General features: G+C 38.6%; 58 protein-coding genes, 1 pseudogene and 1 riboswitch (1 of these 60 only partly in view). Of the genes and pseudogenes, 31 read left to right on the top strand and 28 right to left on the bottom strand.

Features of this window, described 5'->3' with window-relative positions; genetic code table 11:
* Nucleotides 1-820, top strand: the 3' portion of a protein-coding gene (gene chrA, locus CYJ36_RS12770) for a chromate efflux transporter (protein WP_101567661.1). The gene continues 353 nt to the left of window position 1, outside the view; only the last 820 of its 1173 coding nucleotides appear in the window; its start codon lies off the left edge, out of view; its stop codon occupies nt 818-820.
* A gap of 30 nt (nt 821-850) precedes the next feature.
* The gene (locus CYJ36_RS12765; RefSeq protein ID WP_101567660.1) at nt 851-1378 is read left to right on the top strand and encodes a YfiT family bacillithiol transferase; all 528 of its coding nucleotides are present in this window, start codon (nt 851-853) and stop codon (nt 1376-1378) included.
* A gap of 42 nt (nt 1379-1420) precedes the next feature.
* Here CYJ36_RS12765 and CYJ36_RS12760 read toward each other — a convergent pair whose 3' ends face one another.
* From CYJ36_RS12760 to CYJ36_RS12740, 5 genes are all read right to left on the bottom strand, one after another.
* Entirely contained in the window at nt 1421-2284 is an 864-nt protein-coding gene (locus CYJ36_RS12760) for a DUF6612 family protein (protein ID WP_101567659.1), read from the bottom strand.
* A gap of 194 nt (nt 2285-2478) precedes the next feature.
* Nucleotides 2479-3444, bottom strand: coding sequence for a cation diffusion facilitator family transporter (locus CYJ36_RS12755; RefSeq protein WP_101567658.1), 966 nt, complete (start codon nt 3442-3444; stop codon nt 2479-2481).
* 61 nt (nt 3445-3505) lie between these two features.
* Nucleotides 3506-4705, bottom strand: coding sequence for an AI-2E family transporter (locus CYJ36_RS12750; protein ID WP_308315298.1), 1200 nt, complete (start codon nt 4703-4705; stop codon nt 3506-3508).
* Nucleotides 4706-4727: 22 nt separating this feature from the next.
* A complete protein-coding gene (locus CYJ36_RS12745; RefSeq protein WP_101567656.1) occupies nt 4728-5939 on the bottom strand; it encodes a TolB family protein in 1212 nt (403 codons plus the stop codon).
* Nucleotides 5940-6003: 64 nt separating this feature from the next.
* A complete protein-coding gene (locus CYJ36_RS12740) occupies nt 6004-6375 on the bottom strand; it encodes a DnaJ family domain-containing protein (RefSeq protein ID WP_101567655.1) in 372 nt (123 codons plus the stop codon).
* 245 nt (nt 6376-6620) lie between these two features.
* On the opposite strand from CYJ36_RS12740, the gene CYJ36_RS12735 reads away from it, so the two are divergent.
* The 9 genes from CYJ36_RS12735 (at nt 6621) to CYJ36_RS12695 (ending at nt 14482) form a co-directional block, all read left to right on the top strand.
* Nucleotides 6621-8099, top strand: coding sequence for a potassium/proton antiporter (locus CYJ36_RS12735; RefSeq protein WP_101567654.1), 1479 nt, complete (start codon nt 6621-6623; stop codon nt 8097-8099).
* A 192-nt stretch (nt 8100-8291) separates the two neighbouring features.
* A complete protein-coding gene (locus tag CYJ36_RS12730) occupies nt 8292-8843 on the top strand; it encodes a hypothetical protein (RefSeq protein ID WP_101567653.1) in 552 nt (183 codons plus the stop codon).
* A gap of 58 nt (nt 8844-8901) precedes the next feature.
* A complete protein-coding gene (locus CYJ36_RS12725) occupies nt 8902-9804 on the top strand; it encodes an HD-GYP domain-containing protein (protein ID WP_101567652.1) in 903 nt (300 codons plus the stop codon).
* 71 nt (nt 9805-9875) lie between these two features.
* Nucleotides 9876-10484 carry a DedA family protein gene (locus CYJ36_RS12720; RefSeq protein WP_101567651.1) on the top strand — a complete coding sequence of 203 codons (609 nt, stop codon included), beginning with the start codon at nt 9876-9878 and terminating at the stop codon, nt 10482-10484.
* 349 nt (nt 10485-10833) lie between these two features.
* A complete protein-coding gene (locus CYJ36_RS12715; RefSeq protein WP_101567650.1) occupies nt 10834-11448 on the top strand; it encodes a copper resistance CopC family protein in 615 nt (204 codons plus the stop codon).
* A 5-nt stretch (nt 11449-11453) separates the two neighbouring features.
* Nucleotides 11454-12524: a copper resistance D family protein gene (locus tag CYJ36_RS12710; RefSeq protein ID WP_101567649.1), complete on the top strand. Its 1071-nt coding sequence runs from the start codon at nt 11454-11456 to the stop codon at nt 12522-12524.
* A 263-nt stretch (nt 12525-12787) separates the two neighbouring features.
* Nucleotides 12788-13246 carry an OsmC family protein gene (locus tag CYJ36_RS12705; protein ID WP_101567648.1) on the top strand — a complete coding sequence of 153 codons (459 nt, stop codon included), beginning with the start codon at nt 12788-12790 and terminating at the stop codon, nt 13244-13246.
* Between the two features lie 372 nt (nt 13247-13618).
* Entirely contained in the window at nt 13619-14122 is a 504-nt protein-coding gene (locus CYJ36_RS12700) for a VOC family protein (RefSeq protein ID WP_101567647.1), read from the top strand.
* Nucleotides 14123-14254: 132 nt separating this feature from the next.
* Nucleotides 14255-14482 carry a hypothetical protein gene (locus CYJ36_RS12695; RefSeq protein WP_101567646.1) on the top strand — a complete coding sequence of 76 codons (228 nt, stop codon included), beginning with the start codon at nt 14255-14257 and terminating at the stop codon, nt 14480-14482.
* A gap of 184 nt (nt 14483-14666) precedes the next feature.
* On the opposite strand, the gene CYJ36_RS12690 is transcribed toward CYJ36_RS12695, so the two are convergent.
* On the bottom strand, nt 14667-15236 hold the full coding sequence (locus tag CYJ36_RS12690; RefSeq protein WP_101567645.1) for a thioredoxin family protein: 570 nt from the start codon (nt 15234-15236) through the stop codon (nt 14667-14669).
* An 81-nt stretch (nt 15237-15317) separates the two neighbouring features.
* Nucleotides 15318-15470, bottom strand: coding sequence for a hypothetical protein (locus CYJ36_RS23650; RefSeq protein ID WP_180850286.1), 153 nt, complete (start codon nt 15468-15470; stop codon nt 15318-15320).
* 171 nt (nt 15471-15641) lie between these two features.
* Between CYJ36_RS23650 and CYJ36_RS12680 the strand changes: the two genes are divergently transcribed.
* The 5 genes from CYJ36_RS12680 to CYJ36_RS12665 all read left to right on the top strand — a co-directional run bounded on the left by CYJ36_RS12680 (nt 15642) and on the right by CYJ36_RS12665 (nt 19588).
* A complete protein-coding gene (locus CYJ36_RS12680) occupies nt 15642-16730 on the top strand; it encodes a mechanosensitive ion channel family protein (RefSeq protein ID WP_101567643.1) in 1089 nt (362 codons plus the stop codon).
* A 62-nt stretch (nt 16731-16792) separates the two neighbouring features.
* A complete protein-coding gene (proC, locus tag CYJ36_RS12675; RefSeq protein ID WP_374702801.1) occupies nt 16793-17617 on the top strand; it encodes a pyrroline-5-carboxylate reductase in 825 nt (274 codons plus the stop codon).
* Between the two features lie 406 nt (nt 17618-18023).
* On the top strand, nt 18024-18911 hold the full coding sequence (locus tag CYJ36_RS12670) for a YitT family protein (RefSeq protein WP_101567642.1): 888 nt from the start codon (nt 18024-18026) through the stop codon (nt 18909-18911).
* A 262-nt stretch (nt 18912-19173) separates the two neighbouring features.
* Nucleotides 19174-19284: a YhdX family protein gene (locus CYJ36_RS23645; RefSeq protein WP_180850284.1), complete on the top strand. Its 111-nt coding sequence runs from the start codon at nt 19174-19176 to the stop codon at nt 19282-19284.
* Between the two features lie 115 nt (nt 19285-19399).
* A complete protein-coding gene (locus tag CYJ36_RS12665) occupies nt 19400-19588 on the top strand; it encodes a hypothetical protein (RefSeq protein ID WP_101567641.1) in 189 nt (62 codons plus the stop codon).
* 226 nt (nt 19589-19814) lie between these two features.
* Here CYJ36_RS12665 and CYJ36_RS24405 read toward each other — a convergent pair whose 3' ends face one another.
* The 5 genes from CYJ36_RS24405 to CYJ36_RS12645 all read right to left on the bottom strand — a co-directional run bounded on the left by CYJ36_RS24405 (nt 19815) and on the right by CYJ36_RS12645 (nt 24406).
* Nucleotides 19815-19940 carry a hypothetical protein gene (locus CYJ36_RS24405; protein WP_257962468.1) on the bottom strand — a complete coding sequence of 42 codons (126 nt, stop codon included), beginning with the start codon at nt 19938-19940 and terminating at the stop codon, nt 19815-19817.
* A gap of 337 nt (nt 19941-20277) precedes the next feature.
* Nucleotides 20278-20376: a YjcZ family sporulation protein gene (locus CYJ36_RS12660; RefSeq protein WP_101567640.1), complete on the bottom strand. Its 99-nt coding sequence runs from the start codon at nt 20374-20376 to the stop codon at nt 20278-20280.
* Nucleotides 20377-20439: 63 nt separating this feature from the next.
* Complete coding sequence (locus CYJ36_RS12655) at nt 20440-20559, bottom strand: YjcZ family sporulation protein (protein ID WP_101567639.1); 120 nt, start codon at nt 20557-20559, stop codon at nt 20440-20442.
* A gap of 510 nt (nt 20560-21069) precedes the next feature.
* Nucleotides 21070-22113, bottom strand: coding sequence for a ribonucleotide-diphosphate reductase subunit beta (locus CYJ36_RS12650; RefSeq protein ID WP_101567638.1), 1044 nt, complete (start codon nt 22111-22113; stop codon nt 21070-21072).
* Between the two features lie 16 nt (nt 22114-22129).
* Nucleotides 22130-24406, bottom strand: a complete 2277-nt coding sequence (locus CYJ36_RS12645; protein WP_101567637.1) for a ribonucleoside-diphosphate reductase subunit alpha — start codon at nt 24404-24406, stop codon at nt 22130-22132.
* A gap of 156 nt (nt 24407-24562) precedes the next feature.
* A riboswitch (cobalamin riboswitch) is annotated at nt 24563-24747 on the bottom strand.
* A gap of 202 nt (nt 24748-24949) precedes the next feature.
* On the opposite strand from CYJ36_RS12645, the gene dat reads away from it, so the two are divergent.
* The gene (dat, locus tag CYJ36_RS12640) at nt 24950-25813 is read left to right on the top strand and encodes a D-amino-acid transaminase (protein WP_101567636.1); all 864 of its coding nucleotides are present in this window, start codon (nt 24950-24952) and stop codon (nt 25811-25813) included.
* Nucleotides 25814-26040: 227 nt separating this feature from the next.
* Here dat and nhaC read toward each other — a convergent pair whose 3' ends face one another.
* The 4 genes and pseudogenes from nhaC to CYJ36_RS12625 form a co-directional block, all read right to left on the bottom strand.
* Complete coding sequence (gene nhaC / locus CYJ36_RS12635) at nt 26041-27432, bottom strand: Na+/H+ antiporter NhaC (RefSeq protein WP_101567635.1); 1392 nt, start codon at nt 27430-27432, stop codon at nt 26041-26043.
* 238 nt (nt 27433-27670) lie between these two features.
* On the bottom strand, nt 27671-28351 hold the full coding sequence (locus CYJ36_RS24825) for a methyl-accepting chemotaxis protein (RefSeq protein ID WP_374702808.1): 681 nt from the start codon (nt 28349-28351) through the stop codon (nt 27671-27673).
* Between the two features lie 78 nt (nt 28352-28429).
* Nucleotides 28430-28975, bottom strand: a pseudogene (locus CYJ36_RS24820) (protoglobin domain-containing protein); the annotation flags it as partial.
* A gap of 115 nt (nt 28976-29090) precedes the next feature.
* Nucleotides 29091-29609, bottom strand: a complete 519-nt coding sequence (locus tag CYJ36_RS12625; RefSeq protein WP_101567633.1) for a universal stress protein — start codon at nt 29607-29609, stop codon at nt 29091-29093.
* A 192-nt stretch (nt 29610-29801) separates the two neighbouring features.
* Between CYJ36_RS12625 and CYJ36_RS12620 the strand changes: the two genes are divergently transcribed.
* A complete protein-coding gene (locus CYJ36_RS12620) occupies nt 29802-32102 on the top strand; it encodes a transglycosylase domain-containing protein (protein ID WP_101567632.1) in 2301 nt (766 codons plus the stop codon).
* 655 nt (nt 32103-32757) lie between these two features.
* Here the strand turns inward: CYJ36_RS12620 and CYJ36_RS23640 are convergent.
* Both CYJ36_RS23640 and CYJ36_RS12615 read right to left on the bottom strand, forming a co-directional pair.
* Nucleotides 32758-32913 (bottom strand): hypothetical protein, encoded by a 156-nt coding sequence (locus tag CYJ36_RS23640; RefSeq protein WP_180850280.1) that lies wholly within the window; start codon nt 32911-32913, stop codon nt 32758-32760.
* Between the two features lie 170 nt (nt 32914-33083).
* Nucleotides 33084-33398: a hypothetical protein gene (locus CYJ36_RS12615; RefSeq protein ID WP_101567631.1), complete on the bottom strand. Its 315-nt coding sequence runs from the start codon at nt 33396-33398 to the stop codon at nt 33084-33086.
* 679 nt (nt 33399-34077) lie between these two features.
* Between CYJ36_RS12615 and CYJ36_RS12610 the strand changes: the two genes are divergently transcribed.
* Nucleotides 34078-35835: an ABC transporter ATP-binding protein gene (locus CYJ36_RS12610; RefSeq protein ID WP_101567630.1), complete on the top strand. Its 1758-nt coding sequence runs from the start codon at nt 34078-34080 to the stop codon at nt 35833-35835.
* Nucleotides 35832-37850 (top strand): ABC transporter ATP-binding protein, encoded by a 2019-nt coding sequence (locus tag CYJ36_RS12605; protein WP_101567629.1) that lies wholly within the window; start codon nt 35832-35834, stop codon nt 37848-37850. The genes CYJ36_RS12610 and CYJ36_RS12605 overlap by 4 nt, the downstream gene beginning before the upstream one ends.
* A 69-nt stretch (nt 37851-37919) precedes the next feature.
* Here the strand turns inward: CYJ36_RS12605 and CYJ36_RS12600 are convergent, their stop codons facing one another.
* Entirely contained in the window at nt 37920-38540 is a 621-nt protein-coding gene (locus tag CYJ36_RS12600) for an NAD(P)-dependent oxidoreductase (protein WP_101567628.1), read from the bottom strand.
* A 184-nt stretch (nt 38541-38724) separates the two neighbouring features.
* On the opposite strand from CYJ36_RS12600, the gene CYJ36_RS12595 reads away from it, so the two are divergent.
* Genes CYJ36_RS12595 through CYJ36_RS12585 form a run of 3 tightly spaced genes read left to right on the top strand, consistent with a single transcriptional unit; the run spans nt 38725 to nt 40987 of the window.
* Nucleotides 38725-39546 (top strand): amino acid ABC transporter substrate-binding protein, encoded by an 822-nt coding sequence (locus tag CYJ36_RS12595; protein ID WP_101567627.1) that lies wholly within the window; start codon nt 38725-38727, stop codon nt 39544-39546.
* Complete coding sequence (locus CYJ36_RS12590; RefSeq protein ID WP_101567626.1) at nt 39533-40234, top strand: amino acid ABC transporter permease; 702 nt, start codon at nt 39533-39535, stop codon at nt 40232-40234. The genes CYJ36_RS12595 and CYJ36_RS12590 overlap by 14 nt, the downstream gene beginning before the upstream one ends.
* Nucleotides 40235-40249: 15 nt before the next feature.
* The gene (locus tag CYJ36_RS12585) at nt 40250-40987 is read left to right on the top strand and encodes an amino acid ABC transporter ATP-binding protein (RefSeq protein WP_101567625.1); all 738 of its coding nucleotides are present in this window, start codon (nt 40250-40252) and stop codon (nt 40985-40987) included.
* 374 nt (nt 40988-41361) lie between these two features.
* Here the strand turns inward: CYJ36_RS12585 and CYJ36_RS23635 are convergent, their stop codons facing one another.
* Both CYJ36_RS23635 and CYJ36_RS12580 read right to left on the bottom strand, forming a co-directional pair.
* The gene (locus CYJ36_RS23635; protein WP_180850278.1) at nt 41362-41499 is read right to left on the bottom strand and encodes a hypothetical protein; all 138 of its coding nucleotides are present in this window, start codon (nt 41497-41499) and stop codon (nt 41362-41364) included.
* Nucleotides 41500-41832: 333 nt separating this feature from the next.
* The gene (locus tag CYJ36_RS12580; protein WP_101567624.1) at nt 41833-42042 is read right to left on the bottom strand and encodes an alpha/beta-type small acid-soluble spore protein; all 210 of its coding nucleotides are present in this window, start codon (nt 42040-42042) and stop codon (nt 41833-41835) included.
* Nucleotides 42043-42385: 343 nt separating this feature from the next.
* Here CYJ36_RS12580 and CYJ36_RS12575 point away from each other — a divergent pair, with 343 nt between their 5' ends.
* A complete protein-coding gene (locus CYJ36_RS12575) occupies nt 42386-42559 on the top strand; it encodes a hypothetical protein (RefSeq protein WP_257962467.1) in 174 nt (57 codons plus the stop codon).
* A 45-nt stretch (nt 42560-42604) separates the two neighbouring features.
* Here CYJ36_RS12575 and CYJ36_RS12570 read toward each other — a convergent pair whose 3' ends face one another.
* The 7 genes from CYJ36_RS12570 to CYJ36_RS12540 all read right to left on the bottom strand — a co-directional run bounded on the left by CYJ36_RS12570 (nt 42605) and on the right by CYJ36_RS12540 (nt 49125).
* Nucleotides 42605-43717, bottom strand: coding sequence for an ABC transporter ATP-binding protein (locus CYJ36_RS12570; protein ID WP_101567623.1), 1113 nt, complete (start codon nt 43715-43717; stop codon nt 42605-42607).
* 132 nt (nt 43718-43849) lie between these two features.
* Complete coding sequence (locus CYJ36_RS12565) at nt 43850-44740, bottom strand: PucR family transcriptional regulator (RefSeq protein ID WP_101567622.1); 891 nt, start codon at nt 44738-44740, stop codon at nt 43850-43852.
* 61 nt (nt 44741-44801) lie between these two features.
* The gene (locus CYJ36_RS12560) at nt 44802-44996 is read right to left on the bottom strand and encodes a hypothetical protein (protein WP_101567621.1); all 195 of its coding nucleotides are present in this window, start codon (nt 44994-44996) and stop codon (nt 44802-44804) included.
* A gap of 48 nt (nt 44997-45044) precedes the next feature.
* Nucleotides 45045-45257 (bottom strand): YheE family protein, encoded by a 213-nt coding sequence (locus tag CYJ36_RS12555; protein WP_101567620.1) that lies wholly within the window; start codon nt 45255-45257, stop codon nt 45045-45047.
* Nucleotides 45258-45281: 24 nt separating this feature from the next.
* Nucleotides 45282-46343, bottom strand: a complete 1062-nt coding sequence (locus CYJ36_RS12550) for a YheC/YheD family protein (RefSeq protein WP_101567619.1) — start codon at nt 46341-46343, stop codon at nt 45282-45284.
* The gene (locus tag CYJ36_RS12545) at nt 46340-47704 is read right to left on the bottom strand and encodes a YheC/YheD family endospore coat-associated protein (protein WP_101567618.1); all 1365 of its coding nucleotides are present in this window, start codon (nt 47702-47704) and stop codon (nt 46340-46342) included. The genes CYJ36_RS12550 and CYJ36_RS12545 overlap by 4 nt, the downstream gene beginning before the upstream one ends.
* Nucleotides 47705-47733: 29 nt before the next feature.
* Nucleotides 47734-49125: a YheC/YheD family endospore coat-associated protein gene (locus CYJ36_RS12540; protein WP_101567617.1), complete on the bottom strand. Its 1392-nt coding sequence runs from the start codon at nt 49123-49125 to the stop codon at nt 47734-47736.
* 371 nt (nt 49126-49496) lie between these two features.
* Between CYJ36_RS12540 and CYJ36_RS12535 the strand changes: the two genes are divergently transcribed.
* The 7 genes from CYJ36_RS12535 (at nt 49497) to CYJ36_RS12505 (ending at nt 57489) form a co-directional block, all read left to right on the top strand.
* Entirely contained in the window at nt 49497-49850 is a 354-nt protein-coding gene (locus CYJ36_RS12535) for a YlbF family regulator (protein ID WP_101567616.1), read from the top strand.
* A gap of 408 nt (nt 49851-50258) precedes the next feature.
* Nucleotides 50259-51125 (top strand): Cof-type HAD-IIB family hydrolase, encoded by an 867-nt coding sequence (locus CYJ36_RS12530; RefSeq protein WP_101567615.1) that lies wholly within the window; start codon nt 50259-50261, stop codon nt 51123-51125.
* A gap of 415 nt (nt 51126-51540) precedes the next feature.
* Nucleotides 51541-52470: an FkbM family methyltransferase gene (locus tag CYJ36_RS12525; protein ID WP_101567614.1), complete on the top strand. Its 930-nt coding sequence runs from the start codon at nt 51541-51543 to the stop codon at nt 52468-52470.
* A gap of 155 nt (nt 52471-52625) precedes the next feature.
* Nucleotides 52626-53108 carry a hypothetical protein gene (locus tag CYJ36_RS12520; protein ID WP_101567613.1) on the top strand — a complete coding sequence of 161 codons (483 nt, stop codon included), beginning with the start codon at nt 52626-52628 and terminating at the stop codon, nt 53106-53108.
* Between the two features lie 111 nt (nt 53109-53219).
* Nucleotides 53220-53948 carry a Cof-type HAD-IIB family hydrolase gene (locus CYJ36_RS12515; RefSeq protein WP_101567612.1) on the top strand — a complete coding sequence of 243 codons (729 nt, stop codon included), beginning with the start codon at nt 53220-53222 and terminating at the stop codon, nt 53946-53948.
* Nucleotides 53949-54232: 284 nt separating this feature from the next.
* Nucleotides 54233-55726, top strand: a complete 1494-nt coding sequence (locus CYJ36_RS12510) for a coproporphyrinogen III oxidase (protein WP_101567611.1) — start codon at nt 54233-54235, stop codon at nt 55724-55726.
* Nucleotides 55727-56097: 371 nt separating this feature from the next.
* Nucleotides 56098-57489, top strand: a complete 1392-nt coding sequence (locus CYJ36_RS12505) for an amino acid permease (RefSeq protein ID WP_180850276.1) — start codon at nt 56098-56100, stop codon at nt 57487-57489.
* Nucleotides 57490-57671 lie beyond the last annotated feature (182 nt).

The following is a 57671-nucleotide window of genomic DNA, read 5'->3' as shown; positions in this document are numbered from 1 at the left end:
CGTGGCTGTTGTTGCACAAGCAATCCTTGGAATGGGAAAAAATTTGACTCCGGATCGGCCGCGGATTTCAATTGCGGTGATCGCTGCCATTTGGGCCCTTTTTATACCAAGTGCGCTCGGACAAATCGCAATTATAGTAATAGCAGGAGCTGCAGGATACATATTGTACAAAGAACGAGAGGTTCCAAAGGCTGAAAAGCTAAATCTTTCGGTTAGCCTCAGAACAGGGATCATTGCCTGGATTCTCTTTTTTGGACTGCTGATTGTTCTTCCTTTGATCAGACAAGTGTTTCCAAATATGTGGACAGCGATGTTTGATACGTTTTACCGTGTCGGTTCGATTGTATTTGGCGGTGGGCATGTGGTTCTGCCAATGATGGAACGGGAAGTTGTTCCGTCAGGATGGATCAGCGAAGAAGTTTTCCTTGCCGGATATGGAGCCGTGCAGGCAGTACCAGGACCGCTGTTCACATTTGCAAGCTATCTTGGCGCTTCAATAAATGGTGTGCAAGGCGCCATTCTTGCTACAGCTGCGATGTTTTTGCCGTCATTTCTGCTTGTGTTAGCGATGCTGCCATTTTGGAATACACTTCGAGAAAAAAGAAGCGTACAAGCCTCATTAATGGGTGTAAATGCTGCAGTAGTCGGAATTTTGCTTGCGGCCTTTTATAATCCTGTTTGGACGAGTGCAATTAAAACGACGGGAGATTTTGCGCTCGCTCTGACGGCATTTGCTATGCTCGTTTACTGGAAACTGCCTCCGTGGATTGTTGTGCTGGGAACCGCAGTTGGAGGAATCCTCATTCAGTATGTGGAATAATGAATAGATTATAAAGGGAGGTAATTTTTAATGGATGATTTGCGCTATCCAATCGGTTTGTTTCAAGCTCCGGAGAAAATTGAAAGGCATCATCTTGAGGTATGGCTTGAGGAATTATCTGCAGCCCCAGTAAGGTTAAGGGATGCAATATCGGGTTTAACCGGTTCACAATTAGATACACCATATCGTCCGGATGGATGGACAGTTCGACAAGTCGTGCACCATATACCGGATAGCCATATGAATGCTTACATCAGATTTAAACTTGCTTTGACGGAAGAGAACCCTGTCATTCGGCCGTATGATGAAAAGGGATGGGCTGAATTGCATGATTCAAAGGATGGTAATGTTGAAGTGTCCATGAAGCTATTAGTATCTCTTCATCAGCGTTTTGTTAACCTTGCTGCATCTCTTTCTGAATCTGACCTAAATAGAACGTTTTATCATCCTGCGAATCAGACATCGCAGACTCTTAAAGAAACAATAGGGATGTATGCCTGGCATGGAAATCATCATATCGCCCATATAGCAGGCCTTAGAAAAAGAAATGGATGGTAGGAAAAAACAGGAGATCTTCATAGGAAGGCCTCCTGGTTTAAATTACGCTCCAGGGTCCATTTCAACTGCTTCATTTACCACTTCTTCAGGGATTGAAACTCCCTCAAGTTCATTCATTTGAGAGAAAGCAGAAGAGATGCTTTGCTGCATTTCGACCTTTTCTTCGTTTTCCGTGATGAACATTTTAATGTCCATTTTCAGTGCTTTAGGGAAGTGTGTTTCTTTGTCCAAAGTGTAAGTGTAATCAATTTGCTCAATTTCCATTTGCTTCATTGCAGCCTGCATATTAGGATCAGATCCCATCAAATCTCCAGTAAGCCCCATTAATTTTTCGCCATTGCCTTTTACATTTAAAATGTATTCTGTATCGGTTTCTTCCAGTTCAATATCATCAGCAATTTGTTCCAATTGCTTAATCTGTTCAGCAGGAGTCATGGTTTTCTGCTGATTCATCATTTCGCCCATACCAGCGCCTGCCTGTGACATTTTTATCCAGCCGCCAGACTGAATATCTTTCATGTAAATGTATGCCTCGTCCATATACATTTCAACCGCAGTCGTTTGCCCTTCAGCTTTCATTTCCATTGTTTGCTGCATAACAAGCGGCTCTACATTGGTTTTCGTCTGCATATCAGCGTTTGTCTCAATGGTTTCTTCTCCAACTTTCATGACCATGTTCATTGTGCCATCCATAGCGAAATTTTTAAGTTCAGCTGATTTTTCGGAAGCGGCTCCTAAAACTTCCTTCGCTGTTGCTTCTTTGTCAGCTTCACTTGTTTCTTTGGTTTCAGCTTCCTGAGTAGTTGAGTCTTTTTCTTCATTTTTCTCTGTAGTAGCAGCACTTTGACCGCATCCAGCTAGAAGCAATACAAACAATAAGCTGATTATCACTCCTAATTTTTTCAAAATAAACGAGCTCCTCTCAAATTTAGTCGAACTAGATGTACACTTTCATTAACGATTGAAACGTAATAAAGTTTCACTTTTTTCTTTAACCCTCTGCTTTTTTGGAAAATTTTTGAACTTTTCCCTATCGCACCCATTTCAAAACACAGTTTATTAAAAATATAAAAAGACCATTCGAAAATGGTCTTTCATGTCTATTCTCCGTTATTTTTTTTCCACGTTTCAATCCCATCAGATTCGAAAATTCCGAGGGTAACGTCAGCGATATCCGGATCGGAATACAAGTGATCTTTAACCCGCATTTTAATATCATCCGCTACTGCAAGCGTCAATCCCGGTTTAAGTTCCAGATAGCTTTCCACATGGTATTTACGTCCTTCCTGAAGAATACGTAAATTTTTAATATCTTCTACATCAGGATCTGAGAGAATCATATCGGCAATCCGGTTTTCAACATCTTTAGGTGCCGCAACACCGATAAGTCCAATTGTATTCTCATATCCGATTTTGATGGCAATGCCGATAAGAAGCAATCCAATTAACAGTGTTCCTACACCATCTAAAAAGTACAAGCCTGTGTAATAAGAGACAACAATGGATACAAGTGCCAATAAAGCTCCAAATGTCGCAATGATATCTTCGTAAAATACAAGTCTAGTTGGAGGGGAAGCTAGACTTACATTCTTAAAAGCATTGGAGGCAATCGCAAATCCCTTTGCTTCCGTTCTTGTCTCATGAGCAATTTCTTTCATTGCCTTAATTAATATGAGACCATCAATAATAACGGCTATAACAAGAATTCCTGCATTTAATAATAAATTTGTACTCGCTTTTGGATGCTGAATTAACTCCCACCCTTTATGGAGGGTTTCATAAGCCATAATGGAAATCACAATAACGGCAACGAGTACAAATAAATTCACCACCCGGCCAAATCCAGTCGGGAATCGTTTTGTCGGCTCTTTTTCAGCAAGTGCACTTCCGATAAAAACAAAGCCTTGATTAATAGCGTCTGCTGCTGAATGCAGAGTGGTCGCAAACATGGTTCCATTTCCGCTGATAAAAGCAGCAATTCCTTTGATAATGGTTAAGGCCGTATTACCAAGAGCAGCAATCCCGGATGATTTATTCCCCTTTTTTAATAGCTGAAAAAATGTCATAAGTTCACCTGCCAACTGTTTAATGGTTATCTTCTTTTACTATCCTTCAAATAGGCAAAAATTAATCAATATCTATCTCGATATCCGTATTGCGTATAGGATCTTTTCTTTCTTTCCGGAGAAGGTAAAGGCGATACGTATGGCTGCAAATAACCCGCAAAATGGCGTAGGTTGGAACGGCAAGAAGCATTCCAAGCAAGCCTCCCATGCTTCCGGCAACAATCAGAAGGAGTATGATTGTTAATGGGTGAATATCAAGTCTTTTGCCCATGATCAGCGGGGAAGAGACGTTGCCATCAATCTGCTGAACGATGATGACAACAATGAGAACTTGGATGACCATGAATGGAGAATCCAAAAAGCCTACAATGACAGCTGGAATGACGGCAATAAAAGGTCCAAGAAAAGGAATGACGTTTGTAAGCATTGCAAACATCGCAAGCAGAATCGAATAATCAAGACCAATAATTAAATACCCGATGTACATCATCACACCTACAACAAGACTGACAAGAGCCTGTCCTTGAATATAAGAACTAAGAGCATTGTCCATATCTTTCAAGATCAGTCTTGCTTCATTTGCTTTCGTGTAAGGCAGAAAGCGCAAAACCTGATTTGGTGCATAATCTCCATCTTTCAGCAAATAAAAAACAATGAATGGCACAGTCACAAAGATTGTAGCAATACTTGTAATAATTCCAATCAGGTTAGAAATTCTGCTCCCGATATTGCTTATATTTGATTGGAAATAATCCGTAATTGAAGCAGTCGCTTTTTCTAATGTTAAAAATTGATTTTCTTCAAAACGGGCAAACCATTTATTTTCCCTTAGAGCTAAAATATTATCTTGCAGGGATTGAACAATCTGAGGGAAATTATTAACCAGCTCTTGAAACTGCTTTTGAATGACTGGACCGAGGAAAAAGACAACTAATGTTCCGAGTCCAATGACAAGCAAATAAATAATGATGATTGATAACAAGTTTGGTACACCTTTTCTATTAGAAAAGCGTACGATTGGACGCAATAAATAGTAGATAATCCCTGAGACTAAAAATGGAAAAAATAAGGTTGTGAAAATAACTTCAAGCGGTCTGAAAATGAAATCTACTTTTGTTGAGAGCAGAATAATCGTTAAAAAAATAATAATTCCATATCCAATTTTAAAAATGCGGTCTTTCGGCAAATAGATGCACCACCTTTTGCTGTTTTTCTCATAGTCATGAGTTTGCGGAGATTTGCCATATGTAGCTTTTCCCATAAGAGGAAAAGGTGAAACAAAATTATTTAGGAAACACGGTTAATGAATCAGCATTTTTCACCCACAAGTGAGCTTCAGATCCGTCTGGATTAGAAATCCATACATCTCTATGGCCGGTAAGGCTTATCGATTTATACCAGGCGAGTTTAGCAGCTGAACGGATGTAAAACGGATCGTAATTTCCGCCAGAAGCTGTCAGCCTTTTCTGAACAGTATTGGCTGTGGAAACAAGATAAAGCTGTGGAAGCGGCTGTTTCATTATATCATTTGACCACTCGGTTTCGCGCACTCTGGATACGGCAAGTTTATCGTCGCTTATCCATGTGAAAGCAAGCTCTGCGTAATTCTTAGGTGTCAATGTTTGGGAGACCGGTATTTCTTTTATCTTTAAATGTTTATTTTTAAAACCAAACACAATTCTCCCGCCTCCCTCAATATAAGCAAGAGAATTGATCCCTGGTGCCCATCCCGGGGATGTCAGATGCGAAATAACTTCGTCCAATACTTCAAACTGTGCACCATCAATTGAAATGACACAAACAAAGTTGCTGTCCATTGACCAGGAGGCAGTAGGGGAGACAATAAACGAGATCCATTTTCCATCAGGTGAAAAGGAAAAATTTGAGGCTCCTATTGCCATAATGGAAGTTTGGTTTTTTGAAAGGGTCTTTGGTATCCTGAAGAATTCATCTGCGTTCTCAACTGACTGTTGGGAAGATAAGCTGCTGTTCAGTTTAATTTTATACAGCACAGGATTTGTCCATCCGGATGGAAGCAGATTTGCTGAAGAGGATAGAATAAAACCAGTGCCATCTGGAAGCCATGCATAATCGTCAACCCCGAATGTTACATTATAAAAGTCCTTTAAATCTGAAACATTTAATGAGCCTTGATCGACATAGGCAATCAAATGAGAAGAAGGAGACCATTTTGGGTTCTCTCCGTTTTCTGCTATTTTCTTATGCGAGTGCGTTTTAAGGTCATATACCCAGACTTCGTGTTTTGTCTCATAAGAAGATCCTTTTTGGTACAGGAGCCTCCTGCCGTCAAAAGACCATTGGGGAGAAGATATATTACCGATGTTTGTGAGCCTCTCCTCTGATTGATTTGCCTTTATCCACAAATTATCATCCCTAATAAAAGCAGTATTTAATGGCTTAAGGGTTTGTTGTGCATGAAAAAGCTGAGGGGCAGAAAAGAAGCATGCCAGAATCATTATGAGTTTAATTTTCATCTAGATCACCGCCTTATCTTATATGAAAGACGGTTCTATCTTTTCCTGCACGCTGATTATTATGCTATTCCCACAATTTGTAGTGCTTTTCAATTTCGTCTAGTGAAAGTAAGTTTTTTTGCAAGGGTGCAGGACATGCCCGGTTGTACTTCAGAATTTCTTGATTAATTCGTTCAGCTTCTTCTATACGTTGTTCAACATTATTAAGTTTCATTAACTTTTCGATACAAAGCTTAATGTCCTTCTGCATTTTAATCCATGCAGGGACGTAGCCGGCATTTTTCACGATTTTTGTGAAAATATCACCTTGGAGCGCACTTTTGGGGAGCGGCTTTCCCATCCCAGGCAGCTTTTCATATCCCCCGTTTTTTTCGTAATCCTTGTAAATCGAACCCATTAAATCCCTGGCATCTGAATCATCTTTATTATCCTTCATGAATATCCCTCCCAAAGTTTCGGATAAGGGTAATTTCTCTTTTTGGATGGAAATTCCTATAAGGAAATCTATCTATTTTGTGAAATTTAAAAACCTATCATGTAATACAGACAGAGCTGCAGTGTTCTCAGGATAAGCCAAATTCTAGACGATATACAGAATGTTAAGATAAAATAGACTTATTACTCTCTAAAAAATTTCTGAAATATTTTTTCAAATATAATGAACTGCGAGGTGATGCACCATTGGCGTTTTCCGTTGATTCAATCATATTAATTTTAGCTGTTCTTCTTACAATTGGTGTCCTGACCGCAAAGTTTTCTTCGAGGCTTGGTCTGCCTTCCCTCGTATTTTTTATCGCAGTTGGTATGGTTCTTAGCCATTATATCTATTTTGATAATGCAAAACTTGCACAGCTTTTTGGTATTCTTGCCTTGATTATTATCATCTTCGATGGGGGCCTTCAGACAAAATGGGCGGATGTCAAAAAAATTCTCGTGCCATCTTCCACACTTGCAACAGCGGGGGTTTTTATCACCACGCTCATCATCGGTGTTTTCGCAAAATTCATTCTCGATTTAACATGGCTTGAAGGATTGCTGTTTGGAGCAATCGTAGGATCTACTGATGCAGCTGCTGTATTTGCTGTACTAGGCAATAAAAACATCAGAAAGAAGCTGACCTCAACTCTGGAAGCTGAATCTGGTTCGAATGATCCAATGGCTTTATTTTTGACTGTTTCGATCATTCACCTGATTGGGGAGCCAGATACAAGTTTTATTGAACTTATCTTAAAATTCTTTTGGGAGATGGGCTTTGGCGTGGTTGCCGGATTGCTGTTTGGAAAGCTGACTGTTTGGTCCATCAACAAAATTAATTTGGATTCATCTGGACTTTATCCGGTTTTGTCACTTGCATTTGCCATCTTAACCTATGGGGCAACGACCTTTGCACATGCCAGCGGTCTTTTGGCTGTTTACGTAATGGCAGTGATTGTAGGGAATTCAGATTTAACTTTCCGACATTCCATCATCCGCTTTAATGAAGGATTCGCATGGATGATGCAGATTTTAATGTTTATATTACTTGGATTGCTGGTATTCCCTAATCAGCTGCTGGATATTATTTGGGAGGGATTGCTGCTGTCTGTCATCCTGATGATTGTGGCAAGGCCAATAGGCGTATTCATAAGTATGATTGCTTCAAAATTTTCGGCGAAAGAAAAGCTGTTTATTTCTTGGGCAGGATTAAGGGGAGCAGTTCCAATTGTACTTGCCACTTATCCAATGCTTGCAGGGCTTGAAAATAGTCAGATGATCTTTAATGTCGTTTTCTTCGTCGTGCTGACATCTGCGCTGCTGCAAGGTGCAACACTTACCCCTCTTGCCAATAAACTGAACTTGTCAGAGGGCAAAAAGAACTCAGTTCCGCATACGCTTGAATTAATATCAATCGGCAAAACAAATAATGAAATGATCGAGCTTATGGTTGGAGAAGGTGCTCTTGTATCCGGAAAAGAACTAAAAGACATCGACTTGCCGAATGATGCATTAATCACCGCGGTTATAAGAGATGATAAACTGCATACTCCTAGAGGAGATACAAACATTTTTTCAGGGGATACTTTATACATTCTCGTTTCAAAGAAAAATCGGGAAAAGATTAAAAGTATCTTCCAAGGAGAAAATGTTGAAAGTGCAAGTGCGTCTGAACAGTTTAACTAGTTGAAAAAGGCGAGACAGCCTACATAGCTGTCTCGTCTTTTTTATTTCGTATTAGATTCTTTTTTTACAAAATTCGATCTTTTCTACTACATTTTGTAACTTATGATATATAATGAAATTGAAAAAATAATAAAATTAAGATTTATCTGTTAATTTATTTGTGTGTTGTCAATTAGAGGGAGTGAATATGAGATGAAGAAAATGTTTGGATGTCTATTGGCTATTATCCTATTTACCGTTTTTACAGCAAGTCCTGCAGTGTTTGCAAGCAATATTGATCCATCCGATGCTGAATCAGTTATGGCCCTCATTGAGAAAACTAACGGAGAAATTGATGACTTAATTGAACAAGCAGCTGCAGAGGCAGATAAACTTGAGAAAAAATATACAGAAGACACAAACAAGACTCAGAAGGAAGCGGAATCTCTGGAATTAGAGATTGAAGTGTTAAATTCAGAGCTTTCAGATGCAGATCCTAAAGAGTATGAGAAGATCGCTAATAAAATTGAAAAACTCACCGATAAACGAAGTAAAGAAAGTGAAAAGCTTGCTCGCATACAAGACAAGTTTGATAGAGAACTGGATGAGCTGATTGAAAGCTTGCTGACCATTACAAATGAGATGTCAGCAGAAACAATTGCAAAAGCAGCTGAAAAGGGAGTCATCGTGGAATGCACTTGGGTTTTAGTTGAACTTGGCGGGAGAATGGTCTGGGTCGATCCTCTTAAGGTCGTTGGACCATAAATAGAGAAAGCAGTTCTATATTTAATAGAGCTGTTTTATTCGTTTTGGGGGTGTTCATATGGAGGGGTTACATATCTTTAAAAAGGGAAGTTACATCAATACAGTTAAACAGCAGTCTGCTGAATTAAGCTTGCTAACTAAGAATGAAGGAACTGAGATTTTGTTTCAGAGCATATCAAAAGATAGAATGTTTTACATTTATCCAAGTGACAAGAAAGAATCCTTTGAATTCTATTATATTATAAGCGGGGAAGTCCTTTTTGAAGAAAATAACAGCAGTAAGGTATTAAAGGAAAAGGATTATTTTTATGTTCAGGATTTAAAAAATCCGATCTATTTTAAAGCTTTAAGTGATATAGAATTACTTTGGTTTATTACTGAATCTACGTTTGATATTTTAAGTGATGAAATTGAAAAATGGACTAGTATGGTTCAGAAGGTAGAACAAAAGGATCGCTACACTTACAATCATAGTATGAGAGTCCAGGAATATTCAATAAAGATTGCAAAAGAGCTGGGCCTTAATAAGGAAAGACTTGAGAATCTTTATATTGCATCTTTGCTGCACGATATTGGGAAGATTCATGTTGAAGCATCTATATTAAATAAACCAGATAAACTGACTGATGACGAGTTTGCAATTATTAAGAAGCACCCTATTGATGGAGCTGAAATCTTAAAACATCAAAAAGGTGTACACGATATTGTCCTTCAGCATCATGAAAAATTAGACGGATCAGGCTATCCATACGGACTGAAATCAGAAGAAATCCTCATTGAATCTAAAATTGTAACCGTCAGCGATACGTATGATGCGATGACCCAGGATCGCGTCTACCGCAATGCGCTGTCTGCTTCGCAGGCTATTCAGGAGCTGCAAAGATGGAGCGGTATTCATTTTGATGAGAGAATAGTAAATACGCTTATTGTGATTTTGAAAAAGGAAGGGAAGATTGAATAAGACATCTTTATTTCCTAACTGTTATTATCTTAGTATAATGGACGAGATATGAAGATGAAAGTTGTGAAGAGATGGAGATTTCAGATATTCTGGTTTTTATAGATGAATACGGATATATAGCTTTGTTTATCATGCTTTCTGCAGGAACTTTCTTTATTCCGCTTCCAAATGAAGTGCTTGTTATGAGCGGAGGGTTTGCCTCATCACATGGGATTTTGCACCCTATTCTTGCATTTATCTCTTCTTATTTAGGAATTATAACAGCTGTTACCTTCTGGTTTTTTATAGGGAAGAGCTTTGGAGAACTCGCCCTATCCTTTTTGGTGAGGAAAGAACGGGCAAAACGCAAATTCATTAAATTTCAAACTGCATTTGAAAAACATGGAGACTATACACTTGGAATGACTTACTTCTTTCCGCTTCTGCGTCATTTAGGTCCTGTTCTTGCAGGAATGAATAAAATGAGATTTTGGAAGTTTGCACTTTTCGCTTATAGTTCATCCTTTATCTGGACCGTTCTATTTTTCAGCTTAGGAAATAAATTTGGGTCATCTATTGATGCAGTAAACGTGTATCTTTCTAAATTCAGCCCTTATTTTATTGGGGGTGGATGCATAATTTTCACAGCCATTATCCTTCTCAGGTATTACACCAGAAAGAAATATGATCGAAGTGAATAAAGGAGACATAATAATGGGTACTGAAGCAACAGCGGCAATGAATGATGAATGATGCCGAACGATTTCAAAAATCTTCCAAGCCGCTCACGTGATTTTATTGCGCGAGTTTTTTTTGTAGGATATTATCTAAACCATTGTTGCTTTTTAACCTTTATTTTAGGGGAAGTTTCGTGACCTAATAATAGACGTGAATTTGTCTGACTGTTTAAACGAACACAGCATTTTGTATGAAAAAACATCCAAAACTCAGATTATAACGCAAGCTCTGAACAAACGCTTTTAGAAGACACTAAATTGTTTAGAAAACTGTCGAATTTCCACGAATGGACAGTTAATTAGACATGTTAAGATGAAAAGAGCAGAAATTAATGAAAGGTATGATGAAATGAAAAAAATTACATTTATTATTGGAATGCTTGTTTTGCTTATTTGGCCGAATGCAGCATTTGCGCATACGCATATGACTTCTTCTAATCCTGAAGAAGGCTCAACAGTAGAAGAACCTATTAAAGAAGTTTTATTAACATTCGATACAAAAATCGAGTCATTAAGTACGATCACATTAAAGAAAGAAGGATCAGAGATTCCATTGGAAGTTGCGGCTGAAGGGGATACACTAAAAGGAACGGCATCAAATGACCTTGAAAATGGAGCGTACACAGCTGATTGGAAAATCGTTGGAGAAGATGGACATGAGATGGAAGGCACACTTTCTTTTAAAGTTCAGCAAGAGGTAGAGGAAGAAGAGCCTCAAACAACGAATGAAAATGAGGCAGCAGAAAAAAACGATTCCAACGATCAGTCAGCATCTGAAGAAGACAAAAAGACTGAACAAACAGATGAGCAATCAGAAAGTACGGAAACAGAGAAGTCGAACAATAATTCCGCAATGACAATTACTCTTGTTGCGATTGGTGTTTTAGCGGCTGCAGGTATTGTATTTTTGATGAAAAAGAAAGGCTGATTGCTGTGAACAGTCTGATTCCAATTGGAGAAGGGATAACATACATTCTCTTCTCCTTTTTAATAGGTCATGTTGTTTTGCAGTTCGTGAAAAATGGTCATAAACCAGAAGCAACGATGCCGAAATCACTTTTGCTGATATCTGTGCTCTTCATCGTACTCCTTTCTTTTTTACCGGTACTGCATATTATTCTGAGCTTTTATGAAGTTGCCGGACTAAGTCAAACCATTCAATCTGTATTAATTGATTTTCAGGCAGGGCAATCTTGGCTATTGATTGCTGTATCAGCTGCATGTCTATGGATTTCCATTTATCTCGATGGATCTAAGTATATTCAAGGAATCTTTGTACTAACTCTGATTTTGTCGTTTGGAATTGCAAGCCATGCTGCATCTTTATCATTTTGGTCTGGAATTGCATCACACAGCGTTCATTTTCTTGCTGGAACATTATGGACCGGTGTTTTGCTGCATGTGGCCTGGTTTTCAAAAGGGAATAATTGGAAGCCATTCTCGAAATGGTTCACTCCATTTGCTATAGGTTGTATGACAGTCCTAATTGCCAGCGGATTCATTGTTATGACATTTGCCGTCGATTTTGACGATTATGTCGATGCGTGGAGTTTATCGTACGGACAAATCATTCTATTAAAGCACATCAGTATTGTGCCATTGCTGCTTTTTGCATTCCTTAATGGCTTCATCGGGAAAAGAATCAATCAATTGCAGACCCTCACCTGGATGAGGGCGGAGAGCATTGTTTTGGTCATAGTCTTCTTTTTAACAGGAATATTGGGCACACAGGCACCTCCTCATGATGTCAATACGACCCTTCGTACAGATGGTGCTTCTACGTTATTTGAATTTATTAAAGGAATGAAAATAGAACCGCCAATAGAAGTACGGTTTGTTATTTCTTTGCAAGGTATTCTGCTATTTGGTTTTGCCGCTCTTTTTCTTGGAATGATTGTCATCAGCTTTATCAAAAAAAGAAATGCCTATCTTGCATGTGCATTTGCTTTTTTATTCATTGTATCTGCCTATCTTGCATTCATGATAAACATTGCTGTCATTTAAGATGAAGCGGATTTTGAGACAACTCTTTGGCTATCATTTATTATAAAGAAAGGCTGTTTTCGCATTTATTGTTGTTATTGGCTTATTAATTGTACCCGTGGATTTCCGCTGCAGGCACTTGCTTTCCGCTGTGAGGGATGTGAGCCTCCTCGTTTCCCTCAGGAGTCAAGTGCCTTCCGCTACAATCCACTAAAGGTTTTAACCATTTTTTCTAAAAGCAACAAATTCTACGAAAAGAGCCTGAAGAAAAAAGGGGGATTACGATGCCTGAACATTCTTTTCATTTAAAGGCTCATTGGCCAGGTTTAAGAAACGGTATTGGCGTCATTGAAAGCGGGAATTTAAAGACACAGGTTTCCATTCCTCCTGAGATGGAAGGTCCGGGAATTGGAACAAATCCTGATGAAATGCTGCTCGGGGCAGCAGCAACATGCTATATTATTACGCTTGCAGCCATGATGGAAAGAAGCCGTTTGGAAAAAGAAGATCTGATGATGGAATCTGAAGGAATCGTCGATGTGACAAACGGTGTGATAACTTATAAAAAAATTATTCATCGTCCTTCCATTGTCTTAAAAAGCACAGCAACTGAAAAAGAGGAACAGCTTGCACTGAAACTTGCAGAACGGGCAGAAAGTTCCTGTATGATCAGCCGTGCGCTTAAAGGGAATGTTGAAATCGCTCTTGATGTGAGATTAAGCAAAAAACCAGTTATCGATTGAGATGACTGGTTTTGTTTTAAAGTGGAAAATTAAATTAACAAATGGAGAGATTCAAATCGAATTTTATTTGGATCTTTTTATTTTGTTGACAAATTCTCAGGTCAGCTCAACATGATATATGCAAGGATCGAAACGTACAAAAATCCGTTTCGATTTGAAGGTTAATGAAAGCGGAGCGACGAAACTTTAATCATTATGGATCGGAGTCAATAGAAGGACCGTATGCGATTTACAACGTGTGGAATACATATGAACATTCTGATGCAAAATTTACTCTTTGCAAAATGATAAATTGGGCAACCTGTATAATGGTCACTTTATGCTGCTACATGCTAGCCGGAAATTCTTTTTTAGGAAAAGAGGGAGGAAATCATGAAAAACAAAATCCAAAAAATCACAACAAACTTGTGGTTCGATACACAAGCCGAAGAGGCGGCGAAGTTTTACGCTTCTATATTTAAAAATTCCAAGATCGGGAGAATTGCTCGCTATGGTAAAGAAAGGCATGAAATCAACGGGATATCAGATGGAGCAGTAATGACTGTGGAATTTCAACTTGAAGGACAGGATTTCGTAGCATTAAATGGCGGTCCGCAATTCAAATTCACAGAGGCAATATCATTTATCGTCAATTGCGAATCACAAGAAGAATTGGACTATTATTGGGAAAAACTCTCCGAAGGCGGAGATGAGAAAGCTCAAGTGTGCGGTTGGCTGAAAGATAAGTACGGTGTGTCGTGGCAAATTATTCCTGACATCCTAACCGATCTGGTAAGAGACCCCGATCCAGAAAAATCAGAAAGAGTTATGAAAGCATTGCTGCAAATGAAGAAAAAAATTGACATTAATACTTTAAAGCAAGCGTATGAGGGATAGGATTACAATAAAACAGAGAAGTAGAAGAAATCGCCTTAATCCAGGCAGTCTGGCTGAAAAAAATGAATAAACAATCATATAAAGTTTCATTCTATATACAGAATGAAAGAATGATATAAAGGAGATTACATAGTGAAGACATATGAAATAAATAACATGATTATTGATGACGATTTTGATGGCGAAGAATCAGTGACAGCTGATTTTACTCACAATAATAAAGAGTATAGCATTACTTTTAAAAAATCAGACCTTGAAATTATTAATTCCTGGGTTTTTGAGGATGATACATCGATTCCTGCAAATTTATCAGACAATATGATTGAATCAATAAGAGAAGATATTAAAAAAAGGATCTAGTCACATTGAAATGTACAGCTTATAATGGGTGGTTTATAAAAGAGACCTATACAGCCAGTAAATGGCCCTGTACGAAGCTGAGTTCATTTTGGATGGAAATTTAAGTTATTGCAGGAATTGTATACGTTCATTTTACAGAAAAAGAGGACTAAACAGATACTGTTTAGTCCTCTAATTTCTTCTATTACACATGCAATTTTTTATGCTTTAATGCTGTAATAATGCTATAGGAAACTTCTTTCCATAACGATTCGTCTTCTTTGTAAGCGTTCGTCAGCTTTTGAATCATTTCAGTTTGCTTTTCTTTGAAATCGGGATGTTCTTTATCCGGGAGCGGTTTTCTTAAACGGTCAACAAGCTGCTGAATTTTAGGAGCCCTTGGACCCCAAACAGCTTTTTCATTTCCGTCTTTATCAATAAATATGAAAATGGGAATGGCACGGGATGTACCGTTTGTTAAATATTGATCCATAAGCTCCAAGTTTGAGTCGCGAAGCAAAAAGCGGATATCCATCCCTGCTTCTTCAGCAATTTTTAATAAAATAGGAATGTTCAGCATGGCATCTCCACACCAGTCTTCTGTTAAAACAAGGACACGAAGCGATTGATTGCGGATGCTTTCTAGAATGGAAATATCGTCTTCATCCAGAGCAAATCGGCCATAGATAGACTTCATTTCATCCTTGTTCACATTCATTCCATTCATATACTCCTGTGCTGTTAATCCTTTTGCAAACCATGTGTTTAATGCCATGACACAGACCTCTCTCTGAAATGATTTTATGATAACGTTATCAGAATCTCTTGCAAAAATCCAGAAAGATGAACTGGCTTTCTAGATTAAAGATGCCGATATATATTTTAGTTCAGATTCATGTACAAGAATCACACGGGAATAACCGTTCGTTTTCATAATCTCACAATAACCGCTGTCATATTTATGAAAGAGAGTATAGTCTTCATTCTTATAAACAACCATGCAATTCATTGCTTCCCCACCTATCTGGTATGCTTTTCCTACCATGTTGACGACCGGAATGCCCCTAAAGTTACCAGCATTTATAAAAAATAGGGACCAAAAGACGATGAGCTTTTCGAAGAGTTTAGTATAATAGTATTCTGTGTATACATAAGGTATATGAGGTAAGGAGAGAATTTAATGTTAGAAAAATATACGACAACTGATAATTTAATTGAAATAGCGGTAAGCATCGGTATTTTCCTGCTGTTTATGGTCCTTCGCAAGCTATTTACTAAGTATGTATTTAAAATGATTATAAAAATCAGCAATAAAACGCCGACTGATATTTTTACTCATGTGCTTGTAGCGTTTGAAAAACCGCTGCGCATGTTTTTTATTCTGATAGGATTATATATGGCTATTCTTTATTCGCCTTTTTTAGATAATCATAGGGAAATATTGAGCCAATTTTATCGCTCTTCCATTGTGCTTACATTGGCATGGGGTCTTTATAACTTAACGGCATCTTCGTCTCTTTTATTTGATAAAGTGAATCGCCGTTTTGAGCTTGAAATGGATGATATTTTAGGCCCTTTCTTATCTAAGGTGATGCGCTTCATTGTTTTGGCGCTGACTTTCAGCATTATTGCTCAGGAATTTCATTATGATGTAAATGGATTTGTTGCAGGTTTAGGACTTGGAGGACTAGCATTTGCCCTTGCTGCGAAAGAAACGCTCAGCAACTTTTTCGGGGGTATCATCATTATTACAGAAAAGCCGTTTACACTTGGAGATTGGGTGAAAACGCCAAGTGTTGAAGGAGTAGTCGAAGATATCACATTTCGAAGCACGAAAATCCGTACGTTTCCTCAGGCACTTGTGACAGTACCTAACTCAACTCTTGCCAATGAGCCCATTACAAACTGGACGAAAATGGGGAAGAGACAAATACAATTCACGATTGGTGTTACGTACGGAACAACAGAAGCTCAGCTGAAAACATGCGTGAAAAGAATTGAACATATGCTGTACGAACACGATGGCATTCATGATGACACGATTAATGTCATTTTTAATGCATTCGGGGACAGCAGCCTCGACATCTTTTTAAACTTCTTTACGAAAACAACAGCCTATGCGGATCATTTAAGTGTAAAGCAGGATATTAATTATAAAATCATGGCGATTCTTGAAGAAGAAGGAGTTGGATTTGCGTTCCCGAGCAGAACCATTTATGTAGAAGGCGCGAATCAGGATAAGTTTGAAAAAACAAAGCAGTATAGCTGAGGACCGGTGATCTGCTGCCGGTTTTTTTGTTTGGATAAATTTGATAAGATAACGTTAGAAAGATGAAGAGAGGAAGTATTTTTTTGAAAAAGAGTACAATGTTATTTATTGGGGCCGGCCGTATGGCAGAATCGATTATATCAGGACTAGTAAAGTCTCCAGATGATAAGGACATCTATGTATCGAATCATAGAAATAAGGAAAAACTTCTTTACCTTCAAAAAACGTATCAAATCATACCATCTTTTAACTGGAAGGAAGATATCGATAAGGCTGACATGATTGTCCTTGCGATGCCTCCAGAAGTACATCTCGGTTTACTGGAAGAAATGAAGCCATTTATTAAAGATCAATTTATAGTGACTATCGCTGCTGGAATGGGACCTTCAATCTTGGAAAAACATCTGCCGGAGAAAACTCCAGTTGCATGGGTGATGCCTAATACTGCATCAGAAATAGGTGAATCGATGTCTCTTGTGGCATATGGGAAAGCTGCTGCTGAAAACCATAAAACTATGCTTCAGCAAGTGCTGGATGCTGTAGGAGAGGCAGAGGTATGCACAGAAGAACAGGTTCATCAATTAACAGCGATTACTGGAAGTGCCCCGGCATTCTTATATGCTTTTTCAGAGAGTTTAATTGATCAGGCCAGGACATATGGGGTATCGGATGATACGGCAGTAAAGCTTGTCTCGCAAATGATTGCCGGTTCTTCCTTAATGCTGAAAGCAAAGCAATCGCCGAAAGAATTAAGAGAGCAGGTGACAACACCAGGAGGCGCTACAGCTGAAGGGATAAAAACACTTCAAACAGGCGGCTTTGACAGCTTGATTAAAAAAGCGGTCATTGCAACCAATAATAAAGCGATGAACAAATGGCAGGAATAAAACTGCAATAAAAGGGCTTTTTCGCTATCCGCCCTTAATGATTAAAACGAATTTTTGAAAGTGCTAAATAAAAAGAGGGAAGGGTTAAGCGCGCTTTGAATTTTTTATCGTCGATTCACGCTTTCCCGTCCCCTTGCAGGATGGACAGACTTTTTTAAAAAAGGGAAGCTTTGAACGGATTTTTCCTTTTCCATTACATTTTACACAAATATTAATCATTTTCATTCGCATCACCGTCTGAATTTTCTTACTATTAATTTTAGCATAGAACTGCAGCATAGAGTTAGTCACAAGCACCCTGAATAAGGGTGTTTTTTTTTGAAATCAGTCATTTCGGTCTCATTCTATACCTATATTTTAATATATAGATGTAATTGCAAAAAAGTGACTAAAAGGAGGAGGATAAATGGAGATCCATCATGCTGCTGAGGTCAAACAGCATAAAAAATTGCCAAAGGCTGAAGTTGGCAAACGAACGGTGCTGATTTGTTTCGGTGCAGTCTTGATGGCAATTGGTTTGGAAATTTTTCTCGTCCCCAATCATGTCATTGATGGAGGAATTGTAGGAATATCCATCATTCTTTCTCATGCAACAAATGTAAAACTTGGTATTTACCTCTTCTTTCTGAATGTACCCTTTTTCTTTATTGGCTACAACCAGATTGGAAAGACGTTTGCTCTGTCCACCTTGCTTGGAGTAGTGGTCATGTCATTCTCAACTGCGCTGCTGCACCCTGTTCCTGTTATGACAGAAGATTTATTGCTCACATCAGTTTTTGGCGGCATCATTCTTGGAATTGGTGTTGGAATTGTGATCAGGTACGGGGGATCACTGGATGGAACAGAAATCCTCTCCATTTTATTCTATAAGCAATCACCCTTTTCTGTTGGGGAAATCATTATGTTCTTTAATCTTTTTATATTGGGAAGTGCAGGATTTGTTTTTGGATGGGATCGTGCCATGTATTCTCTCATTGCTTATTTTATTGCCTATAAAACGATTGATGTCGTTATTCAGGGGCTCGATGAATCAAAATCGGCATGGATCATAAGCGAGAATCCAGATGAAGTGGGTCAGGCCATTTTAGCCCGTTTAGGCCGAGGAGTCACATACTTAAATGGGGAGGGCGCATACACCGGCGATGATAAAAAGGTCATTTTCTGTGTTATCACCCGGCTTGAAGAAGCTAAATTAAAATCAATTGTTGAAGAATTGGATCCGTCGGCTTTTTTAGCTGTTGCAAATATTACAGAAGTAAGGGGTGGGCGATTTAAAAAACGGAGTATCCATTAAGAGACATCATTTTAATATATTCTTCAAAAAAACAAAAAAAGTTACAAACTCCGCTAAGCAAAAAGACCCTGTTTCTGAATTGATTGTTAGATCCTGTCGCAGCCGGATTTTGGACATATTTCTATTCAAAAACTAACAGAAAAGAAGGATGTAATTGTTCATTTTAAAGACCGCTATTCAAAAAAAAGTCAAATAAATAGGGCAAAATCATTATTTACTAAATTTTCAGATTAATTATGATATCATTAAAGGAGGAGATAAAATGGGTAAAGGAAGAATTCGTGTGGAAGAGAGTATTAAAGTGCAAACGGATGAAGAAATGTACGAAGCAACTTTAATTGAAAAAGCGGACGAGGAAGAAGTTAAGCAGTAATCAGCCGTTTAAAAAACACCGTGTGAATCCTTAATAATTTTGTCTCGAGTCATGATAGCAGATCAACCGGAATATGGATATGACGTAACGAAACTAAAGAATCGAGGTACGTGATATGCCGCTTTGGGCTTGGCTGCTTGTCGGTTTCCTTGTATTGGTCCTGATTGGCTGGATAAGTGATTTAAGAACAAAGCGAAGAAGAAAGTTAAATGTTTATCACTCCGATTCTAAAATTGAAGCAATGAGAGCAGAACAGCAGATTCATAATCACAATAGAGATATGAACAATTTTCATGGACAATAATGGAGAGGCCATCTTAGTGATGGTCTCTTTCTATTTGTGAAAATGAAAACCCAAGGCTAAGCATAGGGTTCCAAAAAGCTTTCAGTGAGGGCTAAAAAACTCTTCCGAGGCGCTAAAATGATATTTGGTTCGCCAACCAATATCTTTCTTCAACCAGCTTCTTAGATTAGTAGGAACAGCTGCCTTTGATGGCAAGTTCTTACCCGCTGGCTCATGGAAACACTGTTTAAATCATTTGCTTAATAGAATCTGCGTCTTCTTCTTTCGAAAGGGAAAAATTCTCTTTCGAAAGGGAAAAACCTTCTTCTTCTAAAGTCGTCACGAAAAAATCGTTCTCTTCGTTCAGATCCAAAAAATGGCATTAAATTCCTCCTCCTTCATTTCAGAAATCTATATGATAAAAAGTCAAATTACCCCAACTACAGGGTGCATGCGAAAAAGCAGCAAAAACTCGATGATTAATTGATAAATGTAGCCTCTTGTAAGGACACATCATAATCTAAACACCTTATTTTCTAACCCGAGGCGTAGATGTCGTGAGAGTTTTATATCAAGATATTTTTGCCTATTGATGTAGTTTTCGTAGAATAAATACAAAATTTTTACTGTACCCCTAATAGTACGAAGTTTTAAATAAAGGACAGATCACTGGAATCTGTCCTTTACATTCAGGATATTTGTCGGTGGAATTAGTACCCTCCGCTACATGAACATCCTACAATAACAAGTAGAACGAAAATAACCACTACAAACGCAAACACTCTTCCAGAGCCATAACCTTCAGACATGTTCTGCACCTCCTTTGTACTTGTTTAAAATACCTGTTTTAAATATATATTTGGCGTTATTATTTAAAAACAGAATGCTGCACCTACGATAATTAAAAGAATGAACAACACAATGATCAACGCAAAACCGCCGCCGTAACCGCCGCCGTAGCCTCCGCCACAACCTCCGCCGTATCCGTACATGTTCTCACCTCTCTTTTTTGTTTAGAGCTTATTCGCTCTCTCTAATAATGTATGTAGTAAGAAGAAGTTGGCTTAGACAAACGTTCAATTTAATAGAAATTGGATGTATGTCTATGAGAGTTATTGATCACTATAATATAAATGCCTATATTTAGAGATATTGTTGCAACAAACGACAGCATTCATCTATAAAAATACGGGCAAAAATCAGCATTCAACAAATTGTACATGATTTTTCTTTTCAACAAAGCGAACAAAATAGATAAAAGCGTATGTATCAAACATACGCTTTTACCTCTGAAAGTGAAAAAGCGCTCCGCGGTCAGAACGGATCTGACATAAAAGTCAAAACCGGACTTTTTTGCAAGGCCTTATCTGCCTGTCAGAACTGATCAAGCCGCTTGCGCTTTTCATCCTATATAGAATAACGAAACAAAGTCGATTTTGTATCACTTTTCACTGAAAAAAGTGCAAAAAAAAACCGCCTGAAATAGACGGTTCATTCTTTGCTTATAGGTCATCAAAGCCGTTATCGATAGAATTTACTTTTGTATACTGTCTTGATTTTTGTTCAAAGAAATCGGATTTTCCGAGATCCACTTCCTCATATGCTTTAATCCATTTCAACGGGTTTGTGCGGTTTTCTTCGAAAGGGCGATCGAACCCAAGCTGGTTGCATCTGACGTTTGCATAAAATTTAATATAATCTTCAACATCTTTCATATGAATGCCGTCGATTTTGCTGCCGATAATAAATCGGCCCCATTCAATTTCAAGATGGGCAGCTTCTATGAAGGTATCTCTAACAAATGCTGCGAGTTCCTCAGTATGGTACTCAGGATACTCACGGAGAATCTCTTTAAAAATTTTCACAAACAAATCAACATGAATTTGCTCATCTCGATTAATGTAATTGATCATTGTACTCGTTGCGACCATTTTTTGATTGCGGGCAAGGTTATAAAAGTATGCAAATCCTGAGTAGAAGAATAACCCTTCAAGAATGACATCGTATACGATGGATTTCAGCAGGCTTTCGACATTCGGATTTTCAGCAAAAGTCTGATAGCCGTTTGTTACAAATTCATTCCGTTTTCTTAAAGTAGGCTCGCTTCTCCAATATTCAAACACTTCATCCTGTACGTGCTTAGGAACGATACTTGATAAAACATAGGAATAAGAGTGGTTATGGATGACTTCTTGCTGTGCTAGCATGATCATTAATGCGTTAATGCTTGAATCCGTAATATAATCAGCTACTTTACCCGCATAGTCTGTCTGTATGCTGTCAAGCAGGGCAAGCAATCCGATAATCTTCAGGAATGCATCTTTTTCATCCTCTGATAATTGAGGGAATTGTTTAATATCACCGGACATATTAATTTCAAACGGCGTCCAGAAGTTTGCCAGCATTTTTTTATATTTTGCGTAAGCCCACGGATAAGACACATCGTCCCAATTTAACACATTTGAGCTGCTGCCGTTAATGATGGCAGTGGAACGATTTGGCGCCTCTGCATCCATGATTGCGCGTACTTTTAATGAGTGTGTCATCTATTTATCTCTCCTTTTAGCTTGCACAAGATTCACAGTCTTCAATGGCGCTTGAAGTGGAACGGACATAGTAAGTCGTTTTTAAACCAGCTTTCCATGCCGATAAATGCAGGTTCAGCAAATCCTTGGCTTTTATCGTGTTTTGTACATAAAAGTTAAATGAAACGGATTGATCGATATGTTTCTGTCTGGCAGCATTTTGTTTAATGCTCCACATTTGATCAATGAAATAGGCTGATTTATAGAACCAGGTTGTTTCAGCGTTTAGATCTGGTGCCGTAACTGGTATTTTATAATCCTTTTTCTCTTCTGCGTACATTTTTTGGAAAATCGGATCGATGCTTGCTGTACTGCCCGCAAGAATAGAAGTAGAAGCATTCGGAGCAACTGCCATTAAATAGCCATTGCGAAGCCCATTTTCCATGACTTGCTGCTTTAATTCATCCCACGGCAAATTTCCTGATGAATAATTTCTGCTTTCAAAATACTCGCCGCTATGCCATTTTGAACCTTCGAATACTGGATAGGATCCTTTTTCTGCAGCAAGGTTCATGCTTGCCTGGATGGTATAGAATGCGATCTCTTCATATAATTTGTCCGCATAGCGAACAGCTTCATCGTCTTCCCATTTCAAGCGTTTTAAAGCAAGCAGGTGATGCCAGCCGAATGTTCCCAGTCCAACTGCACGGTATTTTTGATTTGTCAGTTTAGCCTGCATAACAGGGATGTCATTTAAATCAATGACATTATCGAGCATTCTGACCTGTATGGCAATGAGACGCTCTAAGACTTCATCTGTGGCTGCTCTTGCCAGGTTAATAGATGATAAGTTGCAGACAACAAAGTCTCCAGGTGTTTTAACTGTGATGATTTTGCCGTCTTCTGTATATTGTTCATCCATCGTTGTTGCACTTTGATTTTGGGTAATTTCCGTACAAAGGTTGCTGCAATAAACCATGCCTTTATGGGAATTGGGATTGCTGCGGTTGACCTCATCACGATAGAACATGAACGGCGTACCTGATTCAAGCTGGCCTTTCATGATGCCTTTCATAATATCGATGGCCGGGACCGTTTCTTTTGATAGATCAGGATGGTTGACGCATTCCCAATATTTTTCGCGGAATGAACCAAAACCTTTCCCTTCATCGTAGAAATCTTCTAATGAAAAGCCCATTACTTTTCGGACTTCATGCGGGTCGAATAAATGCCATTCGCCTCGGTTTTCAGCCTGTTCCATGAAAAGATCAGGTAAGCATACTCCCGTAAATAAATCGTGTGTTCTTAAGCGTTCATCTCCATTGTTCAGCTTAGAATCAAGGAATGAGAAAATATCTTTATGCCAAACGTCCAAGTAGACGGCAATAGCTCCTTTCCTTTGGCCAAGCTGATCAACACTGACGGCTGTGTTGTTAAGCTGCTTCATCCATGGAATGACTCCGGAGGACACCCCTTTAAAGCCTTTAATATCACTTCCGCGGCTGCGGATTTTTCCTAAGTAAACTCCGATGCCGCCGCCTGATTTAGACAGATTGGCAATATCTGTATTGCTGTCAAAAATGCCTTGCAGACTATCATCTACTGTATCTATAAAACAGCTTGATAGCTGTCCAACAGGCTTTCCGGCATTTGACAATGTTGGTGTGGCAACCGTCATATAAAGATTGCTGAGTGCCCAGTAGGCTTCTTTAACAAGATGCAGGCGGTGCTCTGTTTTTTCTTTTGCCATTAGTGTCATGGCAATGACAAGATAGCGTTCCTGAGGCAATTCGTATATTTTTTTATCAAAATCTCTTGCTAAATAGCGATCAGACAAGGTGCGAAGGCCAATGTATGTAAAAAGCCTGTCTTTTTCAGGCTGAATGATTGCAGACAGATTTTCAATTTCCTCGGCGGAATATGCTTGCAGCAGGAGAGAGCTATAAATTCCTTTTTTCGACAAGGTTTCTACTAAATTTAAAAATGATCCATATCCTTCTGACTGTCCGCGATTGACTGCTGCTTCCCTATATAGCTTTCTTAAATAAATACGCGCACAAAAGTAAGTCCATTGCGGCTCGTGTTCGCTAATATTGGAAAGTCCCTCTAAGATTAGAAGATTAGTAATTTGAGCAGTGGCATAAGTGTCGCGTCCTTCTATGCTCTGTATAATTCTAGTGCTGTAAGCATCCAGGTCAAGCTCTGGAAAGTCTTGTCCGATTTCATCTATGAAATCTTTTAATCGTTGTTCAGAAAATGGAGCTTGTTCAAGAGTCAGTTCATTAAAAATAACAGTTGCCGTTTTGGTTGCCATGTGACATCCTCCTCACAAAATAAGAAAAAGCGGAAAGCCGCTGAATTTCTGTAAAAAAAAATCCGCTCAGGGACATGAGCGGATCAAACGATAGAATAAAAGGGTGTATTCCTATTATTAACCATCGTTTCATTTCCTCAATCCCCGAAGAATTCGAAACTAAAGCAAGTAATTGGCAGGTCTCCTGACTTGTGATCATTCTGTGCTGAGTCCTTCCCATACTTAAATCTCGTATAGTGGTATTCCCAGTTCGTCACACTTACAGTTGCGGGGACAGTTCCGGATTCTCACCGGATTCCCTTTTAAGCCATAAAAATGGCACCTTCGCTTGCTGTTGTTTTTCAATATGTAGTATGTTTGTTTTTTATTAATATCAATATGTTGTGTTGTTGGCTATTATTATCATAATGGACAGCTAAAGAAATTTCAACAGAAATTTTTTAGAACTTTAAATAAAAATTGAAAATTGTTTTACAGACCAACGTGTTTCATCATAACATAAAGAGAGGAAGTTTATCATTAATTAACAAAGGAGCCTTTAACATGTACATACTTTTAAACGGTGAATTCAAGCAGAAAAATGAAGTTTCCATTGATTTTGAAGACAGAGGCTATCAGTTTGGTGACGGTGTGTACGAGGTGATTCGAGTATACAATGGCACATTTTTTGCTATGAAAGAGCATATGGAACGATTCGTGAGAAGTGCAAACGAAATTAAGATCGCACTTCCACTGTCAGAAGAAGAGCTTTCAGTGCAGTTAAATGAGCTCCTTTTGAAAAATCAGGTGCAAGATGGAGCAGTCTACATGCAAATTACTCGAGGCGTAACAGGGAGGAAGCACCTTTTCCCAGGAAAAGACGTTAAGCCTCAAATTGTGGCTTATCCCATTCCTTGTTCAAAGCCTGTATCAGAGCAGGAAAAAGGAATTAAATTGCATTTGATGGAGGATGTCCGCTGGCTCCGATGCGACATAAAAAGTTTGAATTTACTTGGGAATGTTCTTGCCAAGCAGGAAGCATTTGAAAAAGGGGCATATGAAGCGCTGCTGCACCGGAGTGAGCATATAACGGAAGGATCTTCATCCAATTTTTACGGAATAAGGGACGGAGTAGTTTATACTCATCCTGCTAATAACTTGATCTTGAATGGCATCACACGAATGAAAGTCGTTGAGCTGTGTGAAAAAAACGGTTTAAAGCTTATCGAAGAAATGATCAAAGTAGAAGATCTTGTAAATCTTGATGAAGCTTTTATTACTTCAACAACAAGTGAAGTCATTCCTGTTATTGAGGTTGACTCAACGAAAGTCGGTAAGGGAGTACCTGGGCCGGTAACGAGGGAGCTTCAGCGGCTGTTTGAGGATATGATAATAAATGAAGAGAAAGTATTTGGAAAAGGCATTTAGGTATTTATTTTCCAATTAGAAAAACCGCTTGAAAACGTTCAAGCGGTTTTTTCTGATTTTATCGTATAGGAAATTATAAAAGGTATTAGTTGTGGATAATGAAATAAAGTTATCTGCTTCCAGCTCCGTCGCCTAACTCACTGTGAAAAAGACATTTGCTCAGGAGAAGGCAAAAGTGCAATTCCTATTTTCTTCGCGAGCTGACCAAGTCGCCTCCGCTTTTGTGCTTAGGCTGCCATTATTTGTTCAGCCTTTCTTCTATCAGGAAGAAACCCGAACAATATGCTGAACAAAGGTGAAAGATATAAGAAAAAGGCAAATGGGATGTACTGGATAACGTCAACACCAAGAGTCTGAGCGAAAAAGGCTCCGCTTACTCCCCATGGAATTAAAGGGTTAACGAGTGTGCCTCCATCCTCAAGAGATCTAGATAGATATTTTTTATTAATATTGTATTTTTCATAAACTCCCTTGAAGGATTGACCGGGAATGAAGATGGATAGGTATTGCTCACCTGTAACCAAATTGACTCCTACCGAAGAAGACACTGTTGCAAGGATAAGCTGACCTTTTGTTTTTATCCGCTGTATCAATCCGTTCAAAAGTGTTTGAATCAGCTGCAGCGTGTCCATTAACCCTCCTAAAGCAAAGGCAATCATGATAAGGGAGATGGACCACATCATTGATTGTAGTCCGCCGCGATTCAGCATATTTTGAACCGTTTCTTGTTCGATGCTGAACGCTGTACCGTTTTGCAGCACGTTCAAGAATTGGGCAAAAGTAGCTTGATCTTGAAATAACAGTCCAGTGGCGCCGGCTGTTGCAATGCCAACTGCAAGTGCAGGAATGACAGGAACTCTTGTCATTGCAAGAACTATGACAATAATGGGTGAGATTAACGTCCAGGCACTAATTTGAACATGCTGCTGCATCACTGAAATAATTTCTTCAATATTAGCCAGCGTTGCCGCATTTACGGTTAAAGTGGTTCCTAAGTACCAAAAAAGAAATGCTGTAATCAAAAAGGCAGGAATTGTTGTTTTTGACATATGCTGAATGTGAGTGAAAATATTGACTGATGCTACACCGGATGAAAAGTTTGTAGTATCAGACATTGGTGACATTTTATCTCCGAAGCACGCTCCGCAAATAACGGCTCCCGCGGCCCATTCAACTGGAATACCTGCTGCAATGGCGACTCCCATGAGAGCGACTCCAACAGTACTTACTGTTGTAAAGCTGCTTCCGACCAATGAAGAAATAATGGTACAGCAAATGAGCGAGAGGATGAGCAGCGAACCTGGTTCAATGAGGTTTAACGCATAAACCATGACTGTGGGAATGGTTCCGCTGAACATCCAGGCGCCAATTAAAATTCCTATTAACGCTAGAATGATAATAGGCTGAACACCAGACTGGACTCCTTTTACAAGTCCTGCTTCGATCTCTTTCCAGGAAAACTTGTAAATGAGAGCAATTCCGCTTAATAGGACGAGACAAAGCATAAGCGGCAAATGCGGCTCAGTTTTTAAATAAAATAAACTGATTAATATAATGGCAATCATAGATATAAATATCATGACAGAAGCTGCAAATGAAACAGTTTTAGGATGATTCATGATTTGTAATTCCTTCCTTTTGTGCTTAAACGCTTTTATGCTTTTGTGCATAAAAGTATTATATCAATCTATTAATTATTGTCAACTGGTGAAAATAGTTAATGGAAGAGAAGTGACAGTTCTTTGATTGTAAATAGAGAGAGTTTTGAGATAAACTGAATCTAGGGTGACCGGCTTTTGATAGTTTCTTAAAAAAATAAAAGAACCCTGTTCAAAAGATAAACAGGGTTCTTGGCAATTAAATATTTTTCGAAAGCATTTCAAGGCTTTCAGCTGTATCGTTTATTTGGGAAATGGAATTCGTAACTTCATCTATAACAGCAGTGAAGTTTACTAGTTCAGTCTGTGTTTTTTCACTTTGCATTTTATTGTTATTCATAATGTGAACGACAGAATCAAAAAACTGGTTCATTTTATTTGTTTGCTCCGCACCTTTTGAAGTTAGACGGGCAACTTCATCAACTGATCCTGATATGCTGTCAATTTGCGAATGGATTTCAGATATTAAGCTTGAAACTCCCTGAACGGAATTCTTTGTTTCCTCCGCAAGCTTTCTGACTTCACTGGCCACAACTGCAAAGCCTTTGCCATATTCACCGGCACGTGCAGATTCAATTGCAGCATTTAATGCAAGAAGGTTCGTCTGTTCTGCAATCGAGGTTACGATAGAAACAACGTGATTAATTTTCTCTGAAGTTTGTTCAAGTGACTTCATTTTGTGTGAAATGTTTTCTGTGCTTGTTTCAATGAATGTCATTAATTCATGCTGTTTTTCAAGGTCCTTTTTACCGTGTGTTGCTTCGGTTTCTGCAGCAGCCGCAACTTCCAGGCTTCCGCTTGCAAATAAGGCAATTTCTTTAGACTGGGCATTGATTTCCTGAACAGAAGAATTGGTGTTATCTGTAATACTGGCAAGCATCTGCGCTGTATCGCTTAGCTCTAATCTAATGGCTTCCTTCTCCTGCTCGCTTTTTTGACGTAGCTGCTCATACTCTTTATCATAGGCTTCTATGACAAGCTGTTGTTCAAAGCTGATCATCTTTGTAATGGCTTGCACAATCATCAGCAAATCTTCTTTAGTTTGAGCTTTTTCGCTAGATATTTGAATGAGTGATTTTGTTAATGTTTGGAGAGCGGACATATACCATTTTGCTTCCAGACCTATTTTTACATGGATGTGGGCAATGCGCTGAATGCTTTCGACCCTGCTCTTATCTAGTATTCCATTAAACATGGCTAATATATGACCTTGAAGTGTCTGTTTTAGTTTTTCAATTGAACTGTACTGATTAATGATATCAATCAGTGATTTTTCTAACGCTATTACTGAATAAAAATCATCAACGATTTCAACGATTTTTTCTGTTATTTGAGGCTGCAGGACGGATAAGACACCTAAATCTTTTTTTGTAAGGGAAATCATCTCAAGTTGCTTTGATAAATCATTGTCATAGGATAGATCCAGCTTCAGAGTTTTTTCTGAACCTATTTCATTTATAAAACCTGTCTTTTCTTTTACGCTTTTGCGTTTAAACAATCCCATTTGTAAGGCTCCTTTAAGTTTAATAACTTTTCTACTCTTATTATCGGAAGGAACCTCTTAAACGTTAAATGACGTCAAAAAAAACGAATGCACATGGCATTCGTCCATCAATCATTTATTTTGCAATGAAAACCGGAATCGTTGAGTTATGAGATACTTTCTCGCTTACGCTTCCAAATATTAATTTTTTTAGTCCGCTCGTATCTCTGCTGCCCATTACGATTAAATCAGCATTTTTTTCCTCAGCGAAATGCAGGATTGCATCTGATGGAGAGCCTGATAAAATTTCAATTTCCCCTGCCACTTGATTTTCATCCAATTTCATTCTGATTTGCGAGACAATTTCATCTGAATTGTCATAATAAGGGGTTTGATTATGATTATCTTCAAACTGCTGTGATGGGTCAGGAGCAATTGGATAATTTTGCAGATTATCCGCCAGATATCCATTTGATGGTGTTGCCGGAATAACAGGCGGGACTCCTTTTGGACGCGCTTGCTCAAATACGTGAACAACTGTCAGGCGGGAATCTAATTGTTTGCACAAATCAATACCTGTTTTTAGTGCCTCCTGGCTATCACCGTGTCCATCAAACGCAATGACTATATGCTTAAAGGTTTTCATGGTTATCATATCCTCTCAAAATAGATTAATAAATAAATACCCCTTTTCAGGAAAAAATAATCCATTTTCAAGAAATGATATCCCTTACATTTGGAATGAAGAAGTGATTGTAGACATAGTTTCAAAATTGGGGCGTATTTCTTTGAAAAGTAGGGTAAGTATTATTAGGATTTATTCTTTGTATATTGCAGGAGGTTTTTCATGATTAAGTCATTATTTTCAAGTAAGGGTGTTTTAACGAAGCTCATTATCTTCGTTTTATTATCATTTATCCTTCTATTTATGGTTCATAACGTGGTAATCGCGTCACAGGACGTAAGCAAATTAGAAGAAAGAGCAAATGCGCCTACTATTATTTACGATCAGAATGGCGAGATTGCAAGTAAGATTTCCGGCTCTAAAAATGAGTGGGTTGATTATGAAGATGTTCCGGAGCACTTTTACGAGGCTCTTCAAGCGACTGAAGATCAAAATTTCTACAGTCACGGAGGAATTGATTATTACGGAATCATCCGCGCTGCCTTTAAGAATGTAATGGCAGGCGGGGTCGTAGAAGGTGGGAGCACACTCACCCAGCAGCTTGCAAAAAACACATTGCTTACTCACGATCAGACGTTCAAACGGAAATTTGATGAATATTTTATTGCGAAAAAGGTAGAACAGGAATATTCGAAAGAAGAGATTCTCGAACTCTATGTGAATAAAATTTATTTTGGTGAAGGGGCATGGGGACTAAAAAGAGCAGCAAAAGTTTATTTTGGAAAAGAAGCGTCACAACTTACAGTTAGTGAGTCTGCCATTTTAGTAGGACTCATAAAAGCGCCAACTCATTATTCCCCAGTCAAGAATCTTGAGAAATCATTAGACCGCAGAGATGTTGTATTAAGTTTAATGAAAAAAGAAAAATTCATCACTGATTCACAACTAAATGAAGCGAAAAATCAAAAAATTGTCCTTGAAAGAAAAGAACTTGATGAGTATAAGGGCCGCTACCCATTTTATGTGGATCATGTCATTGAAGAAGCCATACAAAAATACGGTTTGACTCAAAATGAGATTTTGGCTGGCGGATATGAAATTCATACGGAATTGCGGCAGGATATGCAATCTTCTATAGAAGAGGTATATAATGATGATTCAAATTTTCCAGAAAGCCAATCGGAACAGCTTGTGCAAAGCGGGGCAGTCCTAGTACATCCTGAAACAGGAGGAGTACAGGCGTTAGTTGGGGGAAGAGGAGAGCATTCATTCAGACAGTTTAACAGGGCAACCCAGTTAAAGAGACAGCCTGGTTCAACTATGAAGCCAATTTCAGTCTATACACCTGCCTTGGAAAACGGTATGGACATGCATTCTAAATTAAAAGATGAACCGCTTGATATAGGCGGATATTCACCTGAAAACTTTGACGGCTCCTATCATGGAGAAGTAACAATGTATGAGGCTTTGATTAACTCCTACAATGTTCCGGCAGTATGGACATTAAATGAAATCGGAGTTGGAGCAGGAGTAGATGCGACAGAGCGTTTCGGGCTGCCAATTACTGAGAATGACCGTAACTTAAGTTTAGGACTGGGCGGTCTTGATGAAGGTGTAGCACCTCTGAATATGGCAGAAGCATATACTGCATTTGCAAATGAAGGAACCAGGGTTGAAGCACATGCCATTACAAAAATTGTGGATGTGCAAGGAAATACAATTGCAGAATGGAAAAAGAAAGAAACGAAAGTAACCACTAAAGAAATTGCCCAAAAGATGACGCATATGATGCTTGGAGTAGTAAAAGAAGGCACAGGAAAAAAAGCACAGCTTGAAAACCATGAGATGGCAGGAAAAACGGGATCTACGCAGCTGGACTATGACGGAATGGATGGCGTAAAAGATCAATGGTTTGTAGGTTATACCCCGAATGTAGTAGGTGCAATGTGGCTAGGCTATGATCAGACAGATCAAGATAATTACCTAGCAACCTCAAGCAGTGCAACAGCTGCACCTTTGTTTAAAATTATAATGGATGCAGCTTTGAAAAATGAAGAACCTGAGGACTTTAACCTGCCTCCGATGAAGAAAACAGAAAGCAAGTCAGTTAAAAAGGAAAAAGAACGCAGCCAAAAGAAAGAAGATGAAATGAAAAAGAAACAAGAAGAAGATAAAAAAGCCAAACAAGAGGAACAAGCGAGAAAAGCAGAAGAGGAGCGCTTAAAACAGGAAGAAAAAGCAAAAGCAGAAGAGGAAAAGCGCAAAGCAGATGATCAGAAGCGCAAAGAAGAAGAGGAACAGGCAAAACAAGAAGAGGAACGCAGGAAGGAAGAAGAACGTAAAAAAGAAGAAAAGAAAAAGCAAGAAGAACAAAAACCAGAAGAACCGTCTGAACCAGAAGAACCGGCTGAACCTGAAGAGCCGGAACCAGCAGAACCCGAACAGCCGGCAGAACCGGAGGAGCCGGCTGAGCCGCCAGCAGATGGCGGAGGTTCAGGCGATGGAGGTACTGCCGGAAATTAAAAAAAGCGAAAGCTCCCGATTCGCGCAGGCATGACAGAAAAGAATCGAGCAGTCCGGGTTAGACTTTTTTGACGGATTTACTCTGGCCGATGGATCTAGACATCAATACGTAATTTCTTCTTATCTCTTGGCCCTTTTCGTAAAGATTGTTGCTTTTAGAAAAAATGGGTAAAACCTTGAGTGATCTACGCTGCAGGCACTAGACTCCTGCGGGAAATAGAGGGGAATGGGAGACCCCGCAGGCATAGCCCGAGGAGGCTCCCATCCCTCCCCGCGGAAAGCAAGTGCCTGCAGCGGAAACAATCAATCTGAAAAAAGCCTATCTCTTAAAAAAATCTGAACAAGGTCATACTTGTTCAGCTTTTTTGTGGTGTAGGAACCTCTAATATTTATTGATTGAGGAAATAGGAAAATGTCATTTCAGAGCTACGCCATCGCCTAGCTCTAGGATTAACCGATATTTAATCTTATTCTAAAATAGTCTATCTGAAAAAAGGTCACTAATTATCCGAAAACTTTTTTTCAAGATCCGAAATGGCATTCTTACTATCCAAGCAGCAAAACTCGCTCGGTATGAACAGCAGAATCTACGATAAAAATAAAAACACACTCCATAAAAGAGTGTGCACTTTAAACTATATTAGTTCAATTACTGTTAAAACATTGGTAAAATATAAGTAATCAAAAACCAGATAATGCCGAAGAATATAACCAAATATGCCGCATATTTAATAAAAGTAGCTCCAAGAAGACTATTATTTGTTTTATGCTCTTCTTTTCTTTCAACATTTACTTGCTTATGTTCAGACATAAGGTTCCTCTCCCTTGGTTTATCTTTATAGAATTACATTCAATAACCATCCAATAACAACAATTGCTCCGATAACGATTAAAATAGTTCTGATCATAGTAAAATCTCCTTTTCTCTGTTGTAATATAAGTAAGTCATGCTATCTTATCATTTGTATGGGATTGCCAATTTTATACCTTTACCTTTTCAGCTGTATTCAAAATATTTGAGGTAAACCTGGATTCTGTTGAGCAAATGGCATCCATTTCAGTGAGGATTGCACCTGGATTTTTTCCATCGATCAACACTTTGATTTGTTTAGAACCTGTTGACATTAGAAAGAAGGTAATTAATGAAGGAAACTTTGAAACATCCACGATGTTTCGTTTTCCAGATAAGAAATATACCTTTCCTTCATAGTTTTTTGCGAGCTGATTCAAGCTGATAATCTGATCCATTCTAAATTGATCTTGGGTACTTAGACTTGTCGAAACTAACTGGCTCATTGTATTCCTCCTTCAATTTTCCTTATCTTCTGTCGTTTGATACAATACTTTACCTTGTATTCAAGTATTTGAAACATTTACAGAATGAATTTGAATATAAATACCTATTCATCAAGTTTTTTATGGAATTTAATTCCACTTATTTAGTTGAAAAGGCTTACTTACAGAACGCAAAGCGCTCTGCAGAGCTGAGCTGTTATCCAGGATCATTAAGTATAGTAAAGCTGCTTATATGGAAAATCTTTAACTGAATTTTGAAAAATAATGAAAAATCCCAATTGACAAAATAATGAAAAAGATGGTAATCTATCTAGGTGATAAAACAAAAATTGGTAAAGGAGGGGTTCGACATGAAAAAATTAATTGTGATTGCGTTTGATCGTAAAATATTTGCTTGTGCGGCCCCGCCATACCTTCATTCAATTTAGAGCATGAGTCTCTAAATATAGAGAAGGAAAGGCATAGGGGTATGCTGCTTTGTATACTCCTGTGCCTTTTTATGTGTTGTAAAAAGGCAGACTTCCACGAGCGAGGTTTGCCTTTTTCTATATATATTAAACAATTTAAGGAGGAAGAAAGAATGTATCTATTTATGATGAAATCAGAAAAAATGGTGATCCAGGGGGATCCAGAGAGCGGTTAGCAAACGAGGGATTGAAGTGACAAAGGAGATGACGATATGTTTTCAGTTTTAGTGAAACTAGGATGGTTCTTTAAAAAGTATTGGAAAAGGTATACAGCTGCAATTGTATTGCTTTTAATTGTAAATGTACTTGAGATAATTCCTCCAAAACTGCTGGGGAATGCAATTGATGATATACAAGTTGGACGTTTTTCGAGTGAATTGCTCGTTCAATATATTGTATTGTTCATTGGACTTGGTGTACTTGTCTATTTTTTATCTTACTTTTGGATGTACAATTTATTTGGCGGAGCACATCTGGCTGAGAGAATTTTAAGATCCAAATTAATGGGTCAGTTTTTAGTGATGACTCCAAGGTTTTATGAAAAAAACAGAACCGGAGATTTAATGGCCCGTGCTACGAATGACTTAAAGGCAATCTCGACAACAGCAGGATTTGGTATTTTAACATTAGTTGATTCCAGCATGTTCATGCTGACGATTCTTTTGACAATGGGGATACTGATCAGCTGGAAGCTTACCTTTGCTGCTATATTGCCTCTTCCGATTATGGCCATCGCGATGGGGATCTACGGGAAGAAAATACATGCAAGATTCATGGCTGCACAGGACTCTTTTGGTGACATGAATGATCAAGTGCTTGAGTCGGTTGCCGGAGTTCGGGTGATTCGTGCATATGTACAGGAAAAAGCAGATGTGAACCGATTTAACAGCTTAACAGATGATGTTTTTAAGAAAAATGTCAGTGTTGCGAAGATTGATGCCTTATTTGAACCAACAATGAAATTGCTTGTCGGAATCAGTTATTTAATTGGACTTGGGTATGGAGCTTACTTAGTGTTTCACAATGAAATAACACTTGGCGAGCTTGTATCTTTTAACGTGTACTTAGGAATGATGATCTGGCCGATGTTTGCGATTGGCGAACTAATCAATATCATGCAGCGCGGCAACGCCTCACTTGATCGAATCAATGAAACATTAAACTATGAAGCTGACGTGAAAAATGATGCTCAGCCAAAAAACATTGATTCTCCTAAGAAAATAGAATTTAAAGATGTTTCGTTTAAGTATCCATCTTCAGAAGTTGAAAACCTGAACCATATCAGTTTTTCAGTTAATAGAGGGGACACAATCGGAATTGTCGGCAAAACCGGAAGCGGCAAGACCACAATTGTGAAACAGCTGCTCAGACAATACCCGGTTGGAAGCGGTCAAATTACGATGTCTGGCGTTTCAATTGAAAAAATAGCATTGGAAACATTGCAGCGCTTTATTGGTTATGTCCCGCAAGATCACGTTTTGTTTTCAAGAACGGTGAAAGAAAATATTTTATTCGGAAAGAAAAATGGGTCGGATGATGAACTGGATAAAGCGATTGATCTTGCATTTTTCAGAAAAGATCTTGAAATGCTGCCGGACGGACTGAATACTTTAGTAGGGGAAAAGGGCGTTGCTTTATCAGGCGGCCAAAAACAGCGGATTTCCATTGCACGCGCATTGCTGATCAATCCAGAAATTCTGATATTGGATGATTCATTATCTGCTGTTGATGCAAAAACGGAAACAGCTATTATTTCTAATATAAGAAGAGAACGTGCGGGGAAAACAACTTTCATTACAACACATCGTTTATCAGCAGTAGAACATGCTGATTGGATCCTTGTGCTTGATGAAGGAAAAATTATTGAAGAAGGCAGGCACGAAACGCTGCTTGCAAATAACGGCTGGTATAAAGAGCAGTATGAACGCCAGCAAATAGAAGCTCAAAATGAAGGCGGGGTGGGAGCATGAATACTGGAAAAAGACTTTTCCGATATGCAGCCCTCTATAAAAGAACATTAATTCTAGCTCTGATCATGCTCGCTGTGGCAGTCGGTGCAGAGCTGATAGGACCATTTATCGCAAAGAAAATGATTGATGACCACATTTTGGGGATTGAAAGAAAGTGGCATGAGACGATTGAAGGAGAAAATGCTGTTCAATATGAAGGCTCATGGTATAAGCGGGAGGATTACTTTGAAGCAGGCGAAGAAAAGGGCAGTGAAGCTCATATTCTTCAAGTGCAGCGTGATTATTACTTTTTTCCAGGTGAAATCGAATTCGACGGCGACAGGAGAGCTGATGGTAATGCGGTGATTATTGAGAGGGGAACAGAATCTGCTTCCTACGCAGGAAGCAAGCTTTCATCAGAGCAGCTGTTTACCTTTTATCAGCCTGAAATCAAAGGGCTGATCACTTTGATTGCAATTTATTTTGGCTTGCTTGTGTTTGCGTCATTCTTCCACTATGGACAAAGATATTTTCTGCAAATTACATCGAACAGAATCATTCAAAAGATGCGTCAAGACGTATTCGAGCATATTCAGCGTTTGCCGGTGGTGTATTTTGATAACCTTCCAGCCGGTAAAGTGGTTGCCAGAATTACGAATGACACTGAGGCTATCAGGGAACTGTTTGTAGCTGTCCTTTCTACTTTCTTTACAAGTGCCATTTACATTACAGGTATATTTATTGCGCTATTTTTGCTGGATGTAAAACTTGCATTAATCTGTACAATTATTCTTCCTATTCTTGTGATCTGGAGTATTGTGTACCGTAAATACGCGTCAACGTATAACCACAAAATTCGTTCCCTTGTCAGCGATATCAATGGAACAATCAACGAATCGATCCAAGGAATGACTATCATTCAGGCTTTCCGCAGACAAGAAGAAACAAAAGCGGAGTTTGAAGAATTGAATGCTTCACATTTTCATTATCAAAATAAGCTTCTGAGCCTGAACTCTTTGCTGTCTCATAATATGGTAGGGTTTATCCGCAATTGTGCGTTCGTGGCGCTCATATGGTATTTTGGCGGAGCATCTCTAGGTGTAGGTTCAATGGTTTCCATAGGTGTGCTTTATGCATTTGTTGATTATTTGAACAGACTTTTCCAGCCAATCACTGGGATTGTGAATCAGTTTGCACAGCTTGAAACCGCACGTGTTGCTTCTGAGAGAGTATTCAGCCTGCTTGATGAAAAAGGAACAGATGTCATTGAACAAAAAGAGCCGCGATACAAAGGAAATGTTGCCTTTGAAAATGTTTGGTTCGGCTATAAAGAAGGCGAATATGTATTAAAAAATATTAATTTTGAAGCGAAGCAGGGGGAAACTGTTGCACTTGTCGGACACACCGGATCTGGAAAAAGTTCCATCATGAATTTACTATTCCGTTTTTATGATATAAAAGAAGGTAAAATCACAATCGATGGAAAAGACATTCTATCCATGCCCCGTCAATCTGTAAGAGAGCATATGGGAATCGTGCTGCAGGATCCGTTTCTATTTACAGGTACCATTGCTTCGAATGTTAGCTTGGATAATCCTGAAATATCAAGAGAGCAGGTTGAGAAAGCTCTGAAAGATGTTGGGGCGGATCAGCTTTTAAAGCATTTGCCTCAAGGTTTTGATGAACCGGTTATTGAAAAAGGAAGCACGCTTTCCTCAGGACAGCGCCAGCTCATCTCGTTTGCAAGAGCTCTTGCGTATGATCCGGCAATTTTAATTTTAGATGAAGCTACTGCGAGCATTGATACAGAAACAGAAGCCGTTATTCAAGATGCCTTAGAAGTTCTCAAAAAAGGAAGAACAACATTCATTATTGCACACCGACTCTCTACAATAAAAAATGCAGATCAAATCCTTGTGCTTGATCGCGGAGAAATAGCGGAAAGCGGTAATCATGATGAATTAATGAAGCAAAAAGGGAAGTATTATCAAATGTATGAATTGCAGCAGGGGAAACAAAATTCACTTGCGGGATAAAGAAAAGCACATGCTTGGATTTCAGGCATGTGCTTTTCATTAGTTCCTTGCCATGTCTGCTGACTCATTTTAATAAGCTATGCCCACTCGTTTGCAGATAAAATCATTTTTGATAAGGATCTGATAAGCAAAAAAACCTGTATCCTCTGCTGAGATTTGTTGACCGCCCTCAGGCAGAAAATCTGCTTCAAATCGAAATTTCATTGTTAATTCTCCGTCAGGCAAATAAGTGGGACATACTACGGTCCATTCAAGATTTGATGCTTTAAGTGTTTCATAGGCCTTTAAATGTTCATTTGCTGCTCTCGTCAATGTGCGTTTTGATTCATTGGATTGGAATCTGTACAATTCTGGGTTTTGCCTGGCTTGTAAAATACCAGCCGTTCCAATTGTTATAATGCGGCTTATACCTTCTGACTGCATAGCCTCTGCAATTTTCGGCATCACATACGAAAGGGTATCATCTCCGTCTGTGCTTAGACAGCTAACGACTGCATCACAATCTTTAATGGTTTTATTGATGAAATGAGGATCTCGGGCATTTCCAGCCAGTATTTCTATTTTATTATTCAGGTGTTCAATCTTTGAAGGATCCCTTACAAGCACTTTGACCAAATGATCATTGTTTAATGCATGCTTTAAAAAGGAGCTTCCAACTCTTCCTGTTCCCCCGAATAATGCGATTTTCATTTTAATCACTCCAGTCATGTTCCTCTTAGTTTACTCCATTTATATAGTGAGAGAAAAACATATAAAAAACTGAACTGGTTAAACTAACGAAAATAAAACAAATGAATTGACAATAAGACAGTTGGAAGGTAATATTCTATCGTACTTAAAATAAAATCCGATAAGTTTAGTGGGGGTTAAACTAATGAAAAGATATTTTGGTCTATTTGCACTTCTATCGGCATTTATGCTGATTTTATCTGCTTGCGGAACAGGCGGCGATAAAAAGAATGATGGGGATCAAGCAGGTTCAGGCGGCGAAGCTGAACTGTATGATAAAGTGAAAGAAGAAGGTGTTCTTGTAATTGGAACGGAAGGTACATACCCGCCTTTCACTTTCCATGATGACAAAGATAAGTTAACTGGATTTGATGTGGAAATTGCAGAAGAAGTTGCAAAACGTCTCGGCGTTAAAGCTGAATTTAAAGAAACACAATGGGATGCCATGTTTGCAGGGCTTGATGCAAAGCGTTTTGACATGATTGCCAATCAAGTTGGAATTAAGCCTGATCGCACAGAAAAATATGATTTTTCAGAACCATATATTTCATCAGCAGCTGTACTGGTGACACATAAAGACAACAAAGACATTCAATCATTTGAAGATTTAAAAGGAAAGAAAGCAGCTCAATCCCTGACAAGTAATTACGGGCAAATTGCGAAGGAAAATGGTGCAGAGCTTGTTGGTGTAGAAGGATTTACTCAAGCAATAGATTTAATTAATTCCAAACGTGCAGATGCTACAATCAATGACAAGCTATCTGTATTAGACTTCCAAAATCAGCGAGGCAATGCAGCCATTCAAATCGTTGATGAAAGCGAAGATGCTGCACAAAGCGGATTAATGTTCCGCAAAGACAGCGGCAAATTAGTTGAAGAAGTGAACAAAGCATTAGCTGAAATGAAAGAAGACGGCACATACAAAAAAATCTCTGAGAAATGGTTTGGCGAAGATGTATCTGAATAACATTTTTGCAGACCCTGAACGGTTAGAACGCTTGGCCAATATCGCACAAAGTTCCCTTCTCCCTTTGGTGAAGGGAGCTTTGTATTATACTCTTCCCTTAACGCTGATTACGTTTGTAATTGGAATTATTCTGGCTGTTCTAACAGCTTTGGCGAGGATATCAACGATCAAGCCTATCCAGATTATTGCCAGAATTTATGTATCAATCATCAGAGGAACACCTTTGCTTGTTCAATTATTCATTATTTTCTACGGCCTTCCAAGTGTAGGAGTAACAATCAGCCCATTTATTTCTGCAATCATTGGTTTTTCCCTTAATGTAGGAGCTTATGCATCAGAAATCATTCGGGCTGCCATCTTATCAACGCCAAAAGGGCAATGGGAAGCGGGCTATTCGATCGGAATGAGTTATTCGCAGACATTGAAGCGCATCATTTTGCCTCAGGCGACACGAGTATCTATTCCGCCGCTGTCCAACACCTTTATCAGTTTGGTAAAAGATACGTCACTCGCATCATTAATTCTTGTAACAGAGATGTTCAGAAAAGCACAGGAAATTGCATCCACCAACTATGAATTCCTGCTGCTTTATTCGCAGGCAGGTCTCCTATACTGGATAATCTGTTTTATTCTCTCTGTCATACAGCAGCGGATCGAAGGGAAATTGGATCGCTATGTTGCAAGGTAATAAAGGAGCCCATATATGATTTCAATTATAGGATTGCATAAGAGCTTTGGTGAACTAGAAGTATTAAAAGGCATTGATCTAGAGATTGGCAAAGGAAAAGTAGTCGTTGTAATCGGGCCATCAGGTTCAGGGAAAACGACTTTTCTCAGATGTCTGAATGTCCTTGAAATCCCAACAAATGGCGTCATTAAGCTTGATGAACAAACACTTGATTTCTCAGGAAGCGTGCCTAAAAAAACAATCACTGAATTTAGAAGCAATACAGGCATGGTTTTTCAAAGCTATAATCTCTTCCCTCATAAAACAGCGATTGAAAACGTCATTGAGGGTCCTGTAATCGTAAAAAAAGCAGACAAAGAAACGGCTCTGAAAAAGGCGAATGCACTGCTTGAAAAGGTAGGACTTGGCGATAAAAAGGATTTCTATCCTTTTCAGCTTTCAGGCGGTCAGCAGCAGCGCGTCGGCATTGCAAGAGCACTAGCGATGGAACCTAAAGTAATGCTGTTTGATGAACCTACTTCAGCACTTGATCCTGAGCTGATTGGAGACGTGCTGAATGTGATGAAGGATTTAGCTTCAGAAGGAATGACAATGGTCGTTGTTACTCACGAAATGAGATTTGCTAAAGAAGTAGCAGATGAAGTCATTTTTATGGACAACGGTGTGGTAGTAGAGCGCGGAGCTCCTGCTGAAGTCTTTGATCATCCAAAAGAAGAACGGACAAAACGATTTTTAAGAAAACTTGAAGAGTAGTTTCGAGCAGGTGCAAGTTGCCTGCTCTTTTTTTATAGATATAAGAAGGAATTGTGGGCGATCCATTTATTAGAGTGATGAAACTCGATTGTGACCAGTTGAAATCAGCTGGAAAAAAAGGGGGAATCAGAAAGAGTAAGATGAAGAAAATAGATCGTAAGGTGCAGCCCGGCTGGCAAGAGGCGAGAATCCGCTAGTATGCATCTGGGTTCGGCGAGTAAAACTGGGAAATCGGTTAGTAAGAAGCATAAATTAGATAGTAAGAAACTTGCAGCTCAGATGTTTATATCGTGTGAATATTTCAATTAAAACAGTTCAATCTTCGTATAAACGTAGCCATTTTTGACAAGCCGCCAGGTATTATCACTCAAAGATTACTTTGCATCCTTTATCAGCTGCCTTTTTTCCTGTTCAAAATAATACACTTGGGGCAAGTTAAAATGAACAATCATTTCATGTGCGAGGCTAAAACAAACGAACGTGACGGCTCTCCAATCAATGGTTTCAAACATATGCATTCTCCTTCATGGCGTATTACTCATGTATATGGAGAGGTCAGCTTGTTTGATACTAAGATCAAATGAGAAAACCGCAATAGCCTTTGTCAGAGCATGCAGAAAAGTGATAACCGAGAGAGCCTGTTTTTATTAGTCAAATACGGAGATATATCAGTCAAATACCTGGATTTATCAGTCAAATACCAAGATTTATCAGTCAAATACGGAGTTATTCCAGTAAAAAAGTTTTTAGCGGCCAAACTGAAATTGTTTGCTTTAAGAACATCATCCAATGAGAAAAGACCCCGGCGAGATGCCAAGGTCCTTAAGCCATGTTATGAAGTTGTCTTATTTAGAAAATCCGCTCATGTTTGATTGAGCAAATGAAACTAAACGTTTTGTAATTTCTCCACCAACAGATCCGTTAGCACGAGAAGTTGTTTCAGCACCTAAGTTTACTCCAAACTCACTAGCAATTTCATATTTCATTTGGTCAATTGCTTGTTGTGCACCTGGTACTAACAATTGGTTATTGTTGCTTCCACTATTGTTTGCCATGTAAAAACACTCCTTGATGTAATATAGTTTTTGGGTAAGCTGGAGTTGCACCAGTGCATGAATCTTGAAGATTCATGGCCTTGCTCGGCTAACCCATCATATAAGATGCGGTGGGTTGTTCAACTGTTGTTACTACGTATTATGGATTTAACCAGAGAATATATGCACATGTGAAAATGGTAAATATTATGGAAATGATGCAGTTACATAAAGTGAAAGATAGTAAGGGAAGATATAAGAGGAAGTAAGTATATACATGCAGGTGATAAAAATGTACATGTGTCATTTATGTAATGGGTTTCAGTCTAATACGTATGCGAGCTGTCCAAATTGTAAAACATTCATGATGGATCATGGGAAAATAACTGACTACTTGGATGCATATAGCGCATATATGGAAATTGAAACAATGAAGCTTTTTGATGGAGCAATTGACTCACTTGAAGTCCATCATTGTGTTCATTTGTTCTCATGCAGCAATTGTCTGCATGAAGAGATGATAGAGATTCAGGAATAAAAAAGCTGTCTGAAAAGTATCTCAGACAGCTTTTACCCGAATATTTTATTTTTCGCTTGCAGGACGAATACGAGATTCTGAATCTTTGTCGAAGAAGTGAGCTTTATTCATATCAAGAGCAAGCTGAATGATTTGATCAGGCTTCACATCTGTACGGGAATCAACACGAGCGATAAAGTCCTGTCCGTCAATTTTTGAGTAGAGCATCGTTTCAGCACCCATAAGCTCAGATACTTCAATTTTAGCTTCAACTTTAGATCCATGAGAAGATTCAATGAAAACTGGCTCATCATGAATATCTTCAGGACGCACGCCCATGATAAGTTCTTTTCCTACGTAGCCTTGCTCACGCAAATATTTCATTTTGCCTTCAGGAACAACAATGGATTGCGTTCCGATTGAAAACTTGCCTTCTGTTAATGTGCCTGTGAAGAAGTTCATGGATGGTGAACCGATAAATCCGCCTACGAAAAGGTTTTCCGGCTTTTCATATACTTCTTTCGGAGCTCCAACCTGCTGAATGATTCCGTCTTTCATAACAACAAGGCGTGTTGCCATTGTCATTGCTTCTGTCTGGTCATGTGTTACGTAAATTGTAGTTGTTTGCAGACGGTGATGAAGCTTGGAAATTTCAGCACGCATTTGCACACGTAATTTAGCATCCAGGTTTGATAATGGCTCATCCATTAAGAATACTTTTGCATCCCGAACGATTGCACGTCCAAGTGCAACACGCTGGCGCTGACCGCCGGATAGTGCCTTAGGTTTGCGGTCTAAATATTGATCAAGGCCTAAAATGCGTGAAGCATCTTTTACGCGGCGATCGATTTCTTCTTTAGGGAACTTGCGAAGCTTAAGTCCGAATGCCATGTTGTCATATACGGACATATGTGGGTAAAGTGCATAGTTCTGGAATACCATCGCAATGTCACGGTCTTTTGGTGCAACGTCATTCATGCGTTTGCCGTCGATTGAGAAATCGCCCTTTGAAATCTCTTCAAGACCTGCAATCATACGAAGAGTCGTTGATTTACCGCAGCCTGAAGGACCAACAAATACGATAAATTCCTTGTCTTGAATGTGAAGGTTAAAATCTTCTACCGCTGTTACTTTGTTATCATACATTTTATAAATATTATTTAGTTTAAGCTCAGCCATTTGGATTCCTCCTCAGAAAATGAAAACGTTTTATTTATAGATTCAGTGTAATTCATTTCTGAAGATAAGCCTATGGACAGGTTGCACAAAAAAATGTAAGGGTTTTCGTGCAAGATGAACAGCGTCCAATTTTTAGCAGTGTCCTTTATATTGAAGCGCCAGAAAAGCAGCTACTGCTTCATGAAAATGTTTAATATCCATACCTGTTTTTTCAATGAATTTTTCAATTCGATATTGTACGCTATTCCGATGCATGTAGAGTTTTTTTGCTGTAAGGGATACATTCAAGTTGCATTCAAAAAAAACGTTCAGAGTCTGAACAAGCTCTCCATCCTCAAGTGATTCTGCAAGAAACTCAGAAAAGGAATGCTCGGTAATCAGATTTTCTTTATCAAAATTCAGAATCGGCAGTGCTTCATAGAAGGTCATGCATTTTCTGCGGCTGTATGATTTATATATTGTCTCAAAGCAACGCTGCTCTGCCATTATTTTTAATTTTAAAGATTCGTTCATTTTTTGAAGCTGTCCAATGTAAACATGCAGTTCGATGAAAAAATCACTCGTAAAGGTATCAATCCACTGATTGTAACTTTCTTTATCGATAATAGGTTCAGAATTTTCTTCAATAATAATACCTTTATGAAGGCTAATCCAAAGAATGGTTGAGGTTGGAATCGATCCCTGCATCGCTTCTTCAAAATTCTGTTTGTCTATGATTTGGTGTTTGCTGTAAAAGTAATAACACCGGATGCTGTTTGATGATGGTATAAAGGGCGGATCGTTTTCTCCATATAAATAGTTCAGCCATCTCTCAGCGCTGCTGCTATTCTCCCGAAATCCTGTATCTGTATCGTATGATGCATATAGAGCAGAAAGCAAGCAATCCTCTTGCTCTGTAAGTTTATTTTTTTTTATGCCGAACAATTGACCCTCGTCTGTTTTAAACCATTTGTAATCCTTATGATCCTGAGCATAGGCAAGAGAGAAGGCTTCCCTATAATGAGCTGCTAATTTGTCGATCATGATATTCTATCTCCTTTCCCTGCCCTTCTATTATATAAAAAAAAGAGAGCTTGGCGATAGCCTAGCTCTCATGATTTAAGGGAGGTTCTTCTTGTTCAAGGTCGCGTGCCTCTTCAATATTGGCTGAATCGTAGCGCATATGAACTGAACCGCCTGACAGCCCTTCGTTTATCATCCGGTCGATATCAAGATAAGCTTTATCCCTGCCTTCATACTCCGTATCTTTTCTTTCATTCGTATCCTTGTTTTTCATCATGCACCCTCCTTCATTATGTACCTTTATTTTGCGAAGAAGGAACCAATTTTAACCATCATAAACATGAAAAAGCATTAACTCATGGATATGAGAACGAATGATTTCTTCATCCTCGGATGCAGGTGAGGTTGTTCCCCACTCGATTTCGCCGTTTTTATGGTAGATCGCATCAAAATGAGTTCCTTTAAAATAAAAGGAGACCCTCCATCCAGGCAAATTCGTTTGTTTGAATAAAGGTTTCCATTGAAAATGTGTAATCATCTCATTCATCGCTCCTTTATAATTTCATCTTAAAGGATATTGAGATCGAAGTGAAGATGTACCTTTTGATAACTGCAGAAAGAGGGAAACGAGCTGATTGATGCGGTGTTCTTGAATATGGACCTCATCAAAACTCATTGGTTTGCTGTTCACTTCATAAATAATTGGTCCTTTGGATGTGAGTCCGATATCCATAGAAAATTCTCCGATCAGTCCAAAAGCAGAAGCTAAGGCATGGCCTGCACTGTTTGCAAGGATTTGCATCTCCTTAAGATTAACACGATCTGCTATCAACTCAAATGGAAGAATAAATCCTCCATTTGGAACGTGGGTTGTCAGCTGATAATTGTTGCCTGCCAGACGAATGCCTATCCCTGAAATAAGAAAATCATTTTTATTTAACAAAGCAATCACACGCAAATCATACTTTCTGCCATAAAGCGTATCTGCAGCAATCTCTTCTTGTATCATATAATCATTAAAAAAAGGTGCCATTTTTTCTGCTGAATGCTGAATGTAAAATCGTTCAGAAATTCCGTCAAGTGAAGTGAGATCAAGGAAAGTTCCGTGAGATTGTATTCGGTAAATTCCATTACCTTGGCTGTTTTTGACAGGCTTTAAGTAGGCTTTTGGATGGTCAGAAAGGAAATCAGAAAGGTTTGCTGCAGTATCCATTTTTTGAGATTCTGGAAGGTATGCTGATAGTTCCCTGGACAGTACTTGATGAACGTTCCACTTATCAAAAAAGAAAGGATTAAAGAATGGAATATTTGAAGCCATTATTCGCTCTTTAAACTTCTGAAAGAGTGGTGATCCTTCCTCCTTACGAGTGGAAAGCCGATTATAGATGAGATCAGGATAAGGGCATGCAATTTTTGCCCATTGCTGTTTGTTTCTGCTGTAAATCAGCCCTTCAATCTGATCGGGTTTCACACCATTCAGGGTGAATACATAACAAAAACTGCCTGCTTCTCTTGCTTTATGCTGTATGGCTTTGAAGAACTGTCCATCTCCGTTGAAAATTTTCCCGCTGCCGCCTTCACCTGTCAAAATACCAACAATAGGCTTTGCGTTAATCAGACTCATTCGTATAAAGACTCAGGATCTTGAATGATTTTTTTTGAAAGGTAAGTTGCGTACTGCAATGAAAGCTGACGTGAAAGGAGATCAGCTTCTTTTAACAATGGATGGGAAAAGATTGATCTCCCGGGCTTGGAGTTCGCTTCAAAAAGCCATACCTTTTTGCAGGAGTCTATGCCTAAATCGAAACCGATCTCACCAATAAATCCCTTGATTTCCCTATCAATTGTTTCACTGATCAAGGTTGCTGCAGCGGTCAGAGAATGAAAGGCAAAACGGCGTTCATCTTCATTTTTAAAAAGCTCCTTTAATGTTTTAACCATTCCTCCATTATCTAAATGGGTTGTTATACTGCCTTTTCCAGCAATTTTGGCAGCAATTGCAGTAACATTCCAAATACCTGCAGAGTCTTTATTTGTATGAACGCGAAAGTCAACCTGCTGACCATTTATCTTCATTAGCTTTACTCTTTCCTGAAGAAGGTAATCGTCAAACACCTGATTTCCAAATGAGTGTTTCAAGAAAAGATCAAGAGTCTTATATTTCCGAAGAATGTTATCTTCATCTTTCGAACGATATCTGCAGTAATAGACGTTTTCACTTTGTGAAAAAATTAACTGGAATACGCCATGTCCCATGCTACCGTTTCTCGGTTTTAAATAGACACTTTTATAAATCTGCAGCATTTCTTCTATGTCTTCTAAGGTTGGAGCAAGCTTTGTGTCCGGAAGATATTGTGATGATTCAGCGTACGGTAAAAGCAGCTGATGAATGGTCCATTTATCAAAGAAGCCTGGATTGAACCAAGGAATTCCATACTCTGTTGTTAGTCGATCCTTTACGATCTTTAAGGCACGGTGATCTTCCATTCTGCGATTTGGCAAGCGGTCATACACAGCATTTGGGAGGGGAACTTCAATTTGCCGCCAGCCATCGTCCTCAAATATATAACCGTTCACACTGCCCGTCTCCCAATTAATCAAGTGAGCGCCAAAGACAAAAGCAAACATCCCCAAAGACTTTTGTGCAGTCAAATATTTTGCGAAAAATAAAGAGCGATCTCCAATTGGACGCAGAATAGAATCAGTAAAACCAGCCGTGAAAATACCGATAAGAGGGCCAAGGTAGACTGCATTCCGATGAAAAAATATTTTGGTTTTCCCGTAAGAAAGTTTCAGGTTATCAGCTAAGTCTCTAGCAATCTCAATCGAATTGCCGTTTTCTTTAAAAGTGACATGGCAAGGGGAACATGCTGTACCAAATATGACTTGAGTGATATCTTCGCTGATCTCATGTGCGGCTAGAGCCGGCAGAATTATTGTTTTTGAAGTGATTGGAGAGATGATGATGTCATATGAATGATTCAATGAAACACCTCCTGATTCTTTAATTTGCTTTAATACATTGATAATTTAGGATCATGATTATCTTTTTGAAAATTGCAGAGAAACAAGCAGTAATCAATGATCGCGCAAGCGGATGGTCTTGCTGCCTTTGTATTGCGTTCTTCTGCGTTTTTAGAAGGCTTTGTATTGACTTCAATGATCCAAGGATGTCCGCTTGAATCAATGGCAAGGTCTATTCCAAATTCACCGTAATGTCCGCTGGCATATAAGCTCAGAGCCTCAGCAGTTTCAATGGAAAGTTCGTTAAGAAGCTTTCGAATATGGGCGGCTTCTGACCGTTCGAATGAAGAAGAGAGCGCATCCTTAATGGAAAATAGCGATCCGCCTCGTGCTAAATTGGCAACGAACTGATTTTCTGCTGAAACACGGGCCACTGCAGAAGAAATTTTCCACTGGTGAAAATTTTGTTTATGACATAAAAACCGAAAGTCCATCGGCCTGTTTTCATAAGTTAGAAGATCAATTCCCTCTTGAACGATAAACCCCTCTTTCCTGATTCTGGGCAGCAGGCTTTGGAAAAGATCGTGAAATGAGAGATAGTCTCTGAGAAGATGTCCTGAAAAAGTAGAATAATCAAGTTCAAAACCTTCAACTGAATGGCAGATTTTAAAAATACGTTTGCCCTGGCTGCCATTAATCGGTTTTAGAAACACAGATGGATAAAGCTCAAGCATGTTTTCAAGAACGATCCTTGATTCCAGCAGTTCTGTTCTGGGAATAAACGGAGCAAGGTGTGGAGCTGCGTTTAATATTTGGTGGACTTCCCATTTATTGAGGAATCTGTCATTAAAATATGGAACTTTAAACTGAATAAAATCTGCTGTTATTTCTAGAAACCTATGTGAATGTTCAAGTTTTCGGGAGTGAATGCGGTTATGAACAACACTTGGATATGGAACAGCACATTGCTGCCATTCATTATTTTCAAGAATGAACCCTTTCATATTTTCGTTTTGATAATCAGATAGGGAAAAAACATAAAAGAAGAATCCTTTTTCAGTGCAGCAGGATGCAAGTTCTCTGCAAAACGAATCAATGCTCCCCAATGAAAGAGGCTGCACATGATGATTAAACTCAGTTAATACAGCAATAACAGGTCCAAGTTCAAGAGTTTTTTTCTGATCATTGTAGCTCATGCTGAACGTAAATGAGTGGATGGGAAGCGACAATTCCTTTAACAAATCTTCGTGAATAGCAGCATGTGAACTTTCTTCGTTAATACATACGATTATCGCAAAAATACTATTCCTTCCGCAGATAACTTTTACCGGTTCATCACTCAATGGTATTCTAAGCTTTTCTTTTAAAGCATAACTGATTTGAATGCATTTCCCATATTGAGGTGAAAGTGCGGATGAAACAGCTATTTTTTCTATATTCATAGGAAACCCTCATTTGCTCACGGTTCTCGCAAGCACTATAATAAGCTTATAGGCAGATGCTGATATGAGCATCGTATGTAAAATGATTCAATCGGTGATATTTTGGAAGATAAATGGATATGACAGGACATACATTGATTTTTTTTATAGCTGCAATAGGGGCCAGACCACATTGCCATCAAAATGCTCTTTAAACTCACAATCCTAAATTTCCCTTTACACCAAAACTGATTCCGAAATGGCGGGAAGCATTCGCAGAACAAATAGGGAAAATGTTTGTTGATTAGGTTCGAAATGAAAAACTCGGAATAGTTTGTTATAGTTGTAAGGTGCTAAATGGCAAGCGCGAAAAGATGTTAGGAGGAATTTTTATGGCAGTAAATGTATATGATTTAGGCTATGATCTTGAAAAAGCACTTCGTGAAAGTGATGATTTTAAAACACTGAAGAAACTTTATGATGAAGTGAATGCGGACGAATCAGCAAGAACTTTATTTGAAAGCTTCAGAGATATCCAATTAAATCTTCAGCAAAAACAGATGTCAGGACAAGAAATTTCCCCAGAAGAAATTGAACAGGCTCAAAAATCTGTAGCACTTGTTCAGCAGCATGGCAAAATTTCAAAGCTGATGGAAGCAGAACAGCGCATGAGCATGACGATTGCCGAATTGAATAAAATTATTATGAAGCCGCTTGAAGAGCTTTATGGTAGTCTTCAGCAGTAAAATAATCAACGGAGTGAATAAATTATTCGCTCTGTTTTTTTTCAGAATAGAACAAATTATAAAACGCTTACATTTTTTTTAGGGAAATCTCTTGTCAAATAGATGAGAACTTGCAATAATATATGTAAGCGTTTTAATTTATTTATTCAATAATGGCAAACGATTATGGGGATAATCGCTTAGCCATTTATTTAAAGGAATCTGCGGGTAACAGATTCTTAAGCAGTGGTTGGGAGAAAAACAAATACTGGGGTTTTATCTATAAAACAGTTCTGCGAATTATTTCGCGGAACTGTTTTCAATATACAGAGTGCCATTTCCATAGCATGCGGTTGCGCTGTTCTATTTCTATTGGCAGGGACATATTCTCATAATAGAGTTTAGACATCAGCTGAAGGGGGATTCACAGTGATCTACCGACTACTTGCGTTAAACATTGATGGAACGCTGCTTCGTTCCAACGGCCGACTTCAACCTTCTACAAGGGAAGCGATCGATTTTGTGCAAAAAAAGGGAGTCTATGTCACTCTCGTTACAAGCCGGCACTTTCAGACGGCAAAAAAGCTTGCAAAAGCGCTCAAAATAAACAATATTTTGATTACGCATAGCGGTGCGTTTATATCTGATAAGGTTGACAGATCACTCTATGAAAATAGAATATCCGAAGAAAAAACATTTAACCTTGTTCAAGTTCTCGAAACCTTTGACTGCAATGTTCGCATTGTCCATGAACGTTTTTCTCTCGGAAACCGCAAGAAAGTATCTTCCAATATCGTAGGCAAAACATTGTTAAGCCCGACGGATCCATTGTTCTATCCAGTGCAATTCGTCGATTCCCTTGGAGAAAACTTAAGAGATGAGCCGCTTGCAGCGCCAAAAATTGAAGTGTATTTTTCGGGGAAAGACTTGTGCACAGAGGCAGAGAAAGTCCTTTCTGATGCATTTGAAGGCATTGTGACACGGTTGAAAAGCGGTAATGTCCTTGAAATTACTGCAAAAGGAGTTTCAAAAGGAAACGGCTTAAGATGGCTCGGTCAGCATTTGAAAGTTGCGCCTGAGGAAATGGTCGCCATCGGAGATTCAGACGATGATAAAGAGATGATTGAAATGGCTGGTCTTGGAGTTGCAATGGGCAACGCACCTTTTGAGGTAAAAAAAGCGGCAGATTGGATCACCCGAAATAACGATGATCAAGGAGTTTCTTATATGATAAAAGAACACTTCAGAATGCAGCAGCGAATTGAGTTTTTGGATAAACTGAAGGTTGATCGATAAAACCTCTCCACAGTGTTAGAAGCTGTGGATTTTTTTATTTGCTTAGGAAATTGTTTTCCTTGTTAATTGACCCTAAATAAATCGCTATACCTTGTAAAAAAGTGTGATGAATGGAGCAAGAAAAAGTGGCTCCTTGGAGAAAAAGGTGCTTCAAAACGGTGAATAGAGGAAAAAATCTGATTTATTCCTGAAAAAAGCACTTCATAGAATTTCAAAATAGATTTTTCCGTTCCATACTTAATGAAAATTTCAGTGTCCACGGATCATTCGCCTGAAACAATTAATAAGGTCAGGGCAGTTCTCAATCTCTCTTTTATTAGCCATTTGTAAATTCTTTGTTAAACTGTATCCTTTCTTAAAGGATATCTATAGATTAATAAGAAGTTATAATGATGCTAAATAAGGGGGGCACATCATGATAAATAAAGCATCTGTTCGTAAGCCGTTTTTTATGAAATTGTGGGAGCATTACCCGAAGATTTGGAAAGGGTTAATTGACCTTGGAATCTTAATGAAATACAAAACGCTGGATATTAATAAAATTCCAAATAAAATTGTGCTGCCTTCCACAACAATCCTTTATGTTAATTCTGAGGAGAACCGCGGCAGAGCTTTGCTTATCAGCAATGGAGTTACTCAGAAGAGACTTCTTCATTTTTGGCGGCAAGCTGTAGAAAAATACAGACCAGATACAATTATCGATATCGGTGTAAATTATGGCGAATGCATTTTTTCAGCAGCCTATCCTGCCCATACGAAGATTTATGGAATCGAAGCAAATCAAAATTTGCTTACATATATAAATCGTTCGAGAGATGCACATCCTAATAAATCGCAAATCACGATTGTTCATGCGTTTGCCTCTGATAAAGACGGAGAAGATAAGGTGTTTTTTGTAGATAATCATTGGTCAGGAACATCCTCAGCTTCGTACATGCCAACTCATCAGATGGTTGAAAAGGTGTCAGTAAAATCAATAACTGTTGATTCGTTATTTAACAAGGACATGGCAGATGAAACAGTTCTATTTAAAGTCGATGTAGAAGGATATGAAGCTTTTGTCTTAAAAGGAATGACCTCTCTATTTGAAAAAAGCGCTTCTGTCATCGGATTCATCGAATTTAACAGTGAGTATTTTGATAAAACCGGTTTTGATGCAGACGAATTCTTTTCATTTTTAACGAAATATTTTACCATTTTCATCTATAAGGAAAACGACGAGTTAATTATGGCTGAGCAATTAAAAATGGAAGATCTGCATGAGATGTTTGGTTCGGACTATATCCATACGGACTTCATTTTAGCAACGGATGATCGGGCTCCAGAATGGCTGGATCTTATATAGAAGAGGAGAGAGAAAATGGGCTGAACAAGACAGCTCATTTTTTTATTGCAAAAGAACGAAGGGATTTTCGATTTCATTTAGAAATAATAAAGAGAAATCATTTTTTAATTTCTTGGCAAGATTATCGTTACTAACTACAGAAAGAAGGTATAGAGATGAAAGGGGACTTTTTTTCAAATTACGAAAAATTTATTATATTGCCTACGGATGAACAGAAAACAAGTCAAGAATTTAATGCCGGCGAGTATGCATCTCATTTTATCCTGACCCTGTCTCTTTATGACTCATTGATAGTAAGCTGGAGCGAAGCGAGCAAATTTGAAATAGAAATCGAAATGAGTCTTCAAAAGGTGCTGAATGATTTTAATCGGAAACAGGGAGATTGTTATCACATGCAGCTGCTTGAACTAGATCCAGAGAAATCATACTTTGTCATGGCACTTTCTTGTAAAAATAACATTGAAAATGAAGAAGCGAATGATCGGATTTCTTATGTTTTAGAAATTTTGCTCTCTAATCAATTTTATGTTGGACAAAGCTGGTACAGGCTCATAGGTGACAAGGGGAGAATTAAACGCAAGCTGTTCACTTATTCATTTAAAGAGTACATGGCACTGGAGTCTGTTGAAGCCAACTAGACAAGATACATGATGGTGTATTCAGCTTGATTTAGGGATGTCTCTTTGGTATATCCAGCAGGAAAATGGTATCCTATGTAAAGGGTCAACAAGATACAGGAGGAATTACATATGGATATAAAACTCATAGCCTTGGATATGGATGGAACGCTGCTGAATGAAGAAAAAGAAATTTCAGCAGCAAACAGACAAGCCATTAAAGACGCTGAGGCAAAAGGAATACATGTTGTCATCAGTACAGGAAGAAGCATGGCAACACTCAGAGATCTGGCAAAATCGCTAAGTTTATCATCTTATTTAGTAACCGTAAACGGAAGTGAAATCTGGGACGAACATGGTGAACTGGTGGAACGGAATATTGTCCACAATGACCTGATGACGTGGATGTATGACTTATCAAAAACACATAAGACAGGATATTGGGCAACTAGTACGGAAAGAGTTTTCTTTGATGAAATGCCAGAGGATCTGAGTGCATATCAGTGGCTGAAGTTTGGATATGAAATTAAGGATGACAAGGTGAGGGAAACGATTCTAAATGAACTTCGCAGCAGAGAGGCATTTGAGATAACAAATTCCAGTCCGACAAACATTGAAGTAAACGCGATTGGAATCAACAAAGCAAAAGGAATTGAGAAAGTGTGCAGCCTGCTTAGCATTTCAATGGAAAATGTAATGGCTTGCGGGGACAGCATGAATGATATCGCGATGATTAAAGAAGCCGGACTCGGTATTGCAATGGGGAATGCCCAGGATATCGTAAAAGAAGCAGCAGACTGGGTGACTGCATCAAACGATGAAGATGGAGTGGCTGCAGCGATAAAAAAATGGGTGCTGTAAGACCGGCTTCAAAAGAAAAGCGGACTTGGCCGTTTAGCTCCGACAGACAGAAAAGAATCCGGCAGAAAAGTCCGGGTTTGACTTTTCCTGCGGATTTGTTCTGGCCGAGGAGTAGGGCGATGAGTTAGACATCATTGCGCAAAATTTTATACTTATATCATAAAGAGTAACAGATGGCGTCTAAAATAAGCCATCTGTTTTTCTATGTCTATCATTGACCATATCCTTTCTGTTTTGTACACTTAAGGAAGTTTTGAATCTAAAAGAAGATAAAGGTGAGAGTCTTGCGTTTTAATATAAATGGCATAAACGATGACCGTTTTCATCGGCCGCTTCAGTTAATTTCCAACTTGTTTTATGAAGAAACTGAGCTTCTGTTCGAGGAAGCTGCAGCAGATGTAAGTGTTGCTTTTAAAATAGACGTAAGCAATGACAAAGTAATGATTCACGGAACGCTGAAAGATCAGCATGGAAAAGAAAATCATGCCAAGCATGAGAAAGTCATCTCTGCTGAATTGAGTGATAAAGAAAAATTCAAGGTAGTTAAGCATACACTTGTGTTCGTGTATCTAAACATGCTTCAGGATTACACAGGCATGATTCAGCAATGGGGAATCTTAACGGGCATTCGGCCAACCAAACTTCTTCATAAAAAATTGCGTGAAGGCATGACCAAAGAGGAAGCGCATCGAATGCTTTCAGAAGAGTATTTGATCTCAGATGAAAAAATTCAGCTCATGCAGCGGATCGTTGATCGTCAATTGAGTGTTGTTCCTGATTTATATGATCTTTCACATGAAGTAAGCATCTATATAGGGATTCCGTTCTGCCCTACAAAATGTGCATATTGTACGTTCCCTGCTTACGCAATCGGCGGCAGACAGGGCTCTGTCGATTCTTTTCTTGGCGGATTGCATTATGAAATACGTGAGATGGGAAAATGGCTGAAAGAGAAAAAAATCAAAATCACAACGGTTTATTATGGCGGCGGTACTCCAACAAGCATTACTGCAGAAGAAATGGATATGCTGTATGAGGAAATGTTTAAGGCTTTTCCAGGTGTTGATAACATCCGCGAACTGACAGTGGAAGCAGGACGCCCTGATACCATTACAGAAGATAAGCTTAACGTTTTAAAAAAATGGAACATTGATCGGATCAGCATTAATCCGCAATCCTATATTGATGAAACCCTGAAAGCAATAGGCCGGCATCATTCTGTCCAGGAAACGATTGATAAATTCCACTTAGCCCGTCTGATGGGCATGAACAACATTAACATGGATTTGATTATCGGTCTGCCTGGTGAAGGAGTAAAGGAATTTGATTACACCCTCTCAGAAACAAAAAAACTGATGCCAGAATCACTGACCGTCCATACATTATCGTTTAAGCGCGCTTCTGAAATGACTAGGAATAAACAAAAATACAAAGTAGCGGGCCGTGAGGAAATTGAAGAAATGATGGACCATGCCGTAATATGGACGGATGAGCATGGATACGCCCCTTATTACCTGTACCGTCAAAAAAACATACTTGGCAATCTGGAAAACGTAGGGTATGCGCTTGAAGGGCAGGACAGCATCTACAACATTATGATAATGGAAGAACAGCAATCCATTATCGGTCTTGGGTGCGGTGCTGCAAGCAAATTTGTGGATCCTAAGACAGGAAAAATTACACAATTTGCAAATCCAAAGGATCCAAAATCCTATAACGATAGCTTCCAGCACTATACTGAAGCGAAAATTAAAATTCTAGACGAAATGTTTGGCTGATTTTTTAGGGTGAGAGGCTTTCCTATGTATTGGGAAAGCCTCTTTTTTAGTAAGAACTTTTTGTATATGTAGAAAAGGTGAGTAAAAGTGTTGTATTAAAATAAAAAAATTTTGTGTATATTCTTTTTGCTGTTTAGTAATTAATGGATAATAATATTGATGGGTAAGTGTTTTCCTGAAAAAAACATTTGTGTTTTTTAGAGAAGTTTATTATCATAAAATAAGTATTTTGGCGATTAAGATCATTATTTTTTTTCTAACTAGAATGAATTAAGAGATGCCTGCTTTATCATTTCGATACCGAATAGTGAGAGTTTTAACATTTTTGGCTTCAAATTTGGGTGATTAGTAGTGCAAGGGGAGGAAATGGAATGGCAAACAAAGAATTAACGAGAGGCTTGGAATCCCGTCATATTCAGATGATTGCTTTGGGCGGTACGATTGGTGTTGGTTTATTTATGGGATCATCCAGCACCATTCAATGGACGGGTCCGTCTGTACTGCTTGCTTATGCAATCTGCGGAATATTTATCTTTTTTATTATGCGTGCAATGGGAGAAATGTTGTATTTAGAGCCAAGTACAGGTTCATTTGCAACGTTTGGCCATAAGTACATACATCCATTAGCAGGTTATTTAACTGCATGGAGTAACTGGTTTCAGTGGATTGTCGTAGGGATGTCAGAAATTATTGCGGTTGGAGCGTATATGAAGTACTGGTTCCCGGATTTGCCTGCATGGATACCAGGTATCATCGCAATGGTGATTCTTGGTGCAGCAAACTTAATTTCTGTTAAATCATTTGGTGAATTTGAATTTTGGTTTGCGATGATTAAAATTGTAACAATTGTATTGATGATTATTGCAGGGATTGGTCTTATTTTCTTCGGATTTGGAAACGCAGGAGACGCAACCGGATTATCTAACCTTTGGGCACATGGCGGCTTTTTTACAGGTGGCTGGTCAGGATTTTTCTTTGCACTATCTCTTGTTATTGCCGCTTATCAAGGGGTCGAACTCATCGGAATTACAGCTGGAGAAGCGAAAAATCCGCAAAAAACGTTAACAAGCGCGATCCAAAGTATTATTTGGCGTATATTAATCTTCTATATTGGTGCTATTTTTGTAATTGTCACTGTTTTTCCGTGGGATCAGCTTGATACTCTTGGAAGCCCATTTGTATCAACATTCGCGAAAATTGGGATTACGGCAGCAGCCGGCATTATTAACTTTGTCGTAATTACAGCAGCGATGTCTGGCTGTAATAGCGGTATTTTCAGTGCTGGCCGAATGCTTTATACATTGGGAGTGAATGGTCAAGCGCCAAAATTCTTTACGAAGATTTCTCGTAATGGTGTGCCTTTATATGGAACGATTGCAGTACTAATTGGTTTAGCAATTGGTGTTGTTTTAAACTATATTGCGCCTCCAAAGATATTTGTGTACGTATACAGTGCAAGTGTGCTGCCGGGTATGATCCCATGGTTTGTCATCCTTATTAGTCAAATTCGATTCAGAAGAGAAAAAGGTGCTGAAATGGACAAACATCCATTCAAAATGCCATTTGCTCCTGTTACAAACTATTTGACGATTGCCTTCTTAATGATGGTATTAATTGGTATGTGGTTTAATGATGAAACACGTATTTCGCTTATTGTAGGGATTGTTTTCCTGGGCATCGTGATTATTAGTTATTATGCTTTGGGAATAAGCAAGCGTGTTCCATTAGATGTACAAACAGATGATGAAGTGACTAACCGATAATTCACTTGGATTAGCTGCAGAGTAAGCAATAGAAAATCAATAAAGTTATTTTATTTTTGGTTCAAGGCGTGCGAAATTTCAGTTTTGCACGCCTTTTCATTAATTAAATATAGAAAATAGATATCTCCGAAAATATGCATTTTATCAGTGAATAAGTAGAGTTTTGAATACATTACGGAGAT

Source organism: Bacillus sp. UMB0893, from assembly GCF_002858905.1.
Taxonomy (GTDB): domain Bacteria; phylum Bacillota; class Bacilli; order Bacillales; family Bacillaceae; genus Bacillus_P.
This window is presented reverse-complemented; position numbering and strand designations above follow the sequence as displayed.

Coding starts and splice junctions, on each gene's coding strand:
- CYJ36_RS12765 (WP_101567660.1), top strand. CDS start 851: ATGGATGATTTGCGCTATCCAATCGGTTTGTTTCAAGCTCCGGAGAAA.
- CYJ36_RS12755 (WP_101567658.1), bottom strand. CDS start 3,444: ATGACATTTTTTCAGCTATTAAAAAAGGGGAATAAATCATCCGGGATT.
- CYJ36_RS12750 (WP_308315298.1), bottom strand. CDS start 4,705: ATGGGAAAAGCTACATATGGCAAATCTCCGCAAACTCATGACTATGAG.
- CYJ36_RS12745 (WP_101567656.1), bottom strand. CDS start 5,939: ATGAAAATTAAACTCATAATGATTCTGGCATGCTTCTTTTCTGCCCCT.
- CYJ36_RS12740 (WP_101567655.1), bottom strand. CDS start 6,375: ATGAAGGATAATAAAGATGATTCAGATGCCAGGGATTTAATGGGTTCG.
- CYJ36_RS12730 (WP_101567653.1), top strand. CDS start 8,292: ATGAAGAAAATGTTTGGATGTCTATTGGCTATTATCCTATTTACCGTT.
- CYJ36_RS12725 (WP_101567652.1), top strand. CDS start 8,902: ATGGAGGGGTTACATATCTTTAAAAAGGGAAGTTACATCAATACAGTT.
- CYJ36_RS12720 (WP_101567651.1), top strand. CDS start 9,876: ATGGAGATTTCAGATATTCTGGTTTTTATAGATGAATACGGATATATA.
- CYJ36_RS12715 (WP_101567650.1), top strand. CDS start 10,834: ATGAAAAGAGCAGAAATTAATGAAAGGTATGATGAAATGAAAAAAATT.
- CYJ36_RS12705 (WP_101567648.1), top strand. CDS start 12,788: ATGCCTGAACATTCTTTTCATTTAAAGGCTCATTGGCCAGGTTTAAGA.
- CYJ36_RS12700 (WP_101567647.1), top strand. CDS start 13,619: ATGAAAAACAAAATCCAAAAAATCACAACAAACTTGTGGTTCGATACA.
- CYJ36_RS12690 (WP_101567645.1), bottom strand. CDS start 15,236: ATGGCATTAAACACATGGTTTGCAAAAGGATTAACAGCACAGGAGTAT.
- CYJ36_RS23650 (WP_180850286.1), bottom strand. CDS start 15,470: ATGAATTGCATGGTTGTTTATAAGAATGAAGACTATACTCTCTTTCAT.
- CYJ36_RS12680 (WP_101567643.1), top strand. CDS start 15,642: ATGTTAGAAAAATATACGACAACTGATAATTTAATTGAAATAGCGGTA.
- proC (WP_374702801.1), top strand. CDS start 16,793: ATGAAGAGAGGAAGTATTTTTTTGAAAAAGAGTACAATGTTATTTATT.
- CYJ36_RS12670 (WP_101567642.1), top strand. CDS start 18,024: ATGGAGATCCATCATGCTGCTGAGGTCAAACAGCATAAAAAATTGCCA.
- CYJ36_RS23645 (WP_180850284.1), top strand. CDS start 19,174: ATGGGTAAAGGAAGAATTCGTGTGGAAGAGAGTATTAAAGTGCAAACG.
- CYJ36_RS12665 (WP_101567641.1), top strand. CDS start 19,400: ATGCCGCTTTGGGCTTGGCTGCTTGTCGGTTTCCTTGTATTGGTCCTG.
- CYJ36_RS12660 (WP_101567640.1), bottom strand. CDS start 20,376: ATGTCTGAAGGTTATGGCTCTGGAAGAGTGTTTGCGTTTGTAGTGGTT.
- CYJ36_RS12655 (WP_101567639.1), bottom strand. CDS start 20,559: ATGTACGGATACGGCGGAGGTTGTGGCGGAGGCTACGGCGGCGGTTAC.
- CYJ36_RS12650 (WP_101567638.1), bottom strand. CDS start 22,113: ATGACACACTCATTAAAAGTACGCGCAATCATGGATGCAGAGGCGCCA.
- CYJ36_RS12645 (WP_101567637.1), bottom strand. CDS start 24,406: ATGGCAACCAAAACGGCAACTGTTATTTTTAATGAACTGACTCTTGAA.
- dat (WP_101567636.1), top strand. CDS start 24,950: ATGTACATACTTTTAAACGGTGAATTCAAGCAGAAAAATGAAGTTTCC.
- nhaC (WP_101567635.1), bottom strand. CDS start 27,432: ATGAATCATCCTAAAACTGTTTCATTTGCAGCTTCTGTCATGATATTT.
- CYJ36_RS24825 (WP_374702808.1), bottom strand. CDS start 28,351: ATGCTTGCCAGTATTACAGATAACACCAATTCTTCTGTTCAGGAAATC.
- CYJ36_RS12625 (WP_101567633.1), bottom strand. CDS start 29,609: ATGATAACCATGAAAACCTTTAAGCATATAGTCATTGCGTTTGATGGA.
- CYJ36_RS12620 (WP_101567632.1), top strand. CDS start 29,802: ATGATTAAGTCATTATTTTCAAGTAAGGGTGTTTTAACGAAGCTCATT.
- CYJ36_RS23640 (WP_180850280.1), bottom strand. CDS start 32,913: ATGTCTGAACATAAGCAAGTAAATGTTGAAAGAAAAGAAGAGCATAAA.
- CYJ36_RS12615 (WP_101567631.1), bottom strand. CDS start 33,398: ATGAGCCAGTTAGTTTCGACAAGTCTAAGTACCCAAGATCAATTTAGA.
- CYJ36_RS12610 (WP_101567630.1), top strand. CDS start 34,078: ATGTTTTCAGTTTTAGTGAAACTAGGATGGTTCTTTAAAAAGTATTGG.
- CYJ36_RS12605 (WP_101567629.1), top strand. CDS start 35,832: ATGAATACTGGAAAAAGACTTTTCCGATATGCAGCCCTCTATAAAAGA.
- CYJ36_RS12600 (WP_101567628.1), bottom strand. CDS start 38,540: ATGAAAATCGCATTATTCGGGGGAACAGGAAGAGTTGGAAGCTCCTTT.
- CYJ36_RS12595 (WP_101567627.1), top strand. CDS start 38,725: ATGAAAAGATATTTTGGTCTATTTGCACTTCTATCGGCATTTATGCTG.
- CYJ36_RS12590 (WP_101567626.1), top strand. CDS start 39,533: ATGTATCTGAATAACATTTTTGCAGACCCTGAACGGTTAGAACGCTTG.
- CYJ36_RS12585 (WP_101567625.1), top strand. CDS start 40,250: ATGATTTCAATTATAGGATTGCATAAGAGCTTTGGTGAACTAGAAGTA.
- CYJ36_RS23635 (WP_180850278.1), bottom strand. CDS start 41,499: ATGTTTGAAACCATTGATTGGAGAGCCGTCACGTTCGTTTGTTTTAGC.
- CYJ36_RS12580 (WP_101567624.1), bottom strand. CDS start 42,042: ATGGCAAACAATAGTGGAAGCAACAATAACCAATTGTTAGTACCAGGT.
- CYJ36_RS12575 (WP_257962467.1), top strand. CDS start 42,386: ATGATGGATCATGGGAAAATAACTGACTACTTGGATGCATATAGCGCA.
- CYJ36_RS12570 (WP_101567623.1), bottom strand. CDS start 43,717: ATGGCTGAGCTTAAACTAAATAATATTTATAAAATGTATGATAACAAA.
- CYJ36_RS12565 (WP_101567622.1), bottom strand. CDS start 44,740: ATGATCGACAAATTAGCAGCTCATTATAGGGAAGCCTTCTCTCTTGCC.
- CYJ36_RS12560 (WP_101567621.1), bottom strand. CDS start 44,996: ATGATGAAAAACAAGGATACGAATGAAAGAAAAGATACGGAGTATGAA.
- CYJ36_RS12555 (WP_101567620.1), bottom strand. CDS start 45,257: ATGATTACACATTTTCAATGGAAACCTTTATTCAAACAAACGAATTTG.
- CYJ36_RS12550 (WP_101567619.1), bottom strand. CDS start 46,343: ATGAGTCTGATTAACGCAAAGCCTATTGTTGGTATTTTGACAGGTGAA.
- CYJ36_RS12540 (WP_101567617.1), bottom strand. CDS start 49,125: ATGAATATAGAAAAAATAGCTGTTTCATCCGCACTTTCACCTCAATAT.
- CYJ36_RS12535 (WP_101567616.1), top strand. CDS start 49,497: ATGGCAGTAAATGTATATGATTTAGGCTATGATCTTGAAAAAGCACTT.
- CYJ36_RS12525 (WP_101567614.1), top strand. CDS start 51,541: ATGATAAATAAAGCATCTGTTCGTAAGCCGTTTTTTATGAAATTGTGG.
- CYJ36_RS12520 (WP_101567613.1), top strand. CDS start 52,626: ATGAAAGGGGACTTTTTTTCAAATTACGAAAAATTTATTATATTGCCT.
- CYJ36_RS12515 (WP_101567612.1), top strand. CDS start 53,220: ATGGATATAAAACTCATAGCCTTGGATATGGATGGAACGCTGCTGAAT.
- CYJ36_RS12505 (WP_180850276.1), top strand. CDS start 56,098: ATGGCAAACAAAGAATTAACGAGAGGCTTGGAATCCCGTCATATTCAG.